66 protein-coding genes, 25 tRNA genes and 1 pseudogene (1 of these 92 cut by a window edge) are annotated in these 54,253 nt (G+C 41.2%); 36 read left to right on the plus strand and 56 right to left on the minus strand.

The window, feature by feature from the left end; all coding sequences use genetic code 11:
* Window positions 1-233 precede the first annotated feature (233 nt).
* Together RM049_RS27790 and RM049_RS27795 are read left to right on the plus strand one after the other, a co-directional pair.
* Entirely contained in the window at window positions 234-1,094 is an 861-nt protein-coding gene (locus tag RM049_RS27790; RefSeq protein WP_322706461.1) for a class I SAM-dependent methyltransferase, read from the plus strand.
* 454 nt (window positions 1,095-1,548) lie between these two features.
* On the plus strand, window positions 1,549-2,481 hold the full coding sequence (locus tag RM049_RS27795) for a GIY-YIG nuclease family protein (RefSeq protein WP_322706462.1): 933 nt from the start codon (window positions 1,549-1,551) through the stop codon (window positions 2,479-2,481).
* A 94-nt stretch (window positions 2,482-2,575) separates the two neighbouring features.
* Here the strand turns inward: RM049_RS27795 and RM049_RS27800 are convergent, their stop codons facing one another.
* From RM049_RS27800 to RM049_RS27835, 8 genes are all read right to left on the minus strand, one after another.
* Complete coding sequence (locus tag RM049_RS27800) at window positions 2,576-2,932, minus strand: hypothetical protein (protein WP_322706463.1); 357 nt, start codon at window positions 2,930-2,932, stop codon at window positions 2,576-2,578.
* Complete coding sequence (locus RM049_RS27805) at window positions 2,932-3,567, minus strand: HAD-IIIA family hydrolase (RefSeq protein ID WP_322706464.1); 636 nt, start codon at window positions 3,565-3,567, stop codon at window positions 2,932-2,934. The genes RM049_RS27800 and RM049_RS27805 overlap by 1 nt, the downstream gene beginning before the upstream one ends.
* Window positions 3,560-3,802 (minus strand): hypothetical protein, encoded by a 243-nt coding sequence (locus RM049_RS27810; protein ID WP_322706465.1) that lies wholly within the window; start codon window positions 3,800-3,802, stop codon window positions 3,560-3,562. The genes RM049_RS27805 and RM049_RS27810 overlap by 8 nt, the downstream gene beginning before the upstream one ends.
* 6 nt (window positions 3,803-3,808) lie before the next feature.
* Complete coding sequence (locus tag RM049_RS27815; protein ID WP_322706466.1) at window positions 3,809-4,129, minus strand: hypothetical protein; 321 nt, start codon at window positions 4,127-4,129, stop codon at window positions 3,809-3,811.
* 62 nt (window positions 4,130-4,191) lie between these two features.
* Window positions 4,192-5,148, minus strand: a complete 957-nt coding sequence (locus tag RM049_RS27820) for a hypothetical protein (RefSeq protein WP_322706467.1) — start codon at window positions 5,146-5,148, stop codon at window positions 4,192-4,194.
* On the minus strand, window positions 5,072-5,893 hold the full coding sequence (locus RM049_RS27825) for a DNA cytosine methyltransferase (protein ID WP_322706468.1): 822 nt from the start codon (window positions 5,891-5,893) through the stop codon (window positions 5,072-5,074). Before RM049_RS27825 ends, RM049_RS27820 begins: the two co-directional genes overlap by 77 nt.
* A gap of 268 nt (window positions 5,894-6,161) precedes the next feature.
* Complete coding sequence (gene dnaB, locus RM049_RS27830) at window positions 6,162-7,511, minus strand: replicative DNA helicase (protein ID WP_322706469.1); 1,350 nt, start codon at window positions 7,509-7,511, stop codon at window positions 6,162-6,164.
* Entirely contained in the window at window positions 7,511-8,443 is a 933-nt protein-coding gene (locus tag RM049_RS27835; protein WP_322706470.1) for a MarR family transcriptional regulator, read from the minus strand. Before RM049_RS27835 ends, dnaB begins: the two co-directional genes overlap by 1 nt.
* Before the next feature lie 192 nt (window positions 8,444-8,635).
* Here RM049_RS27835 and RM049_RS27840 point away from each other — a divergent pair, with 192 nt between their 5' ends.
* Window positions 8,636-8,989, plus strand: coding sequence for a hypothetical protein (locus RM049_RS27840; RefSeq protein WP_322706471.1), 354 nt, complete (start codon window positions 8,636-8,638; stop codon window positions 8,987-8,989).
* A 28-nt stretch (window positions 8,990-9,017) separates the two neighbouring features.
* Here RM049_RS27840 and RM049_RS27845 read toward each other — a convergent pair whose 3' ends face one another.
* Window positions 9,018-10,751 carry a site-specific integrase gene (locus RM049_RS27845; RefSeq protein ID WP_322706472.1) on the minus strand — a complete coding sequence of 578 codons (1,734 nt, stop codon included), beginning with the start codon at window positions 10,749-10,751 and terminating at the stop codon, window positions 9,018-9,020.
* 1,142 nt (window positions 10,752-11,893) lie between these two features.
* Window positions 11,894-12,383 (minus strand): annotated as a pseudogene (locus RM049_RS27850) (transposase); the annotation flags it as partial.
* A 653-nt stretch (window positions 12,384-13,036) separates the two neighbouring features.
* Here RM049_RS27850 and RM049_RS27855 point away from each other — a divergent pair.
* The 3 genes from RM049_RS27855 (at window position 13,037) to RM049_RS27865 (ending at window position 14,629) form a co-directional block, all read left to right on the plus strand.
* Window positions 13,037-13,744 (plus strand): hypothetical protein, encoded by a 708-nt coding sequence (locus RM049_RS27855; protein WP_322706473.1) that lies wholly within the window; start codon window positions 13,037-13,039, stop codon window positions 13,742-13,744.
* An 85-nt stretch (window positions 13,745-13,829) separates the two neighbouring features.
* Window positions 13,830-14,165 (plus strand): hypothetical protein, encoded by a 336-nt coding sequence (locus RM049_RS27860; RefSeq protein ID WP_322706474.1) that lies wholly within the window; start codon window positions 13,830-13,832, stop codon window positions 14,163-14,165.
* A 233-nt stretch (window positions 14,166-14,398) separates the two neighbouring features.
* Complete coding sequence (locus RM049_RS27865; protein ID WP_322706475.1) at window positions 14,399-14,629, plus strand: hypothetical protein; 231 nt, start codon at window positions 14,399-14,401, stop codon at window positions 14,627-14,629.
* Between the two features lie 22 nt (window positions 14,630-14,651).
* On the opposite strand, the gene RM049_RS27870 is transcribed toward RM049_RS27865, so the two are convergent.
* From RM049_RS27870 to RM049_RS28015, 30 genes are all read right to left on the minus strand, one after another.
* The gene (locus tag RM049_RS27870; protein ID WP_322706476.1) at window positions 14,652-15,596 is read right to left on the minus strand and encodes a ParB/RepB/Spo0J family partition protein; all 945 of its coding nucleotides are present in this window, start codon (window positions 15,594-15,596) and stop codon (window positions 14,652-14,654) included.
* Window positions 15,593-16,360 (minus strand): ParA family protein, encoded by a 768-nt coding sequence (locus RM049_RS27875; RefSeq protein WP_322706477.1) that lies wholly within the window; start codon window positions 16,358-16,360, stop codon window positions 15,593-15,595. The genes RM049_RS27870 and RM049_RS27875 overlap by 4 nt, the downstream gene beginning before the upstream one ends.
* A gap of 381 nt (window positions 16,361-16,741) precedes the next feature.
* Window positions 16,742-16,824: transfer RNA gene (locus tag RM049_RS27880), tRNA-Ser, on the minus strand.
* 88 nt (window positions 16,825-16,912) lie between these two features.
* Window positions 16,913-16,986: transfer RNA gene (locus tag RM049_RS27885), tRNA-Ala, on the minus strand.
* Between the two features lie 3 nt (window positions 16,987-16,989).
* A tRNA-Arg gene (locus RM049_RS27890) sits at window positions 16,990-17,065 on the minus strand.
* Between the two features lie 6 nt (window positions 17,066-17,071).
* Window positions 17,072-17,147: transfer RNA gene (locus RM049_RS27895), tRNA-Val, on the minus strand.
* Between the two features lie 5 nt (window positions 17,148-17,152).
* Window positions 17,153-17,223, minus strand: a tRNA-Gly gene (locus RM049_RS27900).
* 5 nt (window positions 17,224-17,228) lie between these two features.
* Window positions 17,229-17,301: transfer RNA gene (locus RM049_RS27905), tRNA-Thr, on the minus strand.
* 3 nt (window positions 17,302-17,304) lie between these two features.
* A tRNA-Met gene (locus RM049_RS27910) sits at window positions 17,305-17,382 on the minus strand.
* Window position 17,383: 1 nt separating this feature from the next.
* Window positions 17,384-17,457 (minus strand) — tRNA-Leu (locus RM049_RS27915).
* 6 nt (window positions 17,458-17,463) lie between these two features.
* Window positions 17,464-17,538 (minus strand) — tRNA-Lys (locus RM049_RS27920).
* A 5-nt stretch (window positions 17,539-17,543) separates the two neighbouring features.
* Window positions 17,544-17,620, minus strand: a tRNA-Lys gene (locus RM049_RS27925).
* A gap of 6 nt (window positions 17,621-17,626) precedes the next feature.
* Window positions 17,627-17,723, minus strand: a tRNA-Leu gene (locus tag RM049_RS27930).
* A gap of 6 nt (window positions 17,724-17,729) precedes the next feature.
* Window positions 17,730-17,803, minus strand: a tRNA-Pro gene (locus RM049_RS27935).
* Window positions 17,804-17,807: 4 nt separating this feature from the next.
* Window positions 17,808-17,882 (minus strand) — tRNA-Leu (locus RM049_RS27940).
* Between the two features lie 5 nt (window positions 17,883-17,887).
* A tRNA-Gln gene (locus RM049_RS27945) sits at window positions 17,888-17,961 on the minus strand.
* Between the two features lie 5 nt (window positions 17,962-17,966).
* Window positions 17,967-18,041 (minus strand) — tRNA-Asn (locus tag RM049_RS27950).
* Window positions 18,042-18,050: 9 nt separating this feature from the next.
* Window positions 18,051-18,124 (minus strand) — tRNA-Phe (locus tag RM049_RS27955).
* A 6-nt stretch (window positions 18,125-18,130) separates the two neighbouring features.
* Window positions 18,131-18,204, minus strand: a tRNA-Arg gene (locus RM049_RS27960).
* Between the two features lie 6 nt (window positions 18,205-18,210).
* A tRNA-Ser gene (locus RM049_RS27965) sits at window positions 18,211-18,298 on the minus strand.
* Between the two features lie 4 nt (window positions 18,299-18,302).
* Window positions 18,303-18,384, minus strand: a tRNA-Tyr gene (locus RM049_RS27970).
* Window positions 18,385-18,390: 6 nt separating this feature from the next.
* Window positions 18,391-18,464, minus strand: a tRNA-Glu gene (locus RM049_RS27975).
* Between the two features lie 127 nt (window positions 18,465-18,591).
* A tRNA-Trp gene (locus tag RM049_RS27980) sits at window positions 18,592-18,663 on the minus strand.
* Between the two features lie 3 nt (window positions 18,664-18,666).
* Window positions 18,667-18,741: transfer RNA gene (locus RM049_RS27985), tRNA-Ile, on the minus strand.
* 5 nt (window positions 18,742-18,746) lie between these two features.
* Window positions 18,747-18,821, minus strand: a tRNA-Cys gene (locus RM049_RS27990).
* A 5-nt stretch (window positions 18,822-18,826) separates the two neighbouring features.
* Window positions 18,827-18,903, minus strand: a tRNA-Glu gene (locus RM049_RS27995).
* Window positions 18,904-18,909: 6 nt separating this feature from the next.
* Window positions 18,910-18,984, minus strand: a tRNA-Asp gene (locus tag RM049_RS28000).
* Window positions 18,985-19,180: 196 nt separating this feature from the next.
* Window positions 19,181-19,702 (minus strand): HNH endonuclease, encoded by a 522-nt coding sequence (locus RM049_RS28005; protein ID WP_322706478.1) that lies wholly within the window; start codon window positions 19,700-19,702, stop codon window positions 19,181-19,183.
* A 437-nt stretch (window positions 19,703-20,139) separates the two neighbouring features.
* Window positions 20,140-20,568 (minus strand): hypothetical protein, encoded by a 429-nt coding sequence (locus RM049_RS28010; protein WP_322706479.1) that lies wholly within the window; start codon window positions 20,566-20,568, stop codon window positions 20,140-20,142.
* A 225-nt stretch (window positions 20,569-20,793) separates the two neighbouring features.
* Window positions 20,794-21,279, minus strand: coding sequence for a DUF6985 domain-containing protein (locus tag RM049_RS28015; RefSeq protein WP_322706480.1), 486 nt, complete (start codon window positions 21,277-21,279; stop codon window positions 20,794-20,796).
* A 566-nt stretch (window positions 21,280-21,845) separates the two neighbouring features.
* Here RM049_RS28015 and RM049_RS28020 point away from each other — a divergent pair.
* Window positions 21,846-22,133, plus strand: a complete 288-nt coding sequence (locus tag RM049_RS28020; RefSeq protein ID WP_322706481.1) for a hypothetical protein — start codon at window positions 21,846-21,848, stop codon at window positions 22,131-22,133.
* 255 nt (window positions 22,134-22,388) lie between these two features.
* On the opposite strand, the gene RM049_RS28025 is transcribed toward RM049_RS28020, so the two are convergent.
* Window positions 22,389-23,276, minus strand: coding sequence for a hypothetical protein (locus tag RM049_RS28025; protein WP_322706482.1), 888 nt, complete (start codon window positions 23,274-23,276; stop codon window positions 22,389-22,391).
* Between the two features lie 293 nt (window positions 23,277-23,569).
* Here RM049_RS28025 and RM049_RS28030 point away from each other — a divergent pair, with 293 nt between their 5' ends.
* Complete coding sequence (locus tag RM049_RS28030; protein WP_322706483.1) at window positions 23,570-24,607, plus strand: XRE family transcriptional regulator; 1,038 nt, start codon at window positions 23,570-23,572, stop codon at window positions 24,605-24,607.
* Window positions 24,608-24,730: 123 nt separating this feature from the next.
* Here the strand turns inward: RM049_RS28030 and RM049_RS28035 are convergent, their stop codons facing one another.
* Together RM049_RS28035 and RM049_RS28040 are read right to left on the minus strand one after the other, a co-directional pair.
* Window positions 24,731-25,345, minus strand: a complete 615-nt coding sequence (locus tag RM049_RS28035) for a hypothetical protein (RefSeq protein ID WP_322706484.1) — start codon at window positions 25,343-25,345, stop codon at window positions 24,731-24,733.
* A gap of 13 nt (window positions 25,346-25,358) precedes the next feature.
* On the minus strand, window positions 25,359-25,880 hold the full coding sequence (locus tag RM049_RS28040; protein WP_322706485.1) for a transposase: 522 nt from the start codon (window positions 25,878-25,880) through the stop codon (window positions 25,359-25,361).
* Window positions 25,881-26,025: 145 nt separating this feature from the next.
* On the opposite strand from RM049_RS28040, the gene RM049_RS28045 reads away from it, so the two are divergent.
* The 9 genes from RM049_RS28045 to RM049_RS28085 all read left to right on the plus strand — a co-directional run bounded on the left by RM049_RS28045 (window position 26,026) and on the right by RM049_RS28085 (window position 33,062).
* Window positions 26,026-26,244 carry a helix-turn-helix transcriptional regulator gene (locus RM049_RS28045; RefSeq protein WP_322706486.1) on the plus strand — a complete coding sequence of 73 codons (219 nt, stop codon included), beginning with the start codon at window positions 26,026-26,028 and terminating at the stop codon, window positions 26,242-26,244.
* 284 nt (window positions 26,245-26,528) lie between these two features.
* On the plus strand, window positions 26,529-26,987 hold the full coding sequence (locus tag RM049_RS28050) for a hypothetical protein (protein ID WP_322706487.1): 459 nt from the start codon (window positions 26,529-26,531) through the stop codon (window positions 26,985-26,987).
* Entirely contained in the window at window positions 26,980-27,684 is a 705-nt protein-coding gene (locus RM049_RS28055) for a hypothetical protein (protein WP_322706488.1), read from the plus strand. The genes RM049_RS28050 and RM049_RS28055 overlap by 8 nt, the downstream gene beginning before the upstream one ends.
* A 134-nt stretch (window positions 27,685-27,818) precedes the next feature.
* The gene (locus RM049_RS28060) at window positions 27,819-28,469 is read left to right on the plus strand and encodes a hypothetical protein (RefSeq protein WP_322706489.1); all 651 of its coding nucleotides are present in this window, start codon (window positions 27,819-27,821) and stop codon (window positions 28,467-28,469) included.
* Between the two features lie 18 nt (window positions 28,470-28,487).
* Entirely contained in the window at window positions 28,488-29,066 is a 579-nt protein-coding gene (locus tag RM049_RS28065; protein WP_322706490.1) for a hypothetical protein, read from the plus strand.
* A gap of 3 nt (window positions 29,067-29,069) precedes the next feature.
* A complete protein-coding gene (locus RM049_RS28070) occupies window positions 29,070-30,695 on the plus strand; it encodes an ATP-binding protein (protein WP_322706491.1) in 1,626 nt (541 codons plus the stop codon).
* A complete protein-coding gene (locus RM049_RS28075; RefSeq protein ID WP_322706492.1) occupies window positions 30,623-31,006 on the plus strand; it encodes a hypothetical protein in 384 nt (127 codons plus the stop codon). Before RM049_RS28070 ends, RM049_RS28075 begins: the two co-directional genes overlap by 73 nt.
* 607 nt (window positions 31,007-31,613) lie before the next feature.
* On the plus strand, window positions 31,614-32,075 hold the full coding sequence (locus RM049_RS28080) for a hypothetical protein (protein ID WP_322706493.1): 462 nt from the start codon (window positions 31,614-31,616) through the stop codon (window positions 32,073-32,075).
* Window positions 32,076-32,525: 450 nt separating this feature from the next.
* Window positions 32,526-33,062: a hypothetical protein gene (locus RM049_RS28085; protein ID WP_322706494.1), complete on the plus strand. Its 537-nt coding sequence runs from the start codon at window positions 32,526-32,528 to the stop codon at window positions 33,060-33,062.
* Window positions 33,063-33,092: 30 nt separating this feature from the next.
* Here the strand turns inward: RM049_RS28085 and RM049_RS28090 are convergent, their stop codons facing one another.
* On the minus strand, window positions 33,093-33,251 hold the full coding sequence (locus RM049_RS28090; protein WP_322706495.1) for a hypothetical protein: 159 nt from the start codon (window positions 33,249-33,251) through the stop codon (window positions 33,093-33,095).
* Window positions 33,252-33,340: 89 nt separating this feature from the next.
* Here RM049_RS28090 and RM049_RS28095 point away from each other — a divergent pair, with 89 nt between their 5' ends.
* Window positions 33,341-34,072 (plus strand): hypothetical protein, encoded by a 732-nt coding sequence (locus RM049_RS28095; protein WP_322706496.1) that lies wholly within the window; start codon window positions 33,341-33,343, stop codon window positions 34,070-34,072.
* Between the two features lie 129 nt (window positions 34,073-34,201).
* On the opposite strand, the gene RM049_RS28100 is transcribed toward RM049_RS28095, so the two are convergent.
* A complete protein-coding gene (locus RM049_RS28100) occupies window positions 34,202-34,456 on the minus strand; it encodes a hypothetical protein (protein ID WP_322706497.1) in 255 nt (84 codons plus the stop codon).
* A 230-nt stretch (window positions 34,457-34,686) separates the two neighbouring features.
* On the opposite strand from RM049_RS28100, the gene RM049_RS28105 reads away from it, so the two are divergent.
* The 3 genes from RM049_RS28105 to RM049_RS28115 all read left to right on the plus strand — a co-directional run bounded on the left by RM049_RS28105 (window position 34,687) and on the right by RM049_RS28115 (window position 36,464).
* A complete protein-coding gene (locus tag RM049_RS28105) occupies window positions 34,687-35,112 on the plus strand; it encodes a hypothetical protein (RefSeq protein ID WP_322706498.1) in 426 nt (141 codons plus the stop codon).
* A 108-nt stretch (window positions 35,113-35,220) separates the two neighbouring features.
* Window positions 35,221-35,787 (plus strand): hypothetical protein, encoded by a 567-nt coding sequence (locus tag RM049_RS28110; protein WP_322706499.1) that lies wholly within the window; start codon window positions 35,221-35,223, stop codon window positions 35,785-35,787.
* A 50-nt stretch (window positions 35,788-35,837) separates the two neighbouring features.
* Window positions 35,838-36,464 carry a hypothetical protein gene (locus RM049_RS28115; protein WP_322706500.1) on the plus strand — a complete coding sequence of 209 codons (627 nt, stop codon included), beginning with the start codon at window positions 35,838-35,840 and terminating at the stop codon, window positions 36,462-36,464.
* An 88-nt stretch (window positions 36,465-36,552) separates the two neighbouring features.
* Here RM049_RS28115 and RM049_RS28120 read toward each other — a convergent pair whose 3' ends face one another.
* The 4 genes from RM049_RS28120 to RM049_RS28135 form a co-directional block, all read right to left on the minus strand.
* Window positions 36,553-36,759, minus strand: a complete 207-nt coding sequence (locus RM049_RS28120; protein WP_322706501.1) for a hypothetical protein — start codon at window positions 36,757-36,759, stop codon at window positions 36,553-36,555.
* Between the two features lie 54 nt (window positions 36,760-36,813).
* Window positions 36,814-37,899: a site-specific integrase gene (locus tag RM049_RS28125; protein ID WP_322706502.1), complete on the minus strand. Its 1,086-nt coding sequence runs from the start codon at window positions 37,897-37,899 to the stop codon at window positions 36,814-36,816.
* 233 nt (window positions 37,900-38,132) lie between these two features.
* On the minus strand, window positions 38,133-38,654 hold the full coding sequence (locus RM049_RS28130) for a DUF3122 domain-containing protein (protein ID WP_322706503.1): 522 nt from the start codon (window positions 38,652-38,654) through the stop codon (window positions 38,133-38,135).
* An 8-nt stretch (window positions 38,655-38,662) separates the two neighbouring features.
* Entirely contained in the window at window positions 38,663-39,175 is a 513-nt protein-coding gene (locus RM049_RS28135; protein ID WP_322706504.1) for a hypothetical protein, read from the minus strand.
* A gap of 194 nt (window positions 39,176-39,369) precedes the next feature.
* Between RM049_RS28135 and RM049_RS28140 the strand changes: the two genes are divergently transcribed.
* Window positions 39,370-40,248 (plus strand): DNA/RNA non-specific endonuclease, encoded by an 879-nt coding sequence (locus RM049_RS28140; protein WP_322706505.1) that lies wholly within the window; start codon window positions 39,370-39,372, stop codon window positions 40,246-40,248.
* 5 nt (window positions 40,249-40,253) lie between these two features.
* Here the strand turns inward: RM049_RS28140 and RM049_RS28145 are convergent, their stop codons facing one another.
* From RM049_RS28145 to RM049_RS28160, 4 genes are all read right to left on the minus strand, one after another.
* Window positions 40,254-40,658, minus strand: coding sequence for a nuclease A inhibitor family protein (locus RM049_RS28145; protein WP_322706506.1), 405 nt, complete (start codon window positions 40,656-40,658; stop codon window positions 40,254-40,256).
* Between the two features lie 88 nt (window positions 40,659-40,746).
* Window positions 40,747-41,094: a hypothetical protein gene (locus tag RM049_RS28150; RefSeq protein ID WP_322706507.1), complete on the minus strand. Its 348-nt coding sequence runs from the start codon at window positions 41,092-41,094 to the stop codon at window positions 40,747-40,749.
* A 53-nt stretch (window positions 41,095-41,147) separates the two neighbouring features.
* Window positions 41,148-41,693: a hypothetical protein gene (locus RM049_RS28155; protein WP_322706508.1), complete on the minus strand. Its 546-nt coding sequence runs from the start codon at window positions 41,691-41,693 to the stop codon at window positions 41,148-41,150.
* 300 nt (window positions 41,694-41,993) lie between these two features.
* On the minus strand, window positions 41,994-42,956 hold the full coding sequence (locus RM049_RS28160) for a S1/P1 nuclease (RefSeq protein WP_322706509.1): 963 nt from the start codon (window positions 42,954-42,956) through the stop codon (window positions 41,994-41,996).
* 150 nt (window positions 42,957-43,106) lie between these two features.
* Between RM049_RS28160 and RM049_RS28165 the strand changes: the two genes are divergently transcribed.
* Complete coding sequence (locus tag RM049_RS28165) at window positions 43,107-43,232, plus strand: hypothetical protein (RefSeq protein WP_322706510.1); 126 nt, start codon at window positions 43,107-43,109, stop codon at window positions 43,230-43,232.
* Window positions 43,233-43,449: 217 nt separating this feature from the next.
* On the opposite strand, the gene RM049_RS28170 is transcribed toward RM049_RS28165, so the two are convergent.
* Entirely contained in the window at window positions 43,450-43,722 is a 273-nt protein-coding gene (locus tag RM049_RS28170) for a GlsB/YeaQ/YmgE family stress response membrane protein (protein WP_322706511.1), read from the minus strand.
* A gap of 336 nt (window positions 43,723-44,058) precedes the next feature.
* Between RM049_RS28170 and RM049_RS28175 the strand changes: the two genes are divergently transcribed.
* From RM049_RS28175 to RM049_RS28225, 11 genes are all read left to right on the plus strand, one after another.
* Complete coding sequence (locus RM049_RS28175; RefSeq protein ID WP_322706512.1) at window positions 44,059-44,427, plus strand: S-layer homology domain-containing protein; 369 nt, start codon at window positions 44,059-44,061, stop codon at window positions 44,425-44,427.
* A gap of 169 nt (window positions 44,428-44,596) precedes the next feature.
* On the plus strand, window positions 44,597-45,088 hold the full coding sequence (locus tag RM049_RS28180; RefSeq protein WP_322706513.1) for a hypothetical protein: 492 nt from the start codon (window positions 44,597-44,599) through the stop codon (window positions 45,086-45,088).
* Between the two features lie 227 nt (window positions 45,089-45,315).
* Window positions 45,316-45,924: a hypothetical protein gene (locus tag RM049_RS28185; protein WP_322706514.1), complete on the plus strand. Its 609-nt coding sequence runs from the start codon at window positions 45,316-45,318 to the stop codon at window positions 45,922-45,924.
* 209 nt (window positions 45,925-46,133) lie between these two features.
* Window positions 46,134-46,382 carry a helix-turn-helix transcriptional regulator gene (locus RM049_RS28190; protein WP_322706515.1) on the plus strand — a complete coding sequence of 83 codons (249 nt, stop codon included), beginning with the start codon at window positions 46,134-46,136 and terminating at the stop codon, window positions 46,380-46,382.
* Between the two features lie 272 nt (window positions 46,383-46,654).
* Window positions 46,655-47,005, plus strand: a complete 351-nt coding sequence (locus tag RM049_RS28195; protein WP_322706516.1) for a hypothetical protein — start codon at window positions 46,655-46,657, stop codon at window positions 47,003-47,005.
* Window positions 47,006-47,056: 51 nt separating this feature from the next.
* Window positions 47,057-47,407 (plus strand): hypothetical protein, encoded by a 351-nt coding sequence (locus tag RM049_RS28200; protein WP_322706517.1) that lies wholly within the window; start codon window positions 47,057-47,059, stop codon window positions 47,405-47,407.
* Window positions 47,408-47,472: 65 nt separating this feature from the next.
* Window positions 47,473-47,634 carry an EVE domain-containing protein gene (locus tag RM049_RS28205; protein ID WP_322706518.1) on the plus strand — a complete coding sequence of 54 codons (162 nt, stop codon included), beginning with the start codon at window positions 47,473-47,475 and terminating at the stop codon, window positions 47,632-47,634.
* Complete coding sequence (locus RM049_RS28210; RefSeq protein ID WP_322706519.1) at window positions 47,631-48,398, plus strand: TRADD-N-associated membrane domain-containing protein; 768 nt, start codon at window positions 47,631-47,633, stop codon at window positions 48,396-48,398. The genes RM049_RS28205 and RM049_RS28210 overlap by 4 nt, the downstream gene beginning before the upstream one ends.
* Window positions 48,399-48,610: 212 nt before the next feature.
* Window positions 48,611-49,111, plus strand: a complete 501-nt coding sequence (locus tag RM049_RS28215) for a hypothetical protein (RefSeq protein ID WP_322706520.1) — start codon at window positions 48,611-48,613, stop codon at window positions 49,109-49,111.
* A gap of 153 nt (window positions 49,112-49,264) precedes the next feature.
* Window positions 49,265-51,136, plus strand: coding sequence for a 3'-5' exonuclease (locus RM049_RS28220; RefSeq protein ID WP_322706521.1), 1,872 nt, complete (start codon window positions 49,265-49,267; stop codon window positions 51,134-51,136).
* A gap of 66 nt (window positions 51,137-51,202) precedes the next feature.
* Window positions 51,203-51,457, plus strand: a complete 255-nt coding sequence (locus tag RM049_RS28225) for a hypothetical protein (protein ID WP_322706522.1) — start codon at window positions 51,203-51,205, stop codon at window positions 51,455-51,457.
* A 7-nt stretch (window positions 51,458-51,464) separates the two neighbouring features.
* Here the strand turns inward: RM049_RS28225 and RM049_RS28230 are convergent, their stop codons facing one another.
* Together RM049_RS28230 and RM049_RS28235 are read right to left on the minus strand one after the other, a co-directional pair.
* Window positions 51,465-51,704 carry a hypothetical protein gene (locus tag RM049_RS28230; protein ID WP_322706523.1) on the minus strand — a complete coding sequence of 80 codons (240 nt, stop codon included), beginning with the start codon at window positions 51,702-51,704 and terminating at the stop codon, window positions 51,465-51,467.
* Between the two features lie 33 nt (window positions 51,705-51,737).
* Window positions 51,738-52,778, minus strand: a complete 1,041-nt coding sequence (locus RM049_RS28235; protein WP_322706524.1) for an HNH endonuclease domain-containing protein — start codon at window positions 52,776-52,778, stop codon at window positions 51,738-51,740.
* Between the two features lie 138 nt (window positions 52,779-52,916).
* Between RM049_RS28235 and RM049_RS28240 the strand changes: the two genes are divergently transcribed.
* Entirely contained in the window at window positions 52,917-53,357 is a 441-nt protein-coding gene (locus RM049_RS28240) for a hypothetical protein (protein ID WP_322706525.1), read from the plus strand.
* A 52-nt stretch (window positions 53,358-53,409) separates the two neighbouring features.
* Window positions 53,410-54,253: the 5' portion of an HNH endonuclease gene (locus RM049_RS28245; RefSeq protein ID WP_322706526.1), read on the plus strand. The gene runs 107 nt beyond the window's last position; the window shows 844 of its 951 coding nt (coding positions 1-844); the start codon lies at window positions 53,410-53,412; its stop codon lies beyond the right edge, outside the window.

A 54,253-nucleotide genomic window follows, 5' to 3' on the forward strand; every position in this document is an offset into this window, starting at 1 on the left:
TTGGATTAGTTATGTACGGGCTTACACCGTGATTCACTAATCAACGAATCGCACGTAGATTATCCCCCATTAACGGGTTTAGGAGTGCGATGTCTACTTTAAGGGCTGCACCTACGACCTCATTCTTAGAGGATAAACGGCAGAGTAATGCCGATGGTAGACGGGTACGCCATCGCACCTATTTATGAGAACGCTATTTGCCCTATGCTAAAGCGGAAAGTAAAAACACAGTTATGAAATTTACACAAAATCTTACCTCCCGCCAAGGCTTACTGAAAGCCCTGACTCTAGCTTTCCTTGTATTGGCATCTGTAATGCCCCCAACTCTAGCTAACGAGAGTGAAAAAGCGACCTTTAACAGCACAACCACGCTCCAAACCATACTCACCAGCAGTCATCGCTCCGTTGCAAATCGTAACCGAGACAAGTACCGCCACCCAGCCCAGACCCTCGAATTCTTCGGTCTGCGCCCAAATATGACCGTAGTTGAATTGTGGCCAGGGAGCGGCTGGTATACCGAGATATTAGCCCCATTTCTAGCGGCAAAGGGACAACTCATAGTTACTAACTTGGCTCCCAGCACGAGTAAACCGGCTTTGGCTTTCCAAGAAAAACTGGCAGCTAATCCAGAGGTTTTTGGTAAGGTCAAAGTAGCTCAAATTAATCCTCCAAATGAACTTACCCTAGCTCCAGACAATTCTGTAGACCTAGTTGTTACCTTCCGCAATATTCACAACTGGGTCAAAGCTGGCTATGACGAGCAGGTTTACGCGGCGGCTTATAAAGCACTCAAGCCAGGGGGCATCTTAGGGGTGGAAGAACATCGTGGCAAACCAGGGATTTCTTTACAAGAGAGTATTAAAACTGGCTATATGTCTCTTGATGGGGTAATTGCTGCTGTTGAGAAAGCTGGCTTCAAGTTGGTGGGCAAATCAGAGATTAATGCCAACCCAAAAGATACCAAGGACTATCCGGGCGGAGTCTGGACACTACCTCCAACCTTGAGCCAAGGTCAAAAGGACAGGCAACGCTTCCTCACCATTGGAGAGAGCGATCGCATGACCCTCAAGTTCGTTAAACCCAAAGCCTCCTAAGAGGGGAACAGGGAGACAACTGTTGCCTCCTGATATGAATAATTACTATTGACTGCTGAGGCGATCGCACAAATAGCAGCTTGACTCGCTTAAAAGCACAGGAGCGTAGTTTACCGCCAACTCTTGGAGACGCTTTGCGCGTTCGGCATTGCCCCGTGGTTTGTGCTTTTTACCCTCCAGATAGCAGCCAAGACAACCGCTTAGTTTTTCAAGCGAGTCAACTTGAATTTTAAGCTTTTCCTCTAAGAATTTTTCTAGTATCTATTCATACAAGCAATATTTATCATCTCAGATGAGGAGGGAAGCAAATCAAGAGGCGACGGTGAAGCGGCTTCACTCCATTGCACTTACATTCTTCAAATCAACATTACCCTACTTCAGAAGATAGATACATTTTTGAAAAGTTGAAGCACACTTGTAAAAGCAACTTTAACTATTCAATAATGGTGTGGCAATGTGGCTAAAATACGGTGTAGATGAAGATGGGATATTAATATGTATTGAAGATATCGACAGGGGGAAGACTTTACTTAAGTGCCCTTACTGTAATGGTGAGTTAACTGCCAAGAAAGGCAAGGTAAAAGAACACCATTTTGCTCATCATGGAGAAACTTGTCGAAGAGTAGCTAACCGGGAATTTCCAACTCTGCCTCTCTATGATAATTTCAACATTCAGCTATCTGGCAAGGATTTAGCACAGTTAAAATTACTCTGGAAGGAATACGGAGCCAAAAATTATCCTATTAGTTCTTACTTAGTTACTCCTGGTTTGCTCAAAGCAGGAATGTTAAGAAAAAATGTTTATATTAAACCACCTGAATATGAATTTAGTGATTTAGGTAAAGTTCCTGTTGGAGCGCTAGAGTTAACGCGATTCAACGATGTGCAAGAGCCGTTATTACTTAAAAAGCTGCTAAAGCTAGAGCTAGCTTTGAAACACGCCGAATATAAAAATGCCCCAGATTTGGCATATCGACTTACTGATTTAAAGCTGTATCGCGCTCAACTTCAACGTATTCTATGCTCTAGCCTGTATTTTTTAGAGATTGAAACTAATATTGGAATTATCTACAAGATAGGAGTAACCACTAGACCCGTTATCAAGCGAGTAGCAGAAGTAAAAATTGATTTACTTGCTCATTATTCGAGTGCTGCTATTAAAGTATTAGGAACTTGGGAGCATAGAGGTAATGTTGAACTGTATTTCAAACACCGCTATCAGGGCTTTAATTATCCCATCGGAAGTTTAACTGAGTACTATAAGTTTAATACCGAGGATGTCAAAATCGTCCTAAGTGACTTGCAACAAATGAAACGTAAAGTACTTTCTCAAGATGAAATAGATATTCTTGAGGAAAATACTAACTTGATTCAAGTTGCTGTGTAGCATTTTGGTATGAACTACTGCGATCACTATTTTTTCCTGGCTTGAAACTGGAACTGGGGGGCGATAAGCCTACACATTTAGCACTGCTACTTGTTTACTGAAAAGCTTGGAACAATTCTGATATTTTCGCCTTAAGTGCTGCAATCGCCTCTTCTAAAGTCTCACTTGGTTCCGTATCTACTAAATAGGCATCGCCTACATCAGCACTTGACCACAGATAGCTGGGTTGCCCTACACTTAAACATCCTTGCCACTTGGATTCATAAGTATCCAGTGTAATAAAAAAACGCCGTGGCATTAGTTCTTCGGGGTTATTAACAAAATGTCCCCAAACAGAAAAACCGAAATACTCTTCATTTTTTTCATTGTTGTATTCCCAATCAGTTAAGCTGGGAAAAGCAGCTTTAACTTGCTCTAAAACTTGTTGTATTTCAGGCTCTGTTAATAGCATTAATTTAAATTTATCCCTTCTAAAAATTCTACCTGCTGCGGCGTGGCTTGTCTTACTTCGCACATTCCAGGTGTGAACCTCGTGTGCCAAATATCAGCCCACATAAAGTTTACTCCGGCTGTGATCGCTGCCTTCTCATCCTCATCTCTATCGCCTATCATCCAACTTTTAGTTAAATCAATATCAAAATCTTTTACTGCTCGATAAATCATTCCTGCTCCAGGCTTTCTATAAACCTCACTCCCTGTTAAAATCCGATTTTCAAATTCACTGATGCGGGTGTCAAGGTCAGAAACTAGGAATTCAAAACCATTCTTTTTTACTATCCAGCAGACTTGACCTTTCATATCTGGACAGAAATATATTGCTTCTAATTGGGGGATTAATTTAAGAGTATATTTTTGTTCTGTGATCGCATCCTCCAAACTCTTTAAAGGCTTTCCAGTATCACGATTAATGGTGTCACACCCACCTTGATTAGTAATGCCAATGATGGTATAATTCTGGCGTTTATGATGTGCGATCGCTTCATGCACACCCGCCATTATTCGCTGTCCTGTAGGCTGTTGGATAAATTTACCATCAGTTGATTCTCTTACAGTCCCGTCTAAATCCAGAAATAATCCCTTATACATCTGTTAAAATTCCTTTTCTATCTTCGTAATCTTTAATTAGTAGTCCAAGTAAAACTAAATAATCTCGTTCATCTTCTAACAAATATCCTTTATCAATCAGGATATCTACGTGCCTTTGAACTTTGTCATATTGTTCTTGAGAATGTATAGGACGTGGAAGTAATGATTTCAGCAATTCAATATAAAAATTATCGTTTAGTTCATCGTTACTAAGCGTAGCTGAGACATCATTCATAATTTCTCATTGCATTTTAGTAAGTCTTCGGTTTCGTCCCCCTTGCGGGGTCATCCATTTATTAGAGCTATTGACTCTAAAGTTGATACCACCATTCGAGAGAGCATACAAGGTCTGTTTTACTGTATTTGGATGGGTATCAGTTTGTTCGCCTATCTCTTCATAACTCAGATAATTGCCTTGTATGGCTTCTAGGATTGCGATCGCTCTCCTCTCAGCCCTCCCTAGCAATGGATAAAGCCATGCTTGCTCATCTGGGTGCAACTCCAGAAATTGCTGAATTTTAGGAGCTAGTTTAACTAATCTATTAGATGTTATTTTATCCATAGTTTCAATCCCTTATAGGGGACATTATAAATAATTTTGGGTATTAATTATACCCGGAACTATTAAGATTTCTTAGCTTTCGCCCTCCTAATAAAGTCGATTATTTCCTCTAAACTAACCCCTTCTTTCTGCATTGATTGAATAAGTGCGATCGCACCCACTGGCACACTTCCAATACTCCGCCCCTTCCACTCATCATCTACCTTCTCCTCCCAATTGAAACCCCAGCGCCAATGAGTAGGATTATCAGTCTGCCTGTGTCCGATGACACGGGGGTAGCTTGCGATGCTTCCATTTTTCAGCTTCTTATTCTCAATATATTTGTACAAGCAGCCTTTACGCTGTCTGCCTTTGGGCTTTTGCACAGCTTCTTCGCGACCTTCAGTTTCCTCTAAGAAATTTTCGGGTATTACCTCATACCACCCTTTTTTAAGAGTGAGATGCTTTTTCTCCCTACCCTCACCAGCTGCTACGTTGATAGTTTCGCCGTTGATGCCTGTTACCTCAGCTTCATGTCCTATCCATTGACTGAGGTTTTGGGTGCGAGTTTTGGTAATGCGAACGCGAACGCCTATCTGTAATTGCTGTGTACGCTCGATATTTACAGAAAGCATTTTTTCCTCTAAGAAATTTTCGGGTGCTAAACCGCACATACCACAGCCACCGCTTAAATATATGTGCTGTAATTCGCAGCTAGGGCAAAGTACAAGTGGCTCTGATTTATCCTCTAAGAATTTATCTATTAGGGACTGAGGAGCGATGCCTGCGGCGGGCTGCGCCAACGCCAACTCAGCAATGTACAGTTCATCCCTTTCCCAGAAGTACCATTTATCTTTTTCTGTTTCCCAGTCAACAACAAAGAAAGTTGAACAACAGTTTTTAACTATGCCAACATTTTCTCTTGCATCGCAGATATAAAGGTCTACTTTGATATTTGACTTTTTAAGCTGCTGTGACGAGATTGGCGAGATAACAGACTCGTTTAATTGCGATCGCTGCTTGGAGGGGGCAGACGGCACGGGCGTAGAGGTCGTTACATTCCCGGCGCTTGTTGAGGTAGCGAGGTACTCCTGGGTAAATGGGAGCTGTATAGAGATTGTCTCGCCACCATCCATCAATACTTTTTCCACCCAACCAACGGGGAACCCCATCATCCACCCTGGCACGGCGGGATTTAGTTTGTCGCCCTTGGCTAAATGTGGCTTTAATTTCTGCTCCAATCTGGTCTGACCAGCTGGCCTGCATCCCGTTGAGCCTTTCGGATACGTTGTTGGTGTAGGCAACAATAAAGAGTCTGTTTCTTTGGTGCGGCGCTCCGACTTCCGCTGCCGATATGATCTGCGGATCGTCCCACTGATAGCCGACCATTCGGAGTCCGCCAATAACTGCTCGTAATCCTTTATGGATAAGCCCTTCAGGATTTTCAATGATGACGAAACTGGGGCAGCCGTCGGCAATGCAGCGCAAGGCTTCAAACCAGAGTGATGATTCTGGGTGTTCGAGTCCTGTACCGTTGCCTGCGGCACTGGTTCCAGTGCAAGGAAATCCAATTGTGTAAAGATTGAATTCCCCTGGCTGAGGGTAATAGTTTGTGATGTCGCTGTGTATGGGGATTTTTGGGAATCTGTAGCTGAGGACTGCTTGAGCGTCGGGGTTGTTTTCAATGAAGAGTTCTGTTTTGATAAACTCAGCTGCTCCGGCTGCCTTAATTCCGAGTTCAAAACCGGCGATTCCTGCAAAAAAGCTGGCGTGTCTAAGCTGCATTCTGTCGCCTCCTGTATCTCATCCTCTAAGAATTTTCGATAGTTCCAACCCTGCATTTGTTTGAGGGTGTATTCTTTAGAATGCCCGTTATCCCAGGTGATGCCGATTTTCTTGTGTACGCTCGATACAGTACCGTATCGTTCGCCTGGGGTGATAATGCGATCGCCTACGGTAAAGCTTGCTAAACCTACCTTAAAATCGTCTACAAAATACTTACTCATATTTGTCAACGCACTTCTTTTATATCAACAAATGCAGACAAGTTTTGTTAACGTGCCAAATTTTTAAATTGAGTAAACTGTGCATCAAACAGCAGTTTTGTTGTTCCTGTTGGGCCACCCCTATTTTTAGCGATAATTACTTCTGCAATACCTCTATCAATCGTATCGGGGTAATAATATTCGTCCCGATACAGGAGCAGTATTAAATCCGAATCTTCCTCAATTCGCCCCGATTCGCGCAAATCTGACATCATAGGACGCTTGATAGTGCGGCTCTCTACACCACGATTCAACTGTGACAAAATGACAATAGTTGTGTTGCACTCACGAGCCAATTGCTTTAATTGTCTGGTAATTTTCCCGATTTGAAAAGCGAGGTTATAGCTATCACCATCTGTACCTTCCATTAGTTGCAAATAATCAATACCAACCATGCCAATGCGACCGTATTCTGCAACAATCCGTTTCACCTTGGAACGTATCGCACTAACAGTTATTACGGGTGAATCATCAATATAAACAGATAACTCGCTCAACCTACCGATTGATTGTGCTAAAGGTTCCCACTGCTGTTTAGTAATCTTGCCCTGTTGCAAATAGCTTGATTCAATTCTGGCATCTTGGGATAAAAATCTATCTCCCCATTCTTCTTTGCTCATTTCAAGACTAAAAATAACAGTTGGTAGCAATTCATTCTCGGAGATATTAAAGGCTAAATTCCCTAAAAACGATGATTTTCCCATTGCTGGACGACCAGCAATTGTTATGAGCTTTCCCGGTTTAAATCCTCCTATCATTGCATCTAGGTCATAAAATCCAGTTTTAACCCCAGATGGTGATATACCCATACTTTTTTCTTCAATGCTGGAGTAGGCATTTACCAAGATTTCATTGAGGGGAATTGGTTCGGATATTGATGAAATCGCACTATTATTTATCTCTAAAATTTTTGATTCAGCCGTCTCTAATTGTTTGGTTATTTCTTCTTCTTGGTCGTGTGCCAAATGTACAATCTCATTGCCAGCCTTGATTAATTCCCGCCGCAGATATTTTTCCATCACCAAAGAAGCCAAAGCATCGATGTTGACAGCTGATACCGTCCGGTCTACAAGGGTTGCTAATTTATTTCTCCCGCCAATACGCACAAGTATTTTGTGGTCAGTCAGCCAACTTGTAACTGAGAGCAAGTCTGTGGGTTTGCCTTGTGCGTGGAGCCTGAGTGCTGCTTGATAAATGTCTTTGTGAGCGCTGATGTAAAAGGCTTCGGCAACAAGAGTATCGCTAACTCGACTAATCGCTTCTGGATCGAGCATGATTCCGCCCAAAATCGCCTCTTCTGCCTCGATATTTTGGGGAGGCAGCTTGCTATTTTCACCAAAATTTAGATTCTCAGACATTACTTACTTGCTTGCGCTTTTACTAAGTTTTCTATGGGTATCGGGTTGCTTGCTAAAAATTCGCGCACGTCCTCGCGGGCAGTTTTCGCCCAATTGAGCCAGCTACAGTAAAAGTCATCTTTTAAAAATTGTTCGAGCCTCGCGCTGTCGCCCGATTGAGCAGCCCCGCAAACTAAAGTCTGTAGTTGTCCGTACCACATTTGATGCTGCGCTTGGCTGTAAGCCCCAAAATTGTACTTCTGGTTTTGATTTTCGTTCTCATCGCGGGTCGGGAACCATTGCTCAGACAATTCCTCAAAGTTTTTCTCAATCCATTTGAGCGGTAATTGGACTGGGGGGTTTTTAAGTTCTGCTGCTTTTTTATTACCAAATTTTAAAAAACTCTCTTTCTCGCCTTCTGAGAGAGAGTCTATAAAATCTAAATAAGTCTTATTAATCTTAGGGGTGCTGGAATCTTTGGCTGGTGCGGCTTTCGGCTGGCGTTTGTTGCGTGGCGATCGCGCAAGTTGCGTAGCGATCGCGCAAGTTGCGTCACGATCGCCTAAGTTGCCGTCAGGCAACAAAGTTGCCTCATCGCAACTTGTTGTCTCACTGCAACTTGTTGCCTCATCGCAACTTGTTGTCTCATCGCAACAATGCAAGCCTTTGGTGAGAACGTGAACCTTGACCTTAAGAAGCTCCATATCGACAAAACCCTTTTCATCCAACGCTTTAAGAGCGCGTCCAACAGTGCTGCGATGAACTGGCTTTTCTGGGGTAGATAAATCCTTGGCAATCCGTGCTGGCGATACTTCCATTCCGGTGCTGTATGGGTCGAGAGTGCGAAGGTAGTAGAGTACATCCCTCTGTGCTGGGGTTAATTCCCGGCAGGCTCTTAGCCATTCTTCATGCTGGAGTGGGTAGAACTTCCCTTGAATCTTTGCGTCTGTCATAATAAAGTTGAGTCAATCAAGTTTTTGCCCTTGCCTGCGTATGCAAGTAGAGCTAGTTTGTTGTAAAAGTCGCTAATATTTCACAAAATTGTCACACCAGCACCACAGAGCCAGTGCAATCCTTTGCTAGATTGTATTTCCCAGTCCATTTGATAGTATTCAATAACTTGAAAAAAAGCAAGTAACGGTAGTATGGATAAACATCAAGAAATATTAATTACAGCAATTAATGAAAGTGCCCTAACAGCAAGAGAGATTTCTGTTCGGGCTGGTGTTCATGAGAGTACTATCAGTAAATTTCTTGATGGCAAAAGCGACCTAAAAGCTGGTAATTACTTCAAAATCCTTCATGCCCTGCCAGACAGATGTAGAATTCCAGCACTAGCGAGAATAGGAGTAGTTGAGCTAACGCCTGTTCAACTAATTGAAGCTGCTACACCCAAAGAAAAGGCTGAGATACTGCAAGCAATTGCTGCTTGGGTATTACAACCAGGGGCTATATCTGGGAAAAATACGGATAATACAGACCTGCAAGTAGCTGTATAATAGCCTATTAAATTTTTATGTATACACATCATTGCTCCTGAATTTCTGTAGTCAGCTCAATAGTCTTAAGCGGCGGTGGTGGAGGCAAATTACCTGTAGGCAATGACTGCAAAGCTGATAAAGCGGGAGCCACTTTTTGCTCAGGAGTGCGGCGATCATAAATCTGGTGCTGCATTTTTTGACTGTGAGCCATCAGTTCTGCTAAAGCTGCCAGCACCTGATCCGAAGTCCCAGACAGTTTAAGGTACGTAACGATAGAATCGCGCACCATGTGGGGAGTAAACGCCTGTCCTGTTAGACGATATATCCGTTTACGGAAATACTGATACACAGAGCCGTCTGTTAATGGTTTACCATTCAACTGTGTAAACACGTAGGGATGATTGGGATTAAAAACCGAGCGCCACTTTGATAACCATTCCTCAAGAAGCGGATATAGAGTCTGTGGAAGTTCTACAACTCGTTTTTGCCCATTTTTACAAAAAGAATTCCCCGTTTTAAAATCCTCTGCCGTATGCTCAACAAACCATTTGCCATCACGATTAATTAAAGTTCTACCCACCTCTAACTCGCGGATGGTTCTAGACCTGTCTGGAAAAGCACTCAAAAGCATACAAATTAAAGCAATTTGATGACTTTGGGCAAGGGTACGGTTAGTGCGTTTTTTCCCCTTTTTGTCGAGAGGAGCGCATTCTGAGATTAAACGCTCAATACAAGCTTTATATGTGGGCCAGTCAACCCATTTTTTTGACTCATCAGAGCGGGGTGGTGCAGTATTGACTCGTGCCATAATTTCACACTCAAGTCGCCGTAATTCCTCAATGATGGGAATGTCTCTGTATCCCACACGTTTGCTAGCTACTTGTTCACGAGATTGGTATTTGGATTCCTTGTGATACAAAAATTTGGCTACAGCAACCAATGATTCGACACATTTTAATTCGGTATTAGGTAAAGCTTCACGAATGTCCCTGAGCCACTGTAAATGTTCATCAACCAAATCAATAACTTTATCAATTGCATCTTCATCTCGGTGTCCTTCTTTAGTTAAACCACTAGCACTCACAAGTAGCTTTAAATTTAACTCTTCAAGAGGAACACCCTTATACCGATGAAGCCACCCTAATAAACGTTTAGCGTTCTTAACATGAGCCATTGCACTGCGATGGCGTAAAGGAGCATCTTGGCGTTTGCGACCACCAACAAGTGTTGTTTGAAAATTCAAAAAATTGTCTAGTTCTTGTTGTGACTCAGGCGTAATTTCCTCGAATTTCAACCCATACTTGAAATTGCTACATTTAGGTGTCATTTTCTTATTAGTGACGCGAACTTTATCACTAACCCGACCTCTTTGCAGGCGGATGGCAGGACAATATTTGTTTGCATCTGTCTTGACAGCATTTTCCCACCAAGATTGTTTATGACACCAAACAAGCATCTTGTTGAGATGATACCGATAATTCCGGGAACTAGGAACATTACCAAGAGAATCAAAAACTTCTTGTTGATAAGCAAGGGCATTTGTTAATTCAGATATAGGAATTGTCTTCATAAATTCCAATCCAGCTTTTATATCCTCGGCTGTTAACTTATTCCGTGAAGGTAAAGGAAAGCCCCACTTAGGTAGCGTATAGCGAATTGATGCAGTGCGAATACCTGCCGTTACATCATGTTTACTATTATTATGTAGGGCTTTGAGGGATTCACAATGAGTTACATAAACATCATAAAATGTTTTAGGATTCAATAAAATATTGTCCATTGACATACCTCCAATTTGAATCTATTTTGGACAATCAGACAATTAATCACCAATAAAAGAGCATAATATCCAGACTAAATATGGATATATAATTCGGTGTTTAGTAATTATTAATCTGAAATTTGCAACCTATACTTTAATCATCTTTTCCGTTTATTTCCCCTGATATATGACGAATTATACTACATTTAATGGCACTCTATTTACCCTTTCTGTTCTGTTTATCTGAACAATTAAAAATTAAAAAAGCCTTGGAAATATTGCCAATTAGCCATGTAAAAAAGCTGGCAGCGTCATAAATATTTGTCACAAGTATTTATGACGCTAAAATCCTCAATAAAATTGATATTTATTAGGATTTTTCTAGACTAACCAAAAAAGCCGGGGATGAATCCCCGGCGTAGGTTTGGTAATTTAATTTTTTTGGCTTTTTTTATTTTAATTTATGCTCTAATTATATCTATAGAGTAACTTGAGATGTCAAGAGTAATTTCAAAAAAAGCAATTATTTTTTTTAAGAATCATTTGAGTAATTGTTTGAAATAATTTATACTTTGAATTACCAAGTTTTTCTAAGTATTACTTTATTAATTGAGAATAATTAACACAATTACTAATCTGACTTTTCCCGTTAAGTCTTGAAATGCTTACTGACAAAGGCTTTAAGAAACAGTGCGGCATATACGTTACAGTAATTAAAATTCGGTGCTAAAGGTAACAAGCAATGTTGGACTGGTGGGAGAAAAATTTTGCGACTTGTGAGCTAGGCGATAAGCCTGACGGCATGGCTACGCTTACCGCCGATTGAATGAGCGTGCAATGTCGATAGGCTATGCTCTAAGTCTTGGATTCGGCAAAGCACTATCAGAAATCTTCAGTAGTGGAACAGTACTCAAGAGAGCTTACGAATTTTTGCCAACCCAAAAGTGGAATTTTCGAGAGTGATTGAGCCGCACTGTCAAATGACGGCGGAAATTCTTGCAGAGTATGATGTAGTGCTATGCGTCGGAGACACTACTTTTCTTGATTATGGCAGTATAGGGCATCACCGTGCCAATTTGGGAAAATCGTACGCTAAGGAATTGAGAGTAACCTGAATGCTATGAAGATACCTTGTTTTGAGCAAACGGCATACCTCTTAGATATAATACATAGTGTCTAGAGTCTTCTTTTTTAAAGACTTTCCTAAACAACTTGATAAATCCAAATTATCTCAAATGAGTTCTCAAACCTTGGTCGGGAATATCCAGACTGCTTACTTGGCAATACTTTCCTGGTTCATTTGAGACAGTTCTATTTTTCTCTACCCCAAATAGAAAACCCAATTTCTGGTTTCTTAAAAATTTTAAGTTTTCTACTCCTGAGTACCAACTGTCCCCTGTCACTATTCTTGGCTTTACACCCCAATTTATCACTTCGGTAAGCATTTCTTGAAAATAATCGTTCTTAGTCTTTCCCTCCTTTTTGTCGTATATTCTGTAATTAATTGGTACTGAATTTCCATGCACATCACTGTAATACAGCGTGATTAAATTTATTCCTCTGATGCTCTTATGATGGATGTTTCCCAGACCAAAAATAACCGATTAATTCTGCATTCTTTGGGTCACTATACAATTTTTCTACTACTGTCAGTAGACCGAAAAGTTCTGCGATCGCTCCTCCCAATCATTAATCCTCTACTCAAGTCTGAGAAATAGCAACTAAAGCTGAGGTGAGACGCTTACCCCTTTTTTCTTAGAGGAAATCTCAGGCTGTGGCTGGGCTTGGCTCAAGAGAGCGCTGGGGGAGGAATTTTAGGCGGGCGATGCCTTTGGCGGGCTTCGCCTACGCGGACAACAATTTAATAAAACTATGCGTAAGTTCTACATTAGTCAAAAAAATGGTTGATAAAAATACTGAACTTTTGAATAACATATGGAATCAAAGTATACGGGTTATTTTTACGTTATTGTGAACCTAATCAAGCTAATAGATGGTTAATACTGAACTAAAAAATTACTGATTTGACGATTTTTGATGGTTGCTAAGACCTAAATAACTAAAATATTTTCGGGAAATAGTCAAAAAATTCCGTGTAGTAACTTTTGTTCAGAACCCCTAAAAAATCAATGTTACTCTGCCCTTATTACCAACTTTCACCCAAATCTTGGTATTTGAAAGATTTCAAACTGGATTTATTAGTAAGTGTGTACTAAATTTAGCTTGTTGCCTATCTACGCAAATAGTTTCAGTAATCAAACCGGATTCCTATAGTAATTTATCCTACTTAAATGAGGTGCAAAATGAAATTATTTCACTTATTTAAAAAAAAAGAACCTAATCTTATTCAGTCATATTGTGAAATTAAAAAACAATGTCAATTTCAAATTGTTTTTTCAAGTATTCTTTTAATCAATTTTTTTATTCTGCAATATTCCGTACCAATCTCTCTGGTAATACTCGGTAGTCTCACAAGTTCAAGAGAACAACTTGCTTTATTTTTACAAAGAACTTCTACTCCATCTGAAGATACTCAAAAGACAGAATTAGATGAGACTTTAGCTAAGAAAGAAGCTGAAATATTATTGGGTAAAATAATATTTGTATTTGGTATTATAACCATATTGTTAGGCGTTATAAATAATACTGTTCGCCCCGCAGAAAATTATGATACTTCTGCTAAGTTTAATAGTAAGTTCTCCCAATTTAAACGGGACTTAGACTTACAAGTTTTACATAAAGGAGGCTTACAAAATAAGCTAAATAATACTGATGAATTCAAGCTTATATGCTTATTTATGATGAAAAAAAGTGATGAGCTTACTAAGTTGATAAATGAATATAATGAAGCTAGATCCCTTAGTCCACGAGCAGCTAATATACAGGTTTTAAACAATCAAGAAGATAAAGATGAGTTAAAAAGTACTAATAGTACTTCGGGTGAGTTATTTGATAGTGCTATTTCTAATAATGCAACGATTAATCACTCAAATTCTAATAATCATAAATAAATCATAAATAAATCATAAATAAATAACAAATACAGTTAAACCGCGACTAGGCAACAAGGGGAAACAGTACTGGCTCTCAAAAGCCTTGATATCGCTTGACTATGGCTACCAAAGTAAGAAAATCCACCAAGAAATTTCTTACTTTGGGCTTGATTTAGGCTTTTTTAGTATCTGCTGTCAAATGCGATGTCTAACGACAAGCCGCAAGCCACCCTACAAACTGCCAATGCGATCGCCCCAAGCACATCTTACATTTCTTTTCTACGAGACGACCGCACCCAAAACTAGGCAGCAATTGGAAGAAAATCTTGCTGTTCTGCACGCGCCCCAAATTGAAGCCCAAGAAATAGCCAACTGGCAGGAATACGGGAATTTAATTTATGGAACTGGGCAAGATGCGTTTGATACTCAATGGGTTTGAGAGGTGGAATGGTTGAGGGGAGCGATCGCATAACACGAAACCATATTGGGATTTGACTGGGATGCAGACCTTTTTCAAGCGAACGCGAGTAGCGTCTCGTAGAGAGGAAATTTCAGGTTGTAGCTGTTGCTCAGGCATACCTCGCAGCGTCGCACTCTGACATGACCGCACTGTGAGATAGCCACGCAATAGATGCTTGAATATAGAAATCAAACAAAAAACCAATTATACCCATGTCAGAAATTGAAAACTTAGGAGTGAGTGTAGAAGAGTATTTAGAGGGATTGGCAGCAGGGATTGATGTTTTGGAGTTGAAGCGGTTAGAAGCAAGGGGAATTCCTACGAACCTGGCTTTGGAAGTGATGGTGATTATACCAAAGGTCATTGATGGCACGGCTACTCCTGAAGAAGTTGTCCGAGGGCTAATGATTATGTCGCCATCCCTTAGACAGCAAATTGAATAGTTTAGAGAATTACCACATTGGTTTATTTTGGGTTGTCATCTTCTATCAGCGCATCTAACTGGGCTAATAATTTCTCTACCTTTGCCTTTCTCTTGGGGTCATCCCAAACTTGAGATTTTTTTAAGCGACGAAATGTGTCATCAGCTTTGTCTTTTAAGGATGGTGTTTCTGGCTGAGACTGCTGTTCAATTTCTTTGATTTTGCGTTTGATTTCGCTCAGTGAGAGATTGTAAGCGATCGCATCTTCTAAGAGTTCTTTTCGGGTTAACTCATCTTGAAGTCGGGCGATCGCTCGTGCTTTAGTGTATTCAAGTTGACCAAAACGCAGTACCTCTAGCACATCAGCAGGGAGATTGAGCAAAGGAATGCGGCTGACGCGAAAACTTTCAGCGCTGAATTTACCGATGGCTAAGAGGATAGATTCAATAGTTTTCATCTGACGGAAAACGTTTTCCGTCAAATCTAAGTTTCGCTTTTTGGCATTGGCAGCAGAGTTGAGGACGGAGATAACCTCATTTGTGCTAACACTGAGTTCAATGCTCAAAAGTTCAAGTATTCCCTCAGTTTCTTCTACAGGATTTAGGTCTTCGCGCTGGAGATTTTCAACAAGCTGCACCTTAGAGGTGGTGACATCATCCATTTCGCGGATCGCCACGGGGGCTTCGGTTAGTCCTGCCATTGATGCGGCTCTGTAGCGTCGTTCCCCTGCAACTAATTCAAAATCGCCACCAGGGAGCGGACGCACTAACAAAGGTTCGAGGATACCTAGCTCTTTAATTGAGCGTGATAGTTCTTCAAGCTTTTTAGGGTCGAAGTAGCGCCGGGGCTGGGACTGTGGCAGCTTGATTAAGTTGATGGCAACAGTATTTGGTGAATTAGCCGTACTTTGGGTTTGGTTAAAGCTTTCACCTAGTAAGGCGGCTACACCTTTTAACTGGCTGGTATAGGGTTGTTCTTTTTTGCTCACTGTAGTTTTTCTAAACTGAGGGCGATTTTTTTTAGTACAGCGACGGCAGGATGTTTGGGATTATATAGTGCTAAAGGTATGCGTGCCTCACTTGCATCAGCAAAGGCAATAGATTTAGGAATGGGTTCGTAAACTGTGGCCAGGGGTGAAAGTTGTTCTGTGATGGCTTTCATGGTTCTGCTTTCTTGGGCAGTACGTGCATCATACATTGTGGGAATGAAGCCAGCAATAGTGAGTGCTTTATTAGCACCTTTGCGGAGTGTGGCTACAGTTCTTAACAGTAAGTCAGTTCCTTGAAAGGATTTAAACTGGCACTGAATGGGCACTAAAACATGGGTTGCTGCTACTAAGCTAATAACGCTGAGGATGCCTAAAGATGGCGGACAATCTATCAAAATAAAATCATACTTGTCTAAGATAGGGGCAAGTGCATTTTTGAGGCGCATTTCCCGCATCAAGGCGGCGACAAGTTCAAGTTCAGCAGCACTTAAGTTGATGTTGGCTGGCACTAAACCCATACCGTGAATCAGTTCATGGTGAATTGGTAACGGTTCTTCACCCACCACTGCCTCATAGACAGTTTTGGCGGTAATGTCCGGTTCTAGCCCCATAAATGTAGTCAGTGACGCTTGGGGGTCAAGGTCTATCAGAAGAACGCGGTTTTTCTTTTTTTGAGCGAGGTGATAGCCCAAGTTCATTGTTAAACTTGTCTTTCCTACTCCCCCTGATTGATTGAATAGCGCAATAATACGGGTTTTGCTCACGAGTGATAAATTACAGTTGTAATTAAAAATGCCTCTAATACAGGCAGATTGTAGCTCTGGAGTAAAGGTAATACAACTGGGAACAGTACATTTGTCATAAATTAAGGCTGTAAGTAAGGTAGTTGTCAAGCTTCTTGGTCAGAAGACGCGACAAAAGGCGATCGCACTTCTTTTGTTTGGTGCGATGCTTGACTCAAACAAAAAGGCGATCCAGTATTACACTGCGATCGCCTTTACTCTAAGAAAAATCGTTAGCTGAAAGCCTGAGCGATGCCTGCGGCGGCCTACGTCTACACAAAAAAAATCCACCAAGGAGGTACTGCCCCTCCTATGTCTGTGTTATCAGCACAGCGCCTCACTTTTCGGCTTCTGGTGGAAAAGCGGAAGATGGAGGAATCGAACCCCTACAGTTGACTGTACCCCGGTTTTCAAGACCGGTTGCCGACCATTTAGCGGCATCTTCCTTGAAGGGGTGTCTGAGGAGGCTTGAACTCCCTAATGACTGGTTCCACAAACCAGCGCCGCGACCACTTTGGCTTCAGACACCATCAGTGGAATCAATGGGACTTGAACCCATAACCTCCTGCTTGCAAGGCAGGCGCTCTAGCCAGTTGAGCTATGACCCCATGTGGCAGGAGTGACAGGATTTGAACCTACATAAAACCGTTTAGAAGACGGTTGCCTTATCCATTAGGCGACACTCCCATAAATTGGTAGCCCCGGCAGGGATTGAACCCGCGACTTCCTCTTTGTAAGAGAGGCACTCTCCCAACTGAGTTACAGGGCTAAGAAAGCGATCGACGAGATTTGAACTCGTACCTAGAGTTTGGAAGACTCAAATGCTGCCATTACACCACAATCGCATTGAAGCTGATGATAGGAATTGAACCTACAACCTACTGTTTACAAGACAGTTGCTCTGCCAATTGAGCTACACCAGCATTTGGTAGCGGAGCCGGGATTTGAACCCGGTATGTGAAGGCTTATGAGACCCCAGAGCGCACCATAGCTCTATCTCCGCGATACCCCTGACTGGATTTGAACCAGCAACTTCCAAATTTTAAGTTTGGCACCTCTTCCACTTGGGTTACAGGGGCAAGTTTTGGTGGGCGCTACAGGAGTTGAACCTGTGTCAGCCTGATTAAGAGTCAGGAGCATAACCGTTCTGCCAAACGCCCAAGATTGGATGGGTCGCCCAGGGGTTGAACCTGGATGAATCCGCTTAAAAGGCGGCTGCATACCCGCTCTGCCAACGACCCAATTTAATACCCTTGGTGGGAGTTGTTCGCGTAAGCGTTCCCGAAGGGTACACACAAAATCTGGTTTCTAAGACCAGCACGTTTGCCAGTTTCGTCACAAGGGCAAATGATCGGAATGGTAGGATTTGAACCTACAACCTTCAGCTCCCAAAGCTGCCGCGCTACCAAGTTGCGCCACATCCCGTTAGTACTCCTGACGGGAGTTGAACCCGTACACAGACTGTTTTTGAGACAGCCGCCTCTTCCAGTTGGGCTACAGGAGCATAGGCTGGGAAGGAAGGAATCGAACCCTCAAACTTCGCATTCAAAGTGCGACGGCTTTGCCTGTTTGCCTACTTCCCAATAAATGGCTGCCTCAGCAAGAGTCGAACTTGCAACCTCGCGGTTAACAGCCGCTTGCTCTGCCATTGAGCTATGAGGCAATGTGCCAGTCCCCCAGATCCGGATTGAACGGATGACCTCCTGTTCTTCAGACAGGCGCTACTACCAACTGAGCTACCGGGGGATAAGGCGAGAACGGAGAGACTTGAACTCTCAATCTTCAGTTTCGTAATCTGAGATGTTATCCAGTTACACCACGTTCTCATAAGGCGGAGAGAGAGGGAGTTGAACCCACAGTGAGATGATGAATCTCACAACTGTTTAGCAAACAGCTTGCCCTGCCAATAGCAATCTCTCCATAATGGGCCGGGCTGGAATTGAACCAGCAACACTGAACGCGGCGGTTTTACAGACCGTTACCTACACCAATAGGTGAGCCGACCCATGAGGCAGTGCTGACGGGACTTGAACCCGCAATCTCCTGCTTGAAAGACAGGTGGCTTTACCAATTTGCCTACAGCACCATGTATGCCATGTAAGTTGAAAAAGCTGTTGATTCATAAACAGGAATTGAACCTGCATAGACTGTTTTAGAGACAGTTGCCTTACCATTAGGCGAGTATGTAAGCTTTTTCGGTCAGGACACGGCAACGCACAGACGCTTGTTTTGAACCCAGAACAACAGTTTTGGAGACTGTGGTGTTGCCGTTACACCATCTGTGCATTTGGTCGCAGTGGTGGGATTTGAACCCACATAAACCAAGTTATGAGCTTGGGGCTTTGCCATTAAGCTACACTGCAATGCTTGGAGTCCGAGGTGGGGATTGAACCCACGATGATTAGTTTTGCAGACCAACGCCTTCCCACTTGGCTACTCGGACACACTTGGAAGCCTTGACGGGAGTTGCACCCGCTTCTTTCTGACTGAGAATCAGAACGACTTATCTATTCGTCCACAAGGCTATTAGGCGGGGATGACGAGACTTGAACTCGCGGCTTCCTGTTCGACAGACAGGCACTCTTAACCAACTGAGCTACACCCCCAAATATGGCATCCTATTAAGTTTTCAAGGTTCAGAAGTGTTTGCGCTATGCCTTTTTGAGAGGCTGTAGTCTTCCACTACATACTACATAATGTATTATAAAATGTCAAGGGCATACTACAAACTTTTTGAAAGAACTGAGAGGGCAGTGTTACGTAATCGAGCTTATTGCCCTCTCTGACTAGGTTTGAAGTAAATTACTCGTTATCACTCAGGCGTTGTGTGTTCCAAAACTGTTCGGCAAATGCTACTGCTGGGTGAATTGGGGCTTTAGGCTTGTTTTTAAGTACCATTCCAGCTTCATGCGGTAAGTGATCGCTCTTGATTGAATTACACTTTTCACACGCAGTTACAACGTTGTCCCAACTGTGTTGTCCACCTTTTGAGCGGGGTATTACATGGTCAAGGGTCAGATGCTTGCTGCTACCGCAGTATTGGCAGGTGTGGTTGTCTCGCTTGAGTACCTCACGCCGATTTACAGGTGGTACTTTCCAGTGCCGTTCGGGATTACCAACAGTCAAGCGAATATGTTCGGGAACTTGTAGTACAACACTAGGTGAGCGCACTTCCCACTGCTTTGTACTGCCAAAATTCAACGATTCTGCCTGACCTGTGACTAACAGCACGATTGCTCGTTTGATGTTGATACGTGCCAGTGGTAGGTAGTTCTTAGAGAACACCACCACCGAATTTTGTAATATGTGTGGTTGAGCTTGCATACGTTAAATCCACTCCTCAAAAAATAACCCCCGCCTCTGGTGAACAGGAGCGGGGGTCAGGTAGTTGATACTTTTTGCCCTATGTTGGTGCTGTAAGACATTTGCACCTCCCGCTTTGGATAAGTTGGTCTAGATTCAGCCATCCAGCAATCGCTTCAAAAATGCCTTCACTTGCAGATTTACAGCCTAATAACCGATACATTCTCTCAAACGCAAGCAACGCGAATACTCTGCCTAAACCCTTGTTGGGTCGGCAATGCATCGCGCTACTAATGGTTGAGGAGAATCTGGTTATCATTGAAGGCTTGTAGTATTTGTAATTGAGACTTAGATTAATAATACAGTTGTAGTATACATTTGTCTATTGCACAATTCTGGGCATGGGCGAACGCTGCGTGAATGCCTTGGTGGTAAAGGCTAAATTTGCAGATGGGGCATCATTTTTTCTCAGCACAACCTTCTAAAACTTTATTCCCCAGGATAAAAATTGCCGAGTATGGATACTCTTTATCTGACATACCATCGCTACAGGCATCAACTTTTTTGATGATTAAGATATTGTTACCTTTGCCTTTAAGTCGGTAAACTCGCACTAAGTCTGTGGGACGCGCCTCTGCTTTTAGAGGTGCAACATAGGAGAAGGTTTGCTGTTTTGTGTCTGGCGAAGAGTAGACAATTCCCTTCTTGCTCACAGTAACACTCCAAAAGGGTTCTGTACCCCTAGCGATGAATTCTTCACTACTTGTAGTTTCTGCAACAACGAGACTATTGCTAGTAATAGATGATTCATTGGCAGTACTAGGACTGTTAGCTAGTAAGCTAGTGCCAAATAAGAGCAGAGTAACATAACAGATGAAACTTTTCATGTATCGAGGTATAGCTACTAATTTGCAATATTCTTGTATGTTATTGGACAACTGTAAATATACGGCACTCAAAAGACGTGGAACAGTTCTGCCCTAATGCTCCCCTCAAGTATCCGATTATCCTCTAAGAAAAGGCGATGCCTACGGCGGTAAACTACGCACCAGATCGCCTTTATCCTCTAAGAAAGATTGTTAGTTGAGTGCAGCAGCGATCGCATGGGTATATTAGACCCGTCCTGTTTCACCTATCTGATCTGCATCGTCTGCTACTCCACTACGAAAGCGCACTTCTAAGCCGTGTTCTTTTTCCCAGTCACACTCAGCTATCAACTTAAAAGTAGGAATATGCAGGTCATACTCAACGTGGGGCGGCACATAGATATATGAGAAAGTCACCTCATCCCAAACCTGAATGGGATTAGCCAGCTGCGGCATTTCTTCATCCCCTATCATCTCACGATATACATTATAATTTTGCAGCACCAAAGGCGCAGTGATGCTTAACACATCGCTTGGCAAGGCTAAAGCTTGCCGAATAGCTTCACGCTGGAGCGATGAGAGTTCCCCTATCTGCCCCTGTTCAAAATCCACACAAATTGGTACACAGTGATCGCCTAAAACAGCATATTGTTCTAGAGTCCAGTGGTTGGATTCGTTTCTTATCTGTCCAAACTCAGCATCGTAATAACTCGCCCAGAGTTTCTTCATCATCTTTAATATATGCGTTCTTAATATATATAGTTAGCAGTTCCACATTCCCTAGATTTTGTGTAGTCTGCAATTAAGAGTACTTTACCTCCTGGAGTAGGCGATCGCAGCGTAGCACTGTATCTGACCCATCTTGTGGCACTGGTGCTATAGCGATCGCTCAATGCTAAGTAAAAAAGTAATCACGAGGATAAGTTAGTTGGCGTATAGCTACTAGCTATGACGCTACTCAAGCTTTTATTGGTACATGAATACTTGAGTGTTTGTTTCCCTCTTTTACTTATCTTCATTATTAAGATCATTATGATCATGGGTAATTGATGCTATTATGAATGTAGCGATAGACTTTTAGAATTTCGCCCTGTTTTGCGTTACAATATGCGTGGCGGGGCTAAATTATCATAAGTATTTGCAAACTGCCCCCTCCACAAGGGCAGTTTGCTGTAAGAAGGGAACTAAAGTATTAAGGACGAAGTTCTAGAAGTCTATCGCTAATAGCTTCAGGCTTTTCCTTCTACTGGACTTTTCGCTACAAGCCCCGTTTTATTTCTCAGTAGAGGTTAAAACTGATGAATTTAATAGAACATTTTTGCTCTTTGCTCCGCAATTCTAAGCCAGTGCAAAGGGGAATTTTGCTTACTCGGAGAACTATTACTGTAGGTTCTGCCTGTCTCCTTTCATTAGGTATTGGAGGCGGAGTTGCCTATAAGGAATGGCAAACTCAAAGCCAGCGCCAAGGACAGGTACAAATTAACAACTGTTTCTTTGTGCCTACACCATCGGCGACACCCATACCTAAGCCTGCACATACAGCAAAACCTACGCCTAAGACGGTGACTTTACCGGAATCAGCATAGGAATTAAGAGGCGATCTAGTCGAAGAACTGCGTAGTCGTAGCCCGTCGTAGACATCGCTCTCAACAAATAAAGGCGATGCCTACGGTGGTAAACTACGCACTGGGTCGCCTTTTTCTCTAAGAAACTGATCTCTTCTCTCACTCTCTGATCCAGCCTGTGGTTCTGGTTCTGTTCTGGAAGAATCACTCAAAAGCAAAGGCGATCGCACCCTGCATCGCCTTTTTCCTCTAAGAAAATGTTGAGTTTGTATTAGACTACGGACTTGTTAACCCCTGGTAGGTGCTACGAATCATCACATTAGCTAACATAGAGAACATATCTATACAGCACTGCATTAGTGGAATATGCTTTTCACTAAAAGCGTTTTCAGTATCCGCACAAACCCCAATAATCCAGGCTAGTTTTCTATTTGACCAATCTCCTTTTTGATGATCCCAAGATTTTGTCAGCACTGCTCCAAGCATTACAGATTTATCTTCTCCGTACTTATCATTTCGTTGAGTTTCCCACATTTGTTCTCCCATTTTAGAACCTGATATCAAAACACAAACCCCCTTATCTTTGAGTGAATCTTTAAGACATCGAATAGTTCGTGAATGGTCTTTGTGCATTGGAAGTGAGCTAATCGAGCGGTTAGGGTTATACTTTCCAGCACGAGCAAATGTGTAGTAATAATCATCAGCACGACGATCTCGAATACATGCCCATACCCTTGTGCCTGGAGGAACAAGGAGTTGAAATAGTTGAGCTACTCTCTCTAGCAAAGTTATTATTTTGTCACGATTTTGTTGCAACAGAGGATATGGTGCTGGAGTACATCCTGGATTTGGTGTCGGCGTGGTGTAAGGTGGGACGCTTACTAACATTTCAAGACACATATCTCGCACCTGGTGCATTAACTGATGCTCTATTTGACTCCGCTCATGAAAATTTTTATATGACGCTAAAGTGTTGTAAGAACGTACAAGCCGATAGATTTGTGGCAGAAGTAAGACGACAAGGATGCTCAATAGCAAGCAACCAACGACTATGGAGCAAATCGTTTCATTCGGAATTATCCATTTTGCAATTGTAGTCACCATTCCAAGCACAATACTTACAATCAAAGATTCTGCTAGTTCCTTACGTGCTGTTGATAACATAGGTATATAAAAGGCAAAGGTTTACTAAAAATATGCAAGCAAGTTAACAACAGCATAAGGAATGCTTGCGATACCAACTTTCTTCCTTTGCTGTGTTTTTTACACAATTTTACCAGCAAAGTGGGCGTGACCCACAAAAACTTGTGGCTTTAAGAACATATTTTTTGTAGATATGGAAAATTAATTTATCAGGCTTCCGCATTGTGAATATTAATGCTTTGTGACGAAGGTAACTGTGGGTTATTCTAGGAGAGCCATATATTAGTGGGTAGCAAGGAGCAACACTCAAGAATATGAGCACAGAAAAGCCAATAGCTAAGATGCGCGAGAAAATGGGACTTACTCAAGCAGAACTTTCCCTGCTAGTTGGAGTATCAGAGAATACAATTGCCAACTGGGAAAAAGGTAGTGCATCAAAATGGATTCGCCACTTAAGTAGACTATGTAAGATTCTTAACTGTAGCTTAGAAGACTTAGAACCAGAGAAACAACTTCAAGAACATTACCGTTTTGACTTAACTCCCAATACGCTGAACGCTGTAAAAAGTTACTGTCTGGCACTGTTTAATAACGATAAAAAGGCAGTAACGAAGATTTCATCCTTTGCTACTCTCTATGACAACCAACTTCGATACTGGCTTGACCAAGCTGATCGAATAATTAATCAGCCTCAATGTGATGCGAGAGAGCAAGTTAAGGAAGTTGATTGCGAAAAAATTATTAACGCTTTGATTCTATACAATCTTATTATTCAATTGAGCTATGTTTTGCCAAATCAAATAACGCTTGAAAAGTTTTGTGAAATATCAAAAAAAGTTAGACTGTCCCATGAGTTTTTGAGCAAAGACATTTGCTTTAATGAGCAGCACTTTTCACGAAAACTAATTCTTCAAACAAGATATTTGTCTGTGTATGTAATTGGTTGGGAACCTAGTCAGGAATCACCGATGCACCATCATGGGAACTCACTTGATGCTATTTTGATACTCGAAGGTGAAATGACGCACTGGTTACTTCCACCTGAAGAATGTAAGAGTGAAAATGTACCAAGTGAAAATGTACCATTTGAAGCATATCCATCAGGTCAAAAATTTTCAGGTAAAGCAGAAAAGTTTACAGTGGGTGATTGGGTTTTTATTGATCGTCATTATGCTCATCAAATAGCAAACTCATCTGCAAAAAGACTTGCTACCCTTCATGTCCGATTTGGAGCGCCACCTGATGATGACAAGTGGGAACCGAGTGAAGACCAGCCAGTGAGTATATTGCAGCAGACAAAGCAATATCAAGTAATGCCTTGCTTAGAGCCTCTTTTTCTAAAGTTGCTATGAAAGTCTTTGCTTATGCTGAGAGTAGGTTGATTAATCGCCGATGATGTAGGTTTTGACAAAATCTATAAAAAAGGCGATCGCACTCTCAAACCCGCGATCGCCCTTTTCCTCTAAGAAAAATTGTTAGTTAAGTGCAGCATTAATGGCATCACTAATTTCTTGATGCTCCAAATTCCTGGTATACAGTGCCGCCGTTGTAGCAGCTTCAGCGATGATGGTGTACAGTACTGGTGAATCTGGAGTCGCTTTAGTCAAATACAGCAAAGCTTTGATTAGATGATCCTCTGGATTTTCCTTCTCTAGCTCCTTTAGAGCATCATAATTAGTTCTGGAATCCAGAGCTAATTGCTGATAATCAGTTTTGGGTTTGAGAAATTTTAGAATATTGGTTGTTGCATTCCCTACAGGGTCAGCAGACTCAAAAGCAATGGCATTACCACTGCTGATTTCATCTAAAGCTCTCACCTGTGCATGGTCAGCCACCGCATTAGCCGCAGCCGCCAAAATTTTACGTAAATTAGGATTTGTGTTTGTCACGCTCACCAAAAATCCCAGGCATTTGCTGTAAAAATCTCTAAGATGACTGGCGTAGATTTTTTTAACTGCCTTGGCATCACCCTTTTTATATTCCTCTAATGCCTGACGCTGCCATTCATCAGTCGGCTCTCCCAATTTTTCTAAAAACAGATTAATTACTGTTTCTAGTGTTAGTTCTGTAGATACTGCTGCTTGCACCATTGTTTTATTACTCCTAAATCCAATTTTCAAAATTTTCAGCTTCCACCTGGGGCAAGTACAATTTGTCCCAGTTGCGATCAAACTGCTCCCTAACGATCCTTGAGACAAAGCCAACAGCATTATCTCTGTCATAATGGATACCAATCCGAAGGAACGCTAAATTTTGCGTCCCTAACATGATGTAATTCAGGCCCCTCCTAACAACATCTGGGGATAAAACAACATCCTTTAATGGGTTGTCTGGGATATCCTTAACTTCATGTTTGTATGGGGGTAACGCTTCAACTCCTTGCAAAACAACAATTTCTGCCCACTGCCGAAATGAGATTTCCCGATGAAGGGCATCAAATTTAGCCAACTGTTGATAATAATCTCGATGGCGGCCTATCCACCCCCTCACATATTGAGTGACTAAAGTTTTTTCGGTATCACCCGAAACCTCCCTGAAAGTGTCTATCCTCTCCGCGTCTTGCGGGGAGACGTAGTAGTAAGACAACAGATATTTATGGGCCATTGAGCTTTCTTGTTCATCCATCTTTATTATAAATGTTGGATGTTTTATTAGAATTGTGGCACGTTTTCTTAAATTTGTTATATTTTCAGAATAAATATATCCCCGGCGCTGGCACGTCGGGGACTTATCGCCCACCGTAGGATTCGGCTACAGGAGCAAAACTATTATGAGTGCAGAAGAACAAAAACGCGAGTACGTTCTAAATGCGATCGCAAGTTACCCCAGTCAGGCACAAGCAGCGATCGCTCTTGGGACATCACCCAGAGTTATTTCGCAATGGAACACAAACAAAGCCACGCCCAGAGAATTGGCTGTTAGAGTCGTGCAACTACTACAGGTTTTGAAAGAATCAGGGATTGAGCCACCCCCACCAATAGCTTTTTAATTTTGAGCTTATAGATTTTAGTCATTGCCCCCTACTGGTTAGGGGGTTTTTAATTTAGTCAGATAGTTTTTGCACCAAAACTTAAGGCTCACAATCCTTGTAGGCAGAGGTAAAACGCTGATTATTTGCAGCATTAATCAGGTATAGGAGACAAACAATTTACTCCGAAAACCCAGCTTAAACAAACAGTTTGGTGCAAAAGATTAATCAATTTGGTGTCAAAACTTGGTAAATTCCCTGCCAAGTTTCGCAAATATTTGATGCAAATTAGGAGGTAAAGAAAATTGGTATGCACATTGCAGAAAATACTTAACCGAGAGTTGAGGCAGGTTTATGAGGCTTTCATAGGAGATAGAGTTGCTGATACTACATGGCGAACTGTAAAGTGTTTCATCACAGAAACAGGGTTAGACCTAAACTCAAATAATCTTCACGAATACGCACTTCTTAGAAAGCGATACCCCAAGCTATCACTAACACCACTGGAATTTAGAGCTTTATTAGTAGCAGTTGATAAAGCTAGAAATTTACTACCTCAGTTTATAACTGGTGAAGAATTTATCAGATTACTGATTACCCAAGAAATTAGACCAGACATCTCGACAATTTATAGATGGTTTAAACAATCTGGCTCTAAATACAACAAATCAACCTGTTATTCAACTGAGATAATGTTTGCTGTGATTTATCGAGCAGTTGTTTGGAAATTCATTGACACAAGGAAGAACAGAAAAAATGGCTAGTTTACCAGCAGGAGTCAGACGAGTTTACAACTCTCTCTACAAGCGTAGAGTTACTGGCGGTAATTCTTATACTCCTACTCCTACACAGATTAAAGAGTACTTTGATTCTCAAGGCTTTGATATTGATAGTATTACTGATGAACAATTCAATCAGACTGTTAATCATTTTTCTAAAGGTGAATTGTCTTTAACAACTCAGCAAGAGTCCACCCTCTTAGAGAGCCAGTCTGTTGCCGAAGTTTCTCCGGTTGTAGAAACTGGCGTTTTGAATCAGGATAATGTGAACGGAAGTGACGATATACCTGCTGAATCCAGCCTCGTTTTGACTGAGCAACAGTTACAAGGCATCGTGAGTACTAAAGCCGTGGAAATGTCACTTCAGTTATCTAATTCTGATATTGAGTATGTAGCTGGTCAAATTGATAGTATTGACACCACATTAAATGATGTTCTCAATCAAACTGAAAACTTATTGTGTGCCTACGCTGACCATAAAAAGCAGGAAGGTATACAAAAAATTGATGCAATGTTTGGGCGGGTTTATAACCATGTTCAGTCTAACAATGAGGATACATCGCAGCATATCTCTCTTAGATTGCAGCAGTTTGGGCGTGATGTAGAGCAATCACAACAAGACTTTAAAAGCTCAGTCTTTGCTACTCTCGAACGCCTTAAAGTTTCAAAAAATTCAGCGTAGAGTTGCACTGCTAATCGTTGCATTTCTCTGGCTAATGATTGGGTGCAGTTGGAGCGTAAAAATGATGAGCGATCGCTACTCCTATCGTCAAATCCAACAGTTGAAAAAATATCACAGACAAACTGAGGTATGGAATGAATATAAAAAACCACATGAAAACTAAAGGTAGACGCATCCAATCCAGGATGCAACATACTTTTGGAATTGACCCAGCTTTTTTAATTAAGTGCTGTGAAGGGGACGAAACATCACTAAAAAAATTAGGGCAGATGGGGCGTGAAGGGGCATTGATTACTAAACTTATGCCTAAAGTTCAGGCGGCTGCACTTTCAACAATTCAGGGAACACAGGATTTAAATGTTGGTATTGCTCAAGTTATTAAGCAAGCTGCCAGTTCATCAATAGCAATTGATAGAGCCTCGGCTGAGGTAATGCTTGCTAATCAGCGTTATGGAAACGATCGCAAAGAACTAGCAGCAACATTTGCTACATCTAAGCAAACTGAAGTAATCCGCCACAGTCAAACAATTGACTACATCAAGCTTAATGCTTACATTGACCAACACATGATGCACGTTGATGGCGATACTCGTTTGTTGGAAGCAAGCAATAAACCAGAGTTTCGGCAAATTGACGCTGATTTGGCAAGAAAAGATAGAGTCGCTGACCACCTACTGAAATATGGCGATATATCCCAACCTGAATTAATACCCCAGAAGAACTATATAGGTGGAGGGTTCGGGGAATCACTAGCCAAAATTAAACGGGCAATTCTCGGATTCTAGTAAAAATATAGTGTCACTATGCTGTCAGAGGAATTAGAAGAACTGAGTGAAAGTGATGGAAGTGTTATGTATGCGCCAGATACAGCACTTCCCAAGGATTTAGCAGAGATTCTGCAACAAGAATTGCAACGCAGAGAAGAAACTTTACTCGTCAGAAAAAAGATTTTTACTTTTTTTGTGAGTTGGACTTTTCACGCCACAGGAGTAGCGATCGCTAAGTGGTGTTTAGTCATTGGTGGTAGTGGTGCTTTGTGGACAGCTGCAACACTGTGCTTCACTGTTGCATTTGTCCCAACCTCGTTTCTAATCTCTGGTATCAACATCAATTACATAGATGGTCAACTTCAGGTTTCAAATATGCAAAAAGCAGGTAACTTACTTATTGGTGGAGTAACTGCTAGCATTACAACTTACTTAGCAGTTAAGGATTATCAAATACTCTACGATTTGTCCAATCAAACCATAGTTCAGATTTCAGAAGATATTAGGACAATTCAAAAACAGTACCCTCAAACCGATCCGTGGCTGTCAATTGTTATTGCTGGGGTTTTATTCTTTGGAGCAATATTTGCTCAAGGCATAGCTAATCGGAGGTAAACAGTGAGCAAGGGTGTAGGTGCAGCTGTAGAACTGGGTACGATTGGGGTTTTATTTTTGCTGGCTGTATTTTGCACCCTCTTTTCTCTTTCTAAACAGCCCTACGACCTAGTAGAGGTGAGATTCTGTCCCCCTTCTGCTAATGGGCATAACACGCCAGAACAGAAAAAACTTGATTTGGAGTATTGCTCAGTTCCTCGGTTTATCCTCCGCGAGGAATGGGACATGAGGGGGTTATTTGGTAGCCGTATTCCCGAACGTGAAGACGTGCAATTTAAGCGCTTGCTACCAACTGATAACCCCAATCAGCATTGGGCGTTAACTGGAACAGCTATAAGCCTTGGCGCGATAAGTTTGGTAATTTATACTCGCAACTCTTTGCTGCAATCCAAATATTACAGCTGGTTAGAGGACATTAAGACTACCAACTTTGAACTGTGGCAGGATAAGAAATCACAGCGAGATTTAAAAACAGTTGCTACTCAATTAAATACTCAGTTCAAGGCTGATATCTACTCGGCTGTAGATAATCAAAATCGTGTTGAAGCTGGGCTAATTTCCACTGAGAGATTAGTCCAGCAACAGCAGATGCAAGACAATCTGGGTATGACTCAATACGAGTTGATAATTGCTGAATTAAGAAAGAAAATTGCTGAAGAACGATTAGGTGAAGCCAAGGCTGATAAGGAAAAACAGAAAGTTCTGGGGGATAAGGAACAAAACTCAGTTTTTAATTCCAAATCAAACAAGCTTGAACTAGAAGAACAGTATCAATGGATTAACAAACTTTTGAAGTTGCCTTTTAGAGTCTTGAGTGGTGAGCAGGGTTCGGGTAAGTCCACGCTTGAACGCTTAATGATTCGACTCCTCAAGGATGATGGCTGGCATATTGTCATCATTAACCCTGAAACTAATCCTGCTGTTTGGTCTGGTGTTCAGGTATTGGCTGACGCTGATGAAATCAATACTTTTTTCGAGGCATTCCCCCAAACCATCAGAGATCGTCAGCAACAGGCTAGGAGGCTCGGAATTGATGAGGATGATTATTTAGACCACATCAAAGATAAGAGCGGGCTAGAGGGGAAAGTAGCTATCTTTCTGATGGAAAGCAATACATACGAGGTTCACGGTGTAGATGCTGATTTATGGGCTGATTTATTAAAGCAGTCATTAACAAATATTAGAAAGTGGGGTTATACAGTTTGTCTGACTGCTCATTCAGATAATCAGACTAGTATTTCTAGCAAATTGCAAGGTTTTTCAAAGCTAATTGATAGCTCTCCCAGAGTCGATTGTATTGCTAAAGCTGGGTCAAACGGGGAGGCTATTAGTATCGGTAAAGCGCTGTTAAAAATGAAAGGGGTAAATGACAAGAACCCTGTAGAAGTTGAGCTTTACAACTATCCAAAAAGTAAAAACTTTAGTAGTGAATCAGTCGCATCACCCTCAGTCCAAACTAAACAACAATCAACAGTTAGTAATGGAGATTGGCATGAGGAAATAAAGAAATGGGTAAGCGAAGTGGGAAGACCATCATCAGTAAACGTAAAAGCAAAGTGGGAAGAACTGACAGGTCACAGACTCAACGACGAGGGGCTAAGAGAACTAATGAAGTATCTGGGTCTTTAAACTGGGATGCTCGTTATGGAGATATTAAGAAGTACAAAAAACAATGTGCGATCGCTCATCAATCTGCAAAGGGCTTGTGCTGTGTGTGCCTCGTTCGTCCCTCAGAAGAATTACATCATGCCAGATATGGGAATGATGAGATTGGTCTAACAGTATTCCCTGTCTGCTTAGACTGCCACGAGCAGCTATGCCATTCCTCTTTTAATTGGCAGAAGGATAAAAGTAATCCTGTTTGGAACAATCAAAATACGCCAGAGTTTACAAGGCGCTTAAAACTCGGTTATCAGCTTTTATATGGTGGGATTGAATGAAACAACTATTTACTGACGATTACTTTCTACTTCGTCAGGGGAATCATTAATAATATACACAAAGGAATATAAGGTATAATACAAAAACTGCAAGCACTTAAAAATGATGCAAACACTACCACTAGAACTTGAATTAGCAGCATCTCAAATTGCTGCACAGCACTATCCACACAGGCGCTTCAAGCTAATTTATAAAATTGTAAATAATTTTATTGATATCGAATTCTAAGGATACTATACAGAGGATTTTGTTAGCTCACGCAACCGCCCATCAAATCCAAGTGATAATTTTTACCGTGATCAAAAAATAGATTTCACAGTTGGTTATGGAAACAATCGACTCTCCGTATCTGCATGGTGGCGAGGAGCGATATTAACTTTTGATTACAATACTAAATATTGGAGCAATGAAGATGGAGAAGAAATTGCTTGTCCCTATCCAGATGGTGAACAATTCGAGATAATTGCAGCAGAGCTTTATCCTTTATTACAAAAGTACTGTTAATGCAAAATCATATTATTGGTATTTATTTGAATACTAGGACTTTTAAAGAGTCGGATAAAAGACAGTACGTAAACGCTTGTAATGAAATAATTAACACCTGATATGTATCCAGAATGCCCTCTTGGGCTAGAGTGTACAGAATTTGGTGAACAAACAAAATTTGGTAAACATAATGAATTTGATTGTTATTCATGGTGGAAATGCCCTAACAGAGAATACTGTGTTGGGGTTTGTGAGGCTTGGGAGATTCCATTACTAATTGAAGATGGATGTACAGAAGTAAAATTATTTTTGCCTTATAACTATCATGAAAAGACTTTTGCTCAAGAGATAAGAAAATATGGATATGCAGAAGCCGAAAAGTTTCCATATCATAGAGGTAAGCATTATGATTTTTATACAGTAGATAATGAGTTATTAGTCATAGAAAATAAATTTAAATATGGCTTTGCGATCGCAGTAAATCTTAATCGCAAGGTTTATCACATTAAATATGATAGGTATGTAGTTGATAAAAACGGTTTATGGTGGTGTACTTTAGGCAGGCCACCAAAAGTTTCTTAGAATTTTCTTAGAGGCAAGTGAGACAGGGAGCCAAGACGCGTAACGGCTTGTCCATCCAAAAAGTGAGAGACAACAGCACAATGGCACTCAAATTTTCTGGAATTCGCTATCTAGGCGTTGTAGTCCTTATTAGAACAGCGACTTATAAATAACTTCTATAAATAGCCCTTGGGGAATATAACCCCATCAAAAGCCCAGTCATCGTAACTGGGTTTTTGGTTTAAGTGCGATGCCTGCGGCGGTAAACTACGCTCATTAGCCAAGACACGCGACGCCGATAGCGTAGCGTTAGCGGAGCGGTAGAGAGGTACGAGCGTCCGCAGGAGCGTCATAGCCCGTCGCAGACATCGCCTTTTTTAATCAAGCATTAACCAAAATTTACCAAAAATATTTCTTGTTTATGTATATGTTTCTAAGTAGAGTTTCATAAATTCTTTACTACTGTTTCTCATGAAAATTCGTAAAACTTTGCTTGGATTAACAATTGGTGTACTTTCCACAGTGAGCATTTTGGATATCTGGAACATTCAAAAAGTGAAGGCTGACTCTTTAATTGATACCAATTCTGAACTGAAAGTTTGCAGCAAATTTGTCGCTGGTACATACCTCACGACAATTAAAGACAAAGCAGGAAAGTTTGCTTCACGCGCGCTGATCACTCTCACTGAAGAAGGCAACTTGATTAGTAGTGACTCAAACCAAGGTGGTGTTACGGGTCAGTTTGATCCTTTTACCACATCTGTGGGTACTTGGGCGTGTAATGGAAAGAAGGAGATTACAGGTAGGGCACTCAACTTTAGTCTTTCAAACAAGGGCGGTAGCGGTATTGCAAGAAATGATTATAGAGCTACTTTTAATCCGATAACTCAAACAGTAGAAGGGACAATTGAGCTTCGTCTGTTTCCTCTACAAGGGAATCCACTACAAGGTAATGGACAAAATGGTGGATCATTCTTCTTTACAGGTCAGCTTGTCACTGCTAAATAAGATGAGAAGTTAACTTAATATATAGCGTTATTAGTGCGATCGCTCATCATCCTCGCTTGAAAATAGGGAAGCGATCGCATCATTCAAATCCCAGTCACGACGACCGAGTTTTTGGGCTTGAGAACGGTTCTCATTTTTTCTTAGAGGAAAACGAGCTTGGCCATTGCTTGTTCGACTTGTCCGTACCAAAGTTCGGCTTCAATGTCTGCGATAAATTTTTTATCAGCCTAGAGCCGAACCCAAGACAATTATAATTGCGCGTGGATTCTAATGCAGCTATGAATTTTCCGTTTTTGGTGATTGCCTTACTGCTAGCTTTGACTAATATTATTTCGTTTAGCAACTTGACCTTTTGGTATTTAAATGAATTGGCAACTGAGCCAAATGATTCATTAAAAAGGATAAACAAAGAATCAAACCAGAGTGTCGTAGAAATGAAGTATGTGGGTTTGCATAGACAGAAACCACCTCAGATCACGCTCATGTTTGATATGACACTATGGAATAACCGCTCTGCCCCTCGTTGGTTTATCTTACCCTATAGCCTCAGCCCAGGTGTTAAGTATGAAAAAAGCGGTGTTTACGGAGCTAGTATCTTCGGTTTTGAGGGGAAAGGTAAAGTTATAGTTGGTCGTTTCCACGGCACAGGCAGTTTTCAAGCATTATTTTTACCAGCAGGTGCAATCATTAAACTACGAAACTTTCCCATAGAGTATTGGGGAGAACTTCCCAAAGACTCATTACCAATAGAAGTAATCACAGCTACTAGTTTAAACATTGGCTCTCAAACAGCTAGAGCATGGTTTGGTCAAGATCCAACGAGCGATAAAAGTGCAGATGTTACCCAACAGCAGTTGCAAATTCTGAGTTCAAAATATACAACAGATGGTCATGAGTTGCCTGTTTCAATTGTTGAAGAACGTCACTTAAAGCTCAATATTAGTCTCCCTCAACACTTTTGGGAGCATCCCAATGCAAGCTTAACTCTTTTCCCTCACCCTCTTGTTTAACTGCGATGCCTACGGCGGCAAGCTACGCAAGGTCTGACCAATTATCTGGGTACAGAGAATGGGTGAAGGTCATCAGTATAATTAAACTGCGGTTTGACCAATTGTAATGCTTTCTAGCAGTATGAAAGCCTATTCTTCATCCTTACCGAAAGATACACAAGGACTATCAATTAGGTATTGAGCCGAGATGCGACCAAAAATCTGCAAGATGACCTGAAAAGGTTTGATTTTACGTTGTAAATAACGGCTTTTTTGACTCGAAAGTAACAAGTTATCAAAACCAGACAGGGTAAGGGTTTCCAGACCATCTTGCAGAAAATTACTCAAATCTCGGCTCCATACCTGATTCAGAAACTTTCCCGAATTCGGGAAAGTTAGATTCATAACTTAGTTCACTTTTTGAATGGGTGATCGATCAAGTCCGGACGTGCTTTGCTGCTACTTAGAGGACGGTGGGGAAAATGCGAGAGCGTTAACTCTCCCTGTCTAGGCGATCGCTTGTTTGTCGAGTGTATAACGAATGACCCTAAACTACGACACCCCACGACCAAGATATCAGAAATATTTGAGATAATAATCTATAGTTTTGTTGAATCAAGTTAGTTGAGGTCTATATGGGAGAGTCGAAACGCAGAAAACTGTTAGATCCTAATTATGGAAAGCCCAACTTTTTAACCGCATTAGATTTATTCGGTAATGGGCGATCGAGCGAGGAAATAGTTTTAAGTATTTTGAGTGGGCAAACCATTTTATCGTGTTTTCGCATTGAAGATGAGTCGGGAGTTGGTGGTGATGCTTTCATAGAAAATGATATTTCTGAAATAATTGGAGATACTGCTCCAAGCGCTGCCCACCTGAAAACGGCTTACGAAATAGCAACGCAAGAGAATATGATTAAACTTGGCATCAGAAGACAGCACGAGCAGGGTAAGGGACTCTTAAGTTTAATGGATGCAAAGTATAGACAATTAATAGGATTCCACGTTGAGAAAAAACCCAAGGAAGTTAAGCCAGAGGTTGTTGATGCTGTATCAAGTTGATGATTTTGATGAAGATGCGATCGCCAACCTCAAGCGGCAATATTTTTGAGGTGATAGGAGAGATATTGGAGCGGGTAGACTACTACATTCAATAAAATTGAAAAAATAATGGATAAAAGTTTTGTATATCAATTTCTAGTTTTTTTCTTTGATTTTTTAGGAAATCCAATTAATTTAGAACCTGTGAGTAATGCATTTACAAACGCACTTAGCCTTGAAGTAACAAATGTATCACTGGAGAATGATTCAATCAATAAAACTATAGAATCATTGGGCTTTAAAATTTTTCTATATCCTACTTTAACGGTTCTATTAATAGGTGTATCAAAAATAGTCACCAAATTAATCAATCAAGGCGCTCAAAAAGCTAAAGATATCATGGGGGATTTAGATAATCTAGCAGTAGGTTATGATTTAATGTTAGGAGGCATATTAACTCTAATTACCGAAACTCCAAAAAGGCAATCTAATACGGCAACTTTTACTTTATTAGCTATTGCATTTATATTAATTAATCTATTCTGGCTTGTTCCAGTAATAGTAGGATTACTTGGATGGGATAGTGTAAATAATAAAATAACTGTCAAAGGATGTATTATTCTAAATGCTATTGCTATTATTACAATGTTTGGGATTTATTTCTTATTAGCTTATATAGTACCTGCTAGTAATTAAATTGCTAGTTAAGTTTCAATGCTCAATTCATAAAAAATAAAAATAAAGCCATGCTCCGACGATATACTTCTTTTTTCCGTTTTTTATTGCCTATTATTTTATTTTTAAATTTAACCTTCGTAGGATTAATAGTATTTTCCTATGGATTAAAGTCAAATGATGCTAATGTTGATATTCACGAAATATCTCAAACAGAACTAATAGAGTCTTTTCTACCTGTTATAACAGCTATTGTTAGTATTGGAATAGGATTTCTTGCAGGACGGACTGAAGCTAAAGCTAAGAAAGATAAAATATCACAATCTGAAAAAATAGAGTTTCGACAAGAAGATTTACAGAACGAAAATGATATATTAATACGAAAACTAGCTGAACTATACATAACAAGTGATTCAAGGATTTCACTAACAATTAATCGAATCATGAACCTCTTAGAAAAAATAGAAATAAGTACAAATGAAAACTCTCAAGATTTAATTAAAAAAGCTGAAATAGCCGAAGAATTGGTTAAAAGTATTAATAAAGACAAAAATCTAAAAAGAGATATACAAAATATAATACGTTTCATGGGAGTAGATAATTTTTTAAAAAGAATAAATAACCCTATTGTAAAAATAGCGTTTACTGATGAAAGTACATTAAGGCAAATCCTAAATAATAAAAATCAGGGTGATTAATCAAATAAAGAGCAAGGTAATACGTGAGTTACAGAAAATCATTGTAGAACTACAGCAAGAAATAGAGCGTTTAAAAGTCAGCCGAGATTTAGATAGCTCTAATTTGCAACAACTCAGCCAGTGTTTTTTCATCAACAAATATATCCTCTAATTGACACATTTGTTGGTTGAGTAAATAAAACACAATCTTGACCATTGAGGGTTTGCGGGAATGCTCGTTGCAAGCTGAGATATTCGAGCATTTATAGTCAACACCTGTCATTTGACGACAATCTAAACCCATTGGACAGTACATAAAATGGAACGCTTTGTTTTTATAACGTAGATTGTCAAAAGAAATATCAACTAATCAAAACCTCGGCAACACTGTACCCGTGCCTGCGTCTTTTTTTGTGCGGACATAAGCCTTTGTTGTATCGGTTTTACTGTGCCCAAGTTGGTTTTGCACCTCAAAAACATTTTTATGCTCGACTGCTCTTGTCGCGTGAGAATGCCGTAGCCAATGGCAAGAGAATTTTAACTTTGCCACTTCAGATATATCCTGAATCAACCTTTTAATAGCTCTGTCGCTCAAGGGCAAACCGCGCTTTTTCGGGTCAGGCGAGACATTTGGAAACACTGGCATCTTATCACTAGCCATCCCCCGATACTTTTTCAACAACTTTGAAGTCTCGTGGTCTAAGCCAATTTCTCGGTACTTGCCACCCTTACCCCAAAACTTAATTGTGTAATACCCCCGTTGTCTATCCTCCGGCGTTGGGTCAAATTGCCATTTAAAATCGCGCCAATACAAGCCCGGATAATCTTCCTTGGGTTTACCCCGTTCATCACCCGGAACCGTTACTCTACCAACTTCGCCAACCCGCATCCCACTGTAAAAAATCAAGTTAAAAACTAGCCAATACTTGCCCCCCATAAAAGAGGCAGCCTTACCCAGCTTTTCCATTTCCCAATCTTCTAGATACCGCTCTGCCTTCGGTAAAACACTGAAATTATCGTAATTTATCGTACTTGCAATATTCCGCAAAAAATAGCCAATACTCTCCCCGCTCCCATAACTCCAGAGCGATCGCAATATCAGCACTCGGTTCGTTTTAGTATAAGGGGAAACCTCACCCCAAGAAGCAATAAATTCGAGTAACTTTGGTTGCTGGATTAATCTTAAATCAGGTATACCTTCATTCCGTACCCAATCAAGCAATTTTTGACCAAAACGGTAGTATTTACGCTTAGTTTGTTCGCGGTTTTGACTGCCAGCCCAGGCTAAAATTAACTCCTCATCATTACCCACCGCAGGCGTGCGGTAATAATATTGCCGAATTACCTCCTCTACCAACTCCGGGGTTACTTGAGCCTTCGTGTTTTTAATTACACTTGGTTGTGGAGTAGTAGGCAGAATTTCGACCTGCGCCACCTCAATATTAGTAACATCCATTTGGTCTTTAGGGTTACGCGACGATAAACATATAGCTTCCTGGAAGGGCGCTTTCAGGAAGCTTTTATATTATTCTATTCTTTAAGTGGATGTGCTTAACTGCTTGCTCCAGTATTTGTGGTCAATTAATGCCCTGCCTTTGGGGTTTTTTGCGATCGAGATGTAGCATTTTGAGTAAGCCTCTGTTTCAAGCACAAGCCACCAAGTCTCTTCAGTTTTGTCAGTTGCTTACTTTAATCAATCTCTGTCACTAGCCATTGCCACTCGGTGACTACAGAGTTGGGTATATTGAGAACCAATGGCTGTCCACTGTCTATTGGCACATGAAGTTTGAGCGCATCGGTGGTTGGCAATTTGGGTAAAACATCAGTTAAGTTATATTCGCCTACATTTGGAGCGGGTGCAGTTAAAGCGTAGACATCTGATGCACTTAACAATTTTCCTGATGTTGCCTCAATTTCTAATGGTTGGGGATGGGCAATTTCAACTACACCAGGAAACGCCACTAAGCGTAATCTTAAGTCTCTAACTGGACTGTTGTAATTTTGTTTGAACAATAGCACCTGCCAAGCGTACCCAAATTCATCTTTGATAGATACTTGCGAGTGGTAGCGCAAGACACCAGGGGAATCATGATGTTGACGTAGCAGTGCCTGGGCTGATTCCACACTCCATCCACCAAAAGTTAACACTAGAACGATTACCAAGGCGCAACGCCAAAAATATTGCCAAAATTTTTGCTTTATTGCACACATCTTAATACTTATTTGACTGGATGATAAAGACCGTCTTTTTGAGAAAATTCCCATCCCAGGCCCCTTGGGTCGCGGTTACGAGTCCAACTGATAAATTCTTTGGGGCTAAGTTTTTCTTTTTCGGTTGTGAGGCTTGAAGAAGTTAAACCTAGTCGCGGTGCTAAGTTTTCAGGAGGCAATGCAAGGAGTTCAACTTGGATTTGCTGGTATGGGTTAGCTTGTCTTCGAGGTCTGGTGTTGCTGTATCTACCAGAAGCCATTGCCCGTGACAATTTTTCCAACTGCCCAGAGATAGCCTCTAGTTTGGTTTCCAGCTTCTTCTCTAGCTGCAAAACCGATTTACTGCTGGGGGCAACATCGATATCAATATTGCTATCAAACTTAGATATCAATTCCTCTAAGCCTTGCTGCAAGGCAATTGTATGTCCTTGGCGATGCAGCCGCGATAGTTCTCTGACTACTGGAATTAGGGCAGTAGGAACGCGAATCATTTCGCTTGGTGGGGTCTTGTGGTCAGCCATTTGATATCAATTTTGATAGCAATGAACTGATGATAGATGAAAAGCGTAGCTTGCGGCCGTTAGGCATCGCCCACAAGAATTTTCTTAGAGGAAACGCGATGCAAAAGGCGGCAAGCTACGTTTGTAGACAAAAACTGGACATACCCTCAAAAATGGTGATGATTAATTTAATCTGCAATCTTTTTCTAAAATTTATGCGTTTAATCAGTCGTTTTCAGGCTTTGGCTATTGCCACTGGGCTAGTTGCTCTGTTGGGGTGTTCGCCAGCACCAAGCCAGCCACCAACATTAACTCAATCGCCAACACCGACAACAGAAAAACCATTACAAACGCCGATTGTACCTACCTCAATAAGCCCTCACCTGCTTTTGGGAAATCCCAGCAGCGCAACTCCCACAAAGCTTACGCCTGATAATTACCTCATGGTAAAAAACCAGTATGCACTTTCTTACAATCAAACCAAAGGGACTGCCAACTGGGTAGCTTGGCAGTTAAATAAGTCATGGCTAGGGGACGCAGAGCGCCAAAATAACTTTCGCCCTGATAGCACTTTGCCTGCTGGTTTGTTACGGGTGACTCCTTCTATGTACTCTGGTTCAGGATATGACAAAGGGCATATTGCACCATCGGGCGATCGCACCCGGACAGTAGAAGATAATACAGCTACCTTTTTAATGACCAACATGATGCCGCAGACACCCGATAACAATAGAAATACGTGGGGGAATTTAGAAGATTATTCCCGATATTTGGTAAGCCAGGGAAAAGAACTTTACATTGTTGCAGGCCCTTTTGGTAGCCAAGGCGAACCCCTCAAAGGTAAGGTGACGGTTCCTCAGACAACTTGGAAGATAGTTGTCGTACTAGACAACCCCGGCGCTGGGCTTGATGGTATTACTGCTAATACTCGTGTCATCGCGGTGAACATCCCTAACCAGGAAGAATTAAATAATGATTGGAGAGCTTACAAAGTAAGTGTTGATGAATTAGAAAAACTCACAGGATATGATTTTATTTCTAATGTTTCGCCAAATATCCAAGAAGTTATTGAAAGCAAAGTAGATAATTTGTAAAAAGGTCAAGTTTCAACAACTTTCGTAGAAATACCCGCTAAATTTACCGCCGGGGTTTGACCAACTACATAAACATCAATTTCTTTGTTGCCGAGGCGATACACCTGCAAATTAGTCAGGTTTTTCTTAAGTTCCTGCACAAGGGTTTGAAATCGTTTTACGGTTGCTTTCTCTTCTTCTTCATGCCAATCTTCTTCTGTCGTTGCCACTTGAAAAAAATCGTCAACTCCCACAATTTCAACGGGCGTATCTTGAGGATGATTTGTCTGTTGTATAACTTTTTCAGGCGTTGCAGGTGCAGCATCTTCCCAAAGAAAAACTTCAAACGGGTACTCCGACTCACTCATCATAAGTAAACCATCTGCTGCTGTACGAAGCTGGTCTAAAATTTCTGAATTAGTTTTAGTCATAAGCCATTATCATAGAGCGTAGTTTACCGCCGCAGGCATCGCACCATCAACGGTATCATCCCAAAAGCTGAAGCAGCTGCAACAAACCCTACACAGTATCATCCATCCACCCACACGGGCAATCCCAGTGAACACGCGCTGACCAGTCCCGGTCAAATTCAGCACCGCACTGGGGACACTTGCCAGTAAACATCGGATGCCAATCAATCAATTCTAATTGTTCTTCTGGTGTCCATCTTTGGCGGGGCTGCACAATCAACTCGCCATTGTAGTAGCTTGCCCCTTCTGGTTCCCACAGTTCTGCTGGTTCGGCGTTGGGGTCTTCTCGAAAGTCCAAACAACTGTTCCCCTGTGGCCCTGCTGGGTGAACGGCACAGACGAAGTGAGGATTATGTGAGTAAAGGAGACAGCGATCGCACTCTGGAAGTTTCGGCATAGTACCAGTTTAGTTGTTATAAAACTGATTTCTGCTATTAACAAGATATTTGCTTAACAGGATGCTGCCAATAATCTGATTTCTCTAATTCTCCTCTGTTTGTCGCTCGAAAATACTAAACCACCATAAGCATCATTTGGATATACTAAATTTTTTTCACTATCAATTGTTGATGAAAATGTAGAGTATGCTTTTTGAGCCGTACTTATGGGATTGCTTACCTTTACCCCGTTCTCAGTAGGATAACGCGAACTAGAAGCAGTAATTTGATGCACTTCACTTGTAGTTACATTCTTAGAATTTGAAAGCCCCTCAATTTCTAAGCCATCGTAATTCCAAGTAGTAATATATGCGCCATAACAAACATCGTCATACTTTGTAGTTCGACTTTTCGGTTTACCCAATTTTTTGATAATATCCTTTTGTTTCATCCCCAGCTTAATATCACCTATGGATATTTTAGATACATCAATTGCTTTTTTAGTGGACTTATCAAGAAGATTACTATGATAGTTTGAACTGTTATTCTCACCTATAGCTATAAAATTTACAGCGAGTAGTATCCCAAAACCAATTCCTACTGCTAATTTTTTAAACATAATCTGACTTAAGGTATTGCTAGTTTAAAAAATTATGCCACGACTTGATTAAAAGCCCTCTGGAAATTGCGCTCTATAAACGGGGATTAAAAGAGGCAGTTTAAACAGCGATCGCACTCTAGGATTTTTGGCATAGTACCAGTTTATCCAGCACAGGTAGCGATGCCTACGGTAAATGCTTGCCTACGCACTCCCAATTTTTCCTCGCTTGTATTATTTAGGGAGAGGCGATCGCTTTAGTAAAATCAAAAACCACCCACATCATGTAAGTGGAGAACAAAAGAGATTGTATATCTTTTATCACTTGCCGAACAGTTTATTAAGCACATCAGCTAGACGGTAGCCTGCCAAGCTCATCCGACGTTCTGCTATTGGTTTGGCGGTAGCAGCATAATTTGGCGGTAACGGCTTTCCATCATTTTTATCACTACTGCCAGAAAGTTTACCATTGAGATATGCTTTTTGTTTAGCGATATTAAAACTCTCTAATTTTGCCCAATTATTAAATTGAGTTTCTCTTAATTCTGACAATTTACTGCGTTGATAATCGGCTCTTATCTTGGTTGCAGTGTTGCGAACAGTTTGAAATCTTTCGCTTCCAAGAATCAGGTCATCCCATAATTTATGCAAACTAATTGTTTGGCCATCTGGTTTAACTCTAATATAAAAACGTGTACCACCTCTATCACCTTCTGGTTCTTTATACTCGTTAGTTATTAATTTGGTGGTATGTAGTGGCTGATGCACATCTCCTATCAAATGGAATAGCCAGCATATTGCAATTGCTTTTTCGCTGTTACTAGCAGCAGTACTTTGAACAATATCAAAATTTTTTTGAAATGCGTAGAGAATATTTTCTTCACCTGGAATTTCACGAGGAATAGAGTTTGAAGAACTACCAGGTTGATAAGGAAAATTGATGTAGTGCCAGGTTTCATGATTAAAATTTTTGTTGCCACGAGCTTCATCTGGCCATTTTGCCGCCCACATAAACAAGTACAAATTTTTATCTTCAGTAGAAATATTAGATTGATTAAGAGACTTCCACTGTTCCTCAAATTTAGAGTATTCGGGATGTTCTCTTAAAATCGCGGCTATTTGCTCAATTACTTGTTGATGATTTTGCTTAAGTTCACTGTAGGCAATTGCGCCGGAAACCATGTGTCCAGCCTTATTCCAAGCAAAAGCTGGGTACTGCCAAACCAAGATTGTTGATAATGCTGTCAATAAAGAGAACTTAGCAAAAGAATGCAACTTCAGCATAAAATTCTTTGTTAGAAAATACAGCTAAAGTATAGGTTGCATTCAGGTAAGTTAAGGTTAAATTTGCATGAAAAAAATAAATCACCCTACACAATACTCATTCATATATTTCAATAAACAGAGCTTTACATTAACGAGTTTAAGGGTGCGATGCCATCGGTTCATGGCGGGTACGCCATCGCAGGAGTAATGCAGTGTGTAGTCAATGCAGCAGCAAAGATGTTGAGCATATCTCGTGCTGGCAGTTTCCAGATGATTGAATGTCCAGATATGTAGCGATCGCTCGACTGAGTGCAATTTTTCCTCTAAGAATTTTTTATCAAGGGCGATTCTGTTGGGAAAGGGCGATCGCTTGAACGGCATTGCACCTCAACAAAATAATATTAGCGCCTACCTAAATATAGATAAGCGCTATTGTTTTATTTCAATTCAGGGAGAAAATATAGTGAAATGAATCCCTGATTTTTACTATTAGTTAATTCAATTTAATTTATTACAAAGCACTGCGGCTAGTTAACGCATTCCACAAGAAAACAGCGACAATTGCGCCAAGAACCGCTACTGCAATACCAGGAATGCTGAGTGTGGGGGCGGCTAATGTCAAGGTTCCTGTACTGAAGAATACACCCAAACTACCACCAACAAAAGCACCGATAATTCCTAATAAGATTGTTCCTATAATTCCGCCACCTTGATGACCGGGGTAGATAGCCTTTGCAATAGCACCAGCAATTAGACCTAAAACAATCCAAGCAAGAATATTCATTGTTTTAATTTGAGCAACGTTTTTCATCGACAAATACACAATAGCAATCCCAACATTGACCTTCAATCTACCAGCAGAATCAATTATTAATAGCCTTGAGGATGAATGCTGTTACTTCTGGTGATATACGCCCTAATCCCAATGGATAACTAATTAAAAAAAAGCTCCTAGCAGGTCTGGAACTAGGGGCTTATTAATTCATTGCTTGTAATTGCAGTATATGCATTTCTGATTCTTTTTCTCATCTACTTGAAGAATTAAGCTATGTTTGAAAGCCGAATATTAATTTGATAAGGTGAAGGAGTAAATGGCTTGTAGCTGCGACCAATGTTTAAGATGTCCTCAATTGCTGGCTTGCTCCCATTCGCCACCGTTACAACTACCTTGGCACTAGCAACAATTATTTTCTATCCATCAAAAACTTTGTCACAAATACCAAGCGACGGGCGCAACACAGTTCCCCAGGCAGGTTGCCTATCTGGGTATCCTGATGGCACATATCGAGGTTCGCGCCCAGTTACGCGCTATGAATTTGCTGCTGGCTTGAATACGTGCCTGAATCAGCTAAATCAACTTATTCCCGCTAACAGGGCGGATTTAGCAACTAAGCAAGATTTGGAAATTTTGCTCAAACGACAAAGGGAATTAAATCAACAACTTCAAGAACTCAACGAGCGAGTTGACACCCCAAGAGTTACAAAATAAGAAAGCATTTGACAGCAGTTAGTTTATGCGATCGCTCCTCTACCTCGTTTAATTTTTTCTCTCTGCGAGACACTACGTGAACGCTTGTATTTCTATAAATGCTTTACGTGAGAAGCAATGAAAGTGAAATAATAAACTAGTATGCCTTGCTGGTACAGGAGATACAGCTATGACCTACACCATGCACGACGCTCAAGAAGTGGCAAAGCTGGCTGCTACTGATATGGAAGCTTGGCTGCTCTCCAAACCAGAAACTATTAGTGTTGTTAATGTTGAAAATGACCCAGATTACCAGCGCAGAGATATTGACCTCATTTGGACAACGCACAGTGGCGAAATTTTGATTGAAGTGAAGGGCGATAGGTGGAATAAAACTCGTAACCTCTTCTTTGAAACTCACAGCAATTTGGAACGTGGAACCCCCGGCTGCTTCATGTACACTGAGGCAGACTGGCTGTTTTATTACTTCGTGAACACTCGCCAACTGTACAGGCTACCAATGTCAAAAACGCGGGAGTGGTTTTTGATTACCATGCGGCGGTTTCGGGAGCGATCGACTACAACGCCAGTGGGGAATAGCTATTACACAACTGTGGGGCGGCTTGTACCGATTACTACGGTGATGATGGAAGTGGCGGGGATTAAGATGGAGCAGCTGTAGGGGGCGAGGGGGCGATGCCTACGGCGGCAAGCTACGCCTGTCTACTACATTTCCTCTAAGAACAAGAGGAGCGATCGCTGTATTATCTATCCTGTGAGCTACTTTAACTTAGATTAGGCAATGCACGTATGACTTGCTGTTACTGTAGACAAGACAAGAAGCTTATCAAAGCACACATCATCCCAGAGGGCTTTTTTCGCCGACTTCGTGAAGAGCAAAATCCACCTATGATGCTGACGAACACTGCTGGCGAATACCCAAAGAAAATGCCCATCGGTGTTTATGACAAAAATATTTTGTGTTACGAGTGTGAAAAGATATTTGGTGTTTGGGATGAGTACGCACAGCAACTCTTAACAGATGAGTCTTTACATGGGGAACCTATTTTATATGGCACACAGTGTATAGGGTGGCGTGTGACGGAATACGACTACACCCGGCTGAAACTGTTTTTCATCTCATTGTTATGGCGTGCCTCTGTATCTAAACAGGACTTCTATCGAAAGGTAAACCTCGGTTCATTTGAGGAAAAAGCCAAAGAATTGATAGTACAGAAGAATCCAGGGACTTCAGAAGAATTTGGCGTGACCTTAGCCAAGTTTGACCATTCCTTAAGCAGCGCCATGCTTGACCCTCACCCAGAAAAATTTTCTAGAGTAAATTATTACCGATTCTATATAGCTAGCTATGTTGCCTATATCAAAGTAGACAAAAGGAAAGCACCTGAGCCACTTTCGGATTTCCTGTTGAAAGAAGGACAGCCCCTAATCATCATAGGCAGGGACTTTAGAAACAGTGCGGAGTTGCAGCTGATGCACAGCATAGTGAAAAAGTAGCGGTGCGATCGCACTCCCATAGCAACTTTTCTTCTAAGAATTCACTCTTCAACAGCACTTAAAAAATATTCCCACTCAAAGCAAATAATTTTACATATTTTTCATTATTACGGATATGCACTGAGGTTTATCTCGATTTTACATGACTAAAATATGACAAATAATATAGCATCGGCTACTTAAACTAGTGGGTCAAGTTTAGAAGTTAAATGACTATCAAAAAACCCTTGGCTATCAACCAGCCAGAGGTGGGGCAGATCATTCATGATCTGCGGCTTTTGGCTGGGCTAACGCAAGAACAATTTGCAGCAACTCTCGGTGTGACATATACCACGATTAACCGTTGGGAAAATGGACGATCTAAACCGTCGCCGATGGCGATAAAGCTTATTGAGCAGAAGCTTGATGAGATGGGCGCTCAGGGTCAGGATTTATTGGCTAAGTATTTGCCGAATTAGTTGTTTGCTCAGTTTTGGTATGGGCGATCGCAGTAATTAGATTTAGTTCAGAGGATAACTATATGGTGCAAGCCAAACGCACAGCAAATGCTGCCAACACTATAGGTCTTCCGACCCTGCTACAAGGTAAGAGGCAATCTTGTACAAAGTATTGAAGAGTCTTTTTCTCTAGATATTGAACTTGAGTAATCGCGATCCATTTTAATATGGCGATCGCTCTCTGTTCTTAGAGGAAATACCAAGCATTCGTTTAAATATAAGAGATCATAATCATGGATGAAATTGTTAGAAAATTAGCAGGCATTGGATTACCAGCCGTTGTACTTCTCATCACAATGGCATCAACTGGTTTAGCTGGTGCTGCTGCAATTACTGCGGCATTAGCCTTTTTAGGGCCAGGCGGAATGGTAGGCGGTATTGTATTACTGGGAATAATAGGATTAGCATCAGATGCACTAACCAAATATGGATTGACAGCACTACTTCAAGGAATTTATCAAGAGAGAAAAGCTAAAGGTGAATCATTACAAACCCTATGTAGAGAAATTGATGGGTTACTAGTTACTAGAGAATTGAAGCTACTTATTAAAGAATATATCGGTTGCTCTCGTTCATGCGGGTAAATGAGTATCTGTTCAGAAATTTAAGTGTATTGATATCATAAGGAAAGTGCAATGTCTAAGCATAACCGAAACTCTCATACTGTCAAAAAAAATGGCATTATTATTTTACACTCTAACCATTTAGGAGATATTTTAGAGGTTAATATCAACAAAGAAAAGCGTCGATTTTACGGTATTCGAGAAGATGGTTCTTTGATAGAACATGACAGTGATTGCGGAAATGATTTTGCTCAACCCGTAATGCTTTATAAAATATACTATTGCTTTGAAAATGACACTTGGGGAGTAGGATATCGAATTAAAGATACGAAAGAGAAAAAGTGGATGGATGGTTTTAAAACAGCTAGAGAAGCTTGGTTATATAGAGAAGCATTAATTGCCGATGGTATAGCTAAAAGATAAATAAGAATCACGTACCAAAAGCGATCGCCCAGCCCACGAAATTCTTAGAGGAAACCTACCAAACAATGACCTACTGGCTGTTTCAAGGCAACCCCAAGTATTACCGCATCATAGACGGCATCCGCGACTTTGAGCAGATGCCCTGGCTGACAACTCGCTACGCCAAAGACATTGCTCCTGGTGATGGGGTACTGATTTGGAAATCTGAGAAGACAGGAGAATTATGAATCAAGATAATCCGAAAGAGAACTTATCCCTTCAGCGTCTTAGACAGAGGAGATTGTTTGGCTTACTCACAATCTTCATAAGCATTCTTATTGTTGCCACCCGTCAACAGTTTTCATCAGTTTGGGAGATTTCAAATCAAGTTTTAGGCTCTTTTATAACCAATATTTTTCTCATTCTTCCTTACATAATGCTATGCGTAGGAATTTATCTATATTTTCAGACTGAGCAAATTGGTTCCAAGCTGGAAGAGAAAGCATATTTATTTGCTCAGGCAAAGCATATAGAAGAACCAGGAAAAGCTAAACCTGTATGGGATATGGCACAAATCACACTAGAAAGCTATTTTAATCGAAATTTGAGTCAGATACGTTGGATTTTTTGGTTGAGTATAGCCGTTATGTCTTTGGGGTTTAGTCTCATACTTTACGGCGTAGTATTAGGCTATCAACATCCAAAAGATAACTGGATTGTAGCGGGTATAGGAGGAATAGCTGGTGTACTCACCGAGTTTATTGGTGCAACCTTCTTATTCGTTTATAAATCAAGTATGCAGCAGGCAAATAACTACACAGAAATTTTGGAAAGAATGAATTTTGTAGGCATGGCTATGCAAATGTTAGATAGCATTGCCGAGTCGAATAGAAATAGTACATCAGCTTCTGGTACAGATTTTATAGATCCTTTACGGGAAGCCAAGATAGAGATGGCAAAAGTTCTGTTAAACAAATTTCAGATAAATTCCAGTCAAAATAAGACAGATTAGCGGCTTCGTGCAGTCAACGCAATGGTGTACCGAAAGGGTCATTACTGTCCATTCAGAACGGGAGAGTCCCTTTGGCTTTTCGCCATGACACAACAAGAGTGACAACGTGTACATTAATTGAAAGGATAGCGCAGTTCTTTTAATTTTTATATCCAACTGTTGATTGCAATTTTAAACATCAAGTGAGGCATCTAATGAACGGTAATACAAACATGAGAACTACTCAGCAAGTCTTTGAAATCACAGGCGCTCCCGCCCAAGTTTGGGGAAATGTGTTAGTTCCAGCAAAAGGAACAATCACTGTAAAAGTTACAGGCGATACTCTTCAAGGGACGGCCAAGACTGGTCTAGAAAAGAAAGAGTCTTGGATACGCATCCAAAATATTGACTCAGTTGAAATTTTAGAATCACCCATCTATGCATTGCTAGTTATTGGAGGCTTTCTAGCCTTTTCAGCTTTAGGCGCATTCAATCAATCTTTTATATTAGGTTCAATTCTACTTGTTGCAGGTGTCGGTATTATTCTGTATGCAATAAACAATAAACGTCGATATTTAGCAATTTACAGTCATCGTAATGCAGTTGTTATTTTTATGAGTAAGTCTCCAGAAATTTATCAGCAGTTTGCTATGAATGTGTTGGCATTATCCCGCAAACTAAATACACCCATGAATACGGTAACAAAACAAACTCAAACCCAAATTCAAACTTAGTTGATGAAGTCTATGTATACGAACCCCAGGATAAGGAATATAAATTGAAGCTCCACTAAAAGAAATTGCTCCTGGCGTAGACATCGTTCTTTCTATTCTCAGAGGAAACCCAAGCGATCGCACCCCAAAAACCCATATAAACATCTACCATTTATGGCGACTCTAATTCCCTCATTCAATAGCTGCTCAATGCGAATGGCCCCTGGCGAGAGGAGGTTAGCGCAGCGCTTGGAGGAGAAATTAGAGGATGATTATTTACTTTGGTACGATGTGCCAGTAGGTAAAAAGCAGCTGCATCCAGATTTTATCGTGCTGCACCCCAGCCGGGGCTTATTTATTCTTGAAGTGAAAGACTGGAAGTTAGACACTATTCAAAATATCAACCCCTCCACAGTCACCATAATTACTGAGGATGGAATAAAGGAAGTTAAACACCCACTACAACAAGCCAGAGATTATGCCCTAGCAGTCAACAAGATGCTAGAAAAAGACCGCGCCTTGGTGCAGCAAGAAGGTAAGTATCAAGGAAAGCTGATTATGCCCTACGGTTACGGCGTGGTATTTACCAACATCACCCGCAAAGCATTCAATGAAAATGAGCTACCCGCAGCATTTGAGGAACACTTGGTTATCTGCAAAGATGAGATGTATGAAAACATCGATGCAGGCGAATTTCAGCAGCGAATTTGGGATTTATCAGCATACCAATTTGGTAAAACCTTAACCAGCAGTCAAATAGATAGAATCCGTTGGCATATCTTCCCAGAATTACGACCAAAACAGCAGTTTGCTCCTGACAGTCCCTCAGATGAAGAAACTCCAGAACTCGTTATCCCCGACATTCTGAAAATTATGGACTTGCAACAGGAACAGTTGGCACGGAGTTTAGGAGACGGACATCGAGTAATTCATGGTGTAGCGGGTTCTGGAAAAACCATGATTTTAGCCTACCGTTGTCAGCATCTTGCTCAAGTCAGTAATAAACCAATTTTGGTGCTGTGCTTCAACGTCTCTCTTGCTGCCAAACTAAGGCAGGTGGTTCAAGAAGACCCGAACAAAATCAGTCGCATCAAGGTACGGCATTTTCATGGCTGGTGCATGGATTTACTCAAAAAATATGACATCCCTAGACCCGATTCCAGGGAGTACAAAGGTGAAGCTTATACAGAAGAACTTGTTCAAAGAGTAATTACCGCCGTCGATGCCAAGTTGATACCATCTGGCACGTATGGCGCAGTGATGTTGGACGAGGGACACGACTTTAAACCAGAGTGGTTAAAGTTGATTGCCCAGATGGTCAATCCCGAAACCAATTCATTGCTTATCCTCTATGACGATGCCCAAAACCTCTACGGTGAAAAACGCGACAAGAAATTTAGCTTTAAGAGCGTAGGCATCCAGGCACAGGGACGCACCACCATATTTAAACTAAACTACCGCAACACAGAGCAGGTGTTAAAGGTAGCCTACGAATTTGCGAAGGAAGTAATGCAACCCACCACCGGGGATGATGACCAAGTGGTATTGGTAGAACCTGCCAGTGCAGGACGGCAAGGCCCCAAACCAGACCTCATCCGTTTACCCAGTTTTAAACACGAGGTAGATTACCTAGCAGGGCGAGTCCAACAATTACACGAGCGAGATATCCCCTGGAACGAAATAGCAATTATTTACCGCTCCAACTTTATGGGCGATCGCATATATAATCACTTTCAACAAGCCCAAATCCCAATCGAATGGGTAAACGCCAATAGCGAGAGCCGCAACTATCACCTGGACGAACAAAGCATCAAACTCATAACCATGCACTCATCTAAAGGGCTAGAGTTCCCAGTGGTGCTTATTCCTGGCATTGGTTTTATGCCTGACCAGTACGGACACGGCACACCAGAAGAAGAAGCGCGATTACTTTACGTGGCGATGACACGGGCAATTGAGCAGTTGATTCTGAGTTGCGATCGCTCATCTGAGTTTACCAGCCGTTTGGAGATAGCATTAGGTAAAGTGGCAGCAAAAGTACTTTAATTAGTAGCAGAGCGATCACCCCCACCAAATTCTTAGAGGAAAAAAGAGCGATCCCTGATTTATTATGTGTTTTCTAGTACATTACTAGCCAGTTGTAGTGAAGCGATGACCGAGGGCTGTGGGCTACTGAGTTATTCTACAGCTTTGAGTCAACAACTGGCGATTTGTGGCTGTTCTGTTCTGTTAATATCTCATTTAAACGGCAATTCAAAGACTTGTGATGCCAAATTGCCAGAACCTTTGAACATAGCATCGTCACTTCAACTTTTTCTTAGAGGAAAAAAGAGCGATCGCATTGGCATTTGTATAACAGCAACTTAGGTTGTGGCTATTCAATAATATTTCCATTTTCATCCCGTTTAACCTCCACCACCTTCACATCAAAACTTTCCCATTCCTGTACAGTAAAGCCTGCTGTGGTTTCATCTGGATACCGCCGCGCCATTTCCTGCCATGCGGCTTCTTCGTTGATTGCCCAGATGTAATGACCCTGGCGTGGAGTGGTATCATCGTGTCCGATGCAGTCATGGGTATAGAGGGCATTACGAGTGCAGCGATATTCGCGCATATTTTTTAAAAACTTGAAGTTGCACCTGTTATTTTAGAATGTTGCTGGATATTCAAACTCTGATTTCCAGCCATGATTACTTCCAGTTCCTAAACGGGATTGTGCTTTACTATACTTGCACTGCAAAAAATTTCGCCGATGTTTTGTTGTGTTGCCCGTTTGTTGAATAAGTGTTTCGCGTAGTGGATGGTTGCTGGTAATCAAAAATTCGTTGCGGTTGTGTAGGCGATCTAAATACTTACTATCAGGGAGTCTATCAAATTTTCCCCTTTTGCCCCGGTTACATTCGGTGGATGACAACACTAAATTCCATACACCATCGATATTGCTTATGTATTCGTTCAAAGAGTAAGGAATAAAGTGGTCTACATCGGCTAAGTTTGTAGAACCTGGCTCAATCGAAATATCTGCAAATGAGTAAAAACATTTACCTTTTTGATAGCCGTTGAGGGCATCTCGGCATGAAGTAACATCTACCCGCCGCCTGCGATCGCTAAATGTAAACAGCAGTTGGTTGTTTGGGTCGTAACCAATAGATATCAAATTGCGCGAAATGTTTAGTTCCCAAGCTGTCTCTACAAGCCGCCATCGTGCTTCGACTTCGTGGGGTAAGTTTTCAGACTGAAGCTTTTCTAACAGTTTAAATAGCTCATCGGTCAAGACAATACCTTTATTTGACCTTCGGCGCTCATCAATAAAAAATCGTACCGGAGTCTCTCCAACGCTAAGGTTATGAAATGCATCAATCACATTTTCAAAGCCACGCTGCACTGTGGTGTCAATTAATCGTGTTTTAGTTATGTCTCCGGTGTTAAACTGGCGGCAAGCATCTAAAAATCGACTGGAAAGTGAGGTAGTTTGCTTGTCTACAATTTTTAAATGCTCGATAATATGTCTCGAATACGGTTCTGATAAATCTTCTAAGGTGATGATACTTTTTCCCTGCGGTGCTAATTCTAACAATGACTTTGCCAGTGCAAATTTATAACACGCAACGTTTTTACCAAACAATATAATCGCCCGCCAATAATCCTCTAGCTCTGGGTCAATCGCAAAAAACTTTGACTCGCTCATTGTATTTTTAGATACTCATAAACTTCGGCAACAGCCTAGCTTTTAAGTATTTGAAAACACATCAGTTGCATTACGGTTATCAGTATTAGTCAGCTAATATTTGCTGTAGAATATGCGGGTTGTAGCTGCACGCGCATCATGACTCATCGGTATCCATTTAGCACAATGCACCCAGCCGCATATTACGGTCAGCGTGTAGGGGTTTACTTCAACCTGCATTACCACGTCTTTTCACTCAAGTCAGGAGGAAAAAGCGGGTCGCTTCTTAGTCATGCTGGGGTGTGTCGGTTAACTGATGCCGTGTTTGAAGTTGAGCGCAAAGGACGAGAACGTGCGATCGCTCAAGGTCGCAAAAATGTTCACGCCTATGTTATTGGTATTTTGCAGTCGTTGGAGTGGGATAAGTTGACTGATAACGCAGTGCGATCGCTCATTGATAAAGGCTACCAACAGGTGACATATAACTTGCATCCCGACCACCCACTGTTTTATTGCAAAGATGTAATGCCTTATACACCAATAACTACTGCAAAAGTGGTTATTTTAAATAACAAAATTGCTCTAGCTTTAGTTGAGTAAATCAGTAAAAATTTGTGGCAGATGGCAAACGACCTATACAGTTATGTGAATAATGACGAAAAATCTCGCTTACTACATCAATAAGTTTGCCAATCTCAGGGTATCCCGTTCTAGTGGGGTTGCACCGAATAAACCCCTACTGCTGCTATCAATTATCGAGCTAATAAGCCAAGGAGAGATTAGGCGAAACCAAATTCCTTTATCGGCTGAACTCATCGCCACATTTCTTAAACTTTGGAGTCACCTGGAGCCAGTACGCAAACCAGATATTGGGCAACCATTTTTTTATCTTAGAAGCGATGGCTTTTGGCATTTCCAACCCAATCTCGGATTTGAATTAACAGTTACATCTAAAGCAAAAATTGTTACTCCTGGGGCTATTCGGCAGGCAGTTGAGTACGCCTACCTCGATGATGAACTCTGGTCACTGCTGCAAAATCCCCAGGACAGGACTGTACTAACCCACACACTAATTAATTCCTGGTTTAACGAGCGTACACAGGATATCGAGTCATTATTGCAAGTCAACGCCTTTGCTGAACTACAAGACCAGTTGCAACGCTCCGGCGGTAAGGTCTACCAACCAGAGGAATTAGAAGATGAGCAAGCTGTAATTGTGCGAGATGGTGCTTTTCGTAAAATTGTTGTCTCAACTTACAACCACACTTGCGCCTTTTGCGGGTTACAGATACTCGATTTACTTGGTCAGAACATCGTTGATGGCTCACACATCAAACCATTCTCCCAGTTCTACGATGACCGCATTGATAACGGGCTGTCACTATGCAAAAATCATCACTGGGCATTTGACCGCTTTTGGTTCACTATCAATGACGATTACACCATTATTGTTGCTGACAACCTGCGGGAAGATTCACCTAACGCTAGACCAATGC

The sequence above is a fragment of the Nostoc sp. DedQUE04 genome, assembly GCF_034530995.1.
In the GTDB taxonomy this organism is placed as follows: domain Bacteria; phylum Cyanobacteriota; class Cyanobacteriia; order Cyanobacteriales; family Nostocaceae; genus Nostoc.

Coding starts and splice junctions, on each gene's coding strand:
- RM049_RS27790 (WP_322706461.1), top strand. CDS start 234: ATGAAATTTACACAAAATCTTACCTCCCGCCAAGGCTTACTGAAAGCC.
- RM049_RS27795 (WP_322706462.1), top strand. CDS start 1,549: ATGTGGCTAAAATACGGTGTAGATGAAGATGGGATATTAATATGTATT.
- RM049_RS27800 (WP_322706463.1), bottom strand. CDS start 2,932: ATGCTATTAACAGAGCCTGAAATACAACAAGTTTTAGAGCAAGTTAAA.
- RM049_RS27805 (WP_322706464.1), bottom strand. CDS start 3,567: ATGTATAAGGGATTATTTCTGGATTTAGACGGGACTGTAAGAGAATCA.
- RM049_RS27810 (WP_322706465.1), bottom strand. CDS start 3,802: ATGAATGATGTCTCAGCTACGCTTAGTAACGATGAACTAAACGATAAT.
- RM049_RS27815 (WP_322706466.1), bottom strand. CDS start 4,129: ATGGATAAAATAACATCTAATAGATTAGTTAAACTAGCTCCTAAAATT.
- RM049_RS27825 (WP_322706468.1), bottom strand. CDS start 5,893: ATGCAGCTTAGACACGCCAGCTTTTTTGCAGGAATCGCCGGTTTTGAA.
- dnaB (WP_322706469.1), bottom strand. CDS start 7,511: ATGTCTGAGAATCTAAATTTTGGTGAAAATAGCAAGCTGCCTCCCCAA.
- RM049_RS27835 (WP_322706470.1), bottom strand. CDS start 8,443: ATGACAGACGCAAAGATTCAAGGGAAGTTCTACCCACTCCAGCATGAA.
- RM049_RS27840 (WP_322706471.1), top strand. CDS start 8,636: ATGGATAAACATCAAGAAATATTAATTACAGCAATTAATGAAAGTGCC.
- RM049_RS27845 (WP_322706472.1), bottom strand. CDS start 10,751: ATGGACAATATTTTATTGAATCCTAAAACATTTTATGATGTTTATGTA.
- RM049_RS27855 (WP_322706473.1), top strand. CDS start 13,037: ATGAAATTATTTCACTTATTTAAAAAAAAAGAACCTAATCTTATTCAG.
- RM049_RS27865 (WP_322706475.1), top strand. CDS start 14,399: ATGTCAGAAATTGAAAACTTAGGAGTGAGTGTAGAAGAGTATTTAGAG.
- RM049_RS28005 (WP_322706478.1), bottom strand. CDS start 19,702: ATGCAAGCTCAACCACACATATTACAAAATTCGGTGGTGGTGTTCTCT.
- RM049_RS28010 (WP_322706479.1), bottom strand. CDS start 20,568: ATGAAAAGTTTCATCTGTTATGTTACTCTGCTCTTATTTGGCACTAGC.
- RM049_RS28015 (WP_322706480.1), bottom strand. CDS start 21,279: ATGATGAAGAAACTCTGGGCGAGTTATTACGATGCTGAGTTTGGACAG.
- RM049_RS28020 (WP_322706481.1), top strand. CDS start 21,846: ATGAATTTAATAGAACATTTTTGCTCTTTGCTCCGCAATTCTAAGCCA.
- RM049_RS28025 (WP_322706482.1), bottom strand. CDS start 23,276: ATGTTATCAACAGCACGTAAGGAACTAGCAGAATCTTTGATTGTAAGT.
- RM049_RS28030 (WP_322706483.1), top strand. CDS start 23,570: ATGAGCACAGAAAAGCCAATAGCTAAGATGCGCGAGAAAATGGGACTT.
- RM049_RS28035 (WP_322706484.1), bottom strand. CDS start 25,345: ATGGTGCAAGCAGCAGTATCTACAGAACTAACACTAGAAACAGTAATT.
- RM049_RS28040 (WP_322706485.1), bottom strand. CDS start 25,880: ATGGATGAACAAGAAAGCTCAATGGCCCATAAATATCTGTTGTCTTAC.
- RM049_RS28045 (WP_322706486.1), top strand. CDS start 26,026: ATGAGTGCAGAAGAACAAAAACGCGAGTACGTTCTAAATGCGATCGCA.
- RM049_RS28055 (WP_322706488.1), top strand. CDS start 26,980: ATGGCTAGTTTACCAGCAGGAGTCAGACGAGTTTACAACTCTCTCTAC.
- RM049_RS28060 (WP_322706489.1), top strand. CDS start 27,819: ATGAATATAAAAAACCACATGAAAACTAAAGGTAGACGCATCCAATCC.
- RM049_RS28065 (WP_322706490.1), top strand. CDS start 28,488: ATGCTGTCAGAGGAATTAGAAGAACTGAGTGAAAGTGATGGAAGTGTT.
- RM049_RS28080 (WP_322706493.1), top strand. CDS start 31,614: ATGTATCCAGAATGCCCTCTTGGGCTAGAGTGTACAGAATTTGGTGAA.
- RM049_RS28085 (WP_322706494.1), top strand. CDS start 32,526: ATGAAAATTCGTAAAACTTTGCTTGGATTAACAATTGGTGTACTTTCC.
- RM049_RS28095 (WP_322706496.1), top strand. CDS start 33,341: ATGAATTTTCCGTTTTTGGTGATTGCCTTACTGCTAGCTTTGACTAAT.
- RM049_RS28100 (WP_322706497.1), bottom strand. CDS start 34,456: ATGAATCTAACTTTCCCGAATTCGGGAAAGTTTCTGAATCAGGTATGG.
- RM049_RS28105 (WP_322706498.1), top strand. CDS start 34,687: ATGGGAGAGTCGAAACGCAGAAAACTGTTAGATCCTAATTATGGAAAG.
- RM049_RS28110 (WP_322706499.1), top strand. CDS start 35,221: ATGGATAAAAGTTTTGTATATCAATTTCTAGTTTTTTTCTTTGATTTT.
- RM049_RS28115 (WP_322706500.1), top strand. CDS start 35,838: ATGCTCCGACGATATACTTCTTTTTTCCGTTTTTTATTGCCTATTATT.
- RM049_RS28120 (WP_322706501.1), bottom strand. CDS start 36,759: ATGTACTGTCCAATGGGTTTAGATTGTCGTCAAATGACAGGTGTTGAC.
- RM049_RS28125 (WP_322706502.1), bottom strand. CDS start 37,899: ATGGATGTTACTAATATTGAGGTGGCGCAGGTCGAAATTCTGCCTACT.
- RM049_RS28130 (WP_322706503.1), bottom strand. CDS start 38,654: ATGTGTGCAATAAAGCAAAAATTTTGGCAATATTTTTGGCGTTGCGCC.
- RM049_RS28135 (WP_322706504.1), bottom strand. CDS start 39,175: ATGGCTGACCACAAGACCCCACCAAGCGAAATGATTCGCGTTCCTACT.
- RM049_RS28140 (WP_322706505.1), top strand. CDS start 39,370: ATGCGTTTAATCAGTCGTTTTCAGGCTTTGGCTATTGCCACTGGGCTA.
- RM049_RS28145 (WP_322706506.1), bottom strand. CDS start 40,658: ATGACTAAAACTAATTCAGAAATTTTAGACCAGCTTCGTACAGCAGCA.
- RM049_RS28150 (WP_322706507.1), bottom strand. CDS start 41,094: ATGCCGAAACTTCCAGAGTGCGATCGCTGTCTCCTTTACTCACATAAT.
- RM049_RS28155 (WP_322706508.1), bottom strand. CDS start 41,693: ATGTTTAAAAAATTAGCAGTAGGAATTGGTTTTGGGATACTACTCGCT.
- RM049_RS28160 (WP_322706509.1), bottom strand. CDS start 42,956: ATGCTGAAGTTGCATTCTTTTGCTAAGTTCTCTTTATTGACAGCATTA.
- RM049_RS28165 (WP_322706510.1), top strand. CDS start 43,107: ATGCCATCGGTTCATGGCGGGTACGCCATCGCAGGAGTAATGCAGTGT.
- RM049_RS28170 (WP_322706511.1), bottom strand. CDS start 43,722: ATGAATATTCTTGCTTGGATTGTTTTAGGTCTAATTGCTGGTGCTATT.
- RM049_RS28175 (WP_322706512.1), top strand. CDS start 44,059: ATGTCCTCAATTGCTGGCTTGCTCCCATTCGCCACCGTTACAACTACC.
- RM049_RS28180 (WP_322706513.1), top strand. CDS start 44,597: ATGACCTACACCATGCACGACGCTCAAGAAGTGGCAAAGCTGGCTGCT.
- RM049_RS28185 (WP_322706514.1), top strand. CDS start 45,316: ATGATGCTGACGAACACTGCTGGCGAATACCCAAAGAAAATGCCCATC.
- RM049_RS28190 (WP_322706515.1), top strand. CDS start 46,134: ATGACTATCAAAAAACCCTTGGCTATCAACCAGCCAGAGGTGGGGCAG.
- RM049_RS28195 (WP_322706516.1), top strand. CDS start 46,655: ATGGATGAAATTGTTAGAAAATTAGCAGGCATTGGATTACCAGCCGTT.
- RM049_RS28200 (WP_322706517.1), top strand. CDS start 47,057: ATGTCTAAGCATAACCGAAACTCTCATACTGTCAAAAAAAATGGCATT.
- RM049_RS28205 (WP_322706518.1), top strand. CDS start 47,473: ATGACCTACTGGCTGTTTCAAGGCAACCCCAAGTATTACCGCATCATA.
- RM049_RS28210 (WP_322706519.1), top strand. CDS start 47,631: ATGAATCAAGATAATCCGAAAGAGAACTTATCCCTTCAGCGTCTTAGA.
- RM049_RS28215 (WP_322706520.1), top strand. CDS start 48,611: ATGAGAACTACTCAGCAAGTCTTTGAAATCACAGGCGCTCCCGCCCAA.
- RM049_RS28220 (WP_322706521.1), top strand. CDS start 49,265: ATGGCGACTCTAATTCCCTCATTCAATAGCTGCTCAATGCGAATGGCC.
- RM049_RS28230 (WP_322706523.1), bottom strand. CDS start 51,704: ATGCGCGAATATCGCTGCACTCGTAATGCCCTCTATACCCATGACTGC.
- RM049_RS28235 (WP_322706524.1), bottom strand. CDS start 52,778: ATGAGCGAGTCAAAGTTTTTTGCGATTGACCCAGAGCTAGAGGATTAT.
- RM049_RS28240 (WP_322706525.1), top strand. CDS start 52,917: ATGACTCATCGGTATCCATTTAGCACAATGCACCCAGCCGCATATTAC.